Genomic DNA, 57671 nt, shown 5'->3' with positions numbered 1-57671 from the left:
AAGGAAAATCCAAACAAACTGATGATTGACAGAACACAGTTTTTGAATTCTGTGCGTCGTGTGGCGATTTTCTCGAACAAAACAACACACCAAATCAGATTAAAGATTGCCGGAGCAGAACTCAACATTTCCGCTGAAGATATCGATTACTCGAACAAAGCAGAAGAAAGATTGACTTGTGATTACCAAGGCGATGATATGCAAATTGGATTCAACTCGCGTTTTCTTACAGAAATGTTGACGAACTTACAATCGGATATGATTATGCTCGAAATGTCGTTGCCAAACCGCGCCGGAATCCTTACGCCTGTTGACGGCTTGGAAGACGGAGAAACCGTAACGATGCTCGTGATGCCGGTGATGCTCAACAATTAAAACCTTACCAACCTTTTATACCAAAACCGCAGTTTCTTTGAGATTGCGGTTTTTTTATGCGGTTCGAATTCTAATCCAAACACATCGAATTCTAAATCACAAAGCTACCATCAGCGGATAAAAACGTAACTTTATATAAGCAAGCCGAGAAGTTTGTTATTGATTTATAACTTAAGAGATTATGAGAAATTTTTACGCTTTTTTGCTGTTGGTGACTTCGTTTCCCTTTTATGGCCAGATTGTAACCATTCCCGATGCGAATTTTAAGAATCGTTTGGTGAATACGAATTGTGCATCATTACAATCCGGAAGCAATAACAATATCGATGTTGACATCAATAATGATGGAGAAATACAAGAGAGTGAAGCCGTGCAAATACAATCGCTTAATTTGCAATCGGCTCATATCGCTTCTTTGGATGGGGTTCAATTTTTTACAAATCTGAGAGAAATTAATCTAAATTTCAATGATTTGGTTGCTCTAAATTTCGGTAACCTCAACTTTCTGACTTCAATTCAGTGTTCGGCCAACCAATTGACTTCAATAGTGCTAGGTCCGAATGTTACCTATTTTTACGCTCCGGGGAATCATCTTAATAACCTTGATTTTATTTTTGACGCACCCGATCTGCGAAGCTTGGATCTTTCTGGAAACGGACTTACCAATCTAGATGCTATTACTAATGTTCCCAATCTTCGCTATCTGGATGTTGGATACAATTCCATTACCAGTTTGAACCTCAACAACACCAATTTAGAAAGTGTAGTTTGTGACAACAACCTCATCACTTCGATCAACGCATCTGATTTGCCGCCTAACTTGAAGATTCTTAGCTGCAATTACAATCAGTTGACACATTTGACATTGCCCAACAGTATTACAGATTTATTTTGCGCCTACAATCAATTGACGCAACTCGATCTGAGCGCATTAAATCTCTGGAGATTATCCGTTGCCTACAACCAATTGAGCAGTTTAGAAATTTCGCCTATTAGTAATTTTACCGAAGGCTTGCTTAACATTTCCGGAAATTTATATACCTCGATAACTTTACCAGCACATCCTATTGGCAGTTTTAATTGCCAAAACACCAACTTGACTTCACTAGAATTATTATTTCCAGACAACCCTTTTGATGCTGAGGAATACTTCATCAATAACAATCTGAACCTGAAATACCTCAATTTAAAAAATGGAGCACCCGATTTTTGCGCACCGGATTCACCACACTGGTGTTATTTCACATTAACCAACAATACTGCGCTTGAATTTATTTGTGTGGATGAATCTGAATTGGAAGACCCTTCGTTGCTCGAATCAGTGGCGAATTCCAACAATCCAAATATTCAGTTCTCAAGCTATTGTTCTTTTACTCCTGGCGGTGATTACAACACCATTAGAGGCAACATCAAATTGGATATGGATGCGAACGGTTGCAACGCCAGCGATGAACCAGGAGTATATATTCCAATTCAATTCAATCGCTCAACTTTGGATCTTGGAAAAGGTTTTACCGATATCAATGGCGACTATGCAACGTATACCAATTATGGCAATATAACCCTGACACCTCAATTTGAAAACCCTTATTTTACGGTTACTCCGGCTTCTTATACTTCAAATTTTTCTTTTACAGCGGTAAACGAAACCGAAACCGCCAATTTCTGCATCACGCCCAATGGTATTCACCCAGATTTGGAAGTAAATTTGTTTGCAACAACGCCTGCACGACCAGGTTTTGACGCTACTTATAAAATTATCTATAAAAACAAAGGCACTACGACACAATCCGGAAATGTAACGCTCGATTTTCAAGACGATGTTACCGATTATGTAACGGCTTCTACAACGCCAAACACGATAGCAAATGGTCTAATCGCTTGGAATTTTTCGAATTTAGCCCCTTTTGAAAGCCGCGAGATTACTGTTAGAATGAATGTTAATTCACCTTTAGAAACACCCGCGGTAAATGCGGGAAGCATTTTGATTTTACATGCCAATATCAGTTCTAGCGCTACAGATGAAAATCTTGCAGACAATGACAACAATCTCGAACAAGTTGTCGTGGGCTCATGGGATCCGAACGACAAACAAGTTTCTGTTTTATCGTATGCTTACGATGCACCGGACAAGAATTATTTATACTATACGATCCGCTTTCAAAATATGGGAACTTACGCCGCTGAAAATGTGGTGGTGGCGGATATTTTGTCGGACAAACTCAATGATGATACTCTGCAAATGGTGTCCGCAAGCCACCCGTATCAAAGTCGCTATAATAAGTTCACCAAAAAAATAGAGTTTATTTTTGAAGGCATCAACTTACCCGCATCGATCAATGATGAAGAAGCCAGCCATGGTTATGTCACTTTCAAAATCAAACCGGTGTCGACCCTACAACAAGCGCAGACGGTAGAGAATAAAGCCGATATTTATTTTGATTTTAATGCTCCTGTGCCTACCAATACCACTTCAACCTATTTTTATTCCTTACTAAAAACAGATGGTTTTGGACAAGATGCTTTTTTTACTTTGCATCCGAATCCTTCAAAAAATACGATCAATGTAAATACTGCGAAAGCGATTAAAATCCTTTCCATTAAGATATACAATCCTTTGGGGCAAATCATAAAAACCTTATCTTTGAATACGTTAAGTGCTTCAACAGCAATCGATGTATCCTCATTGAACGCTGGAACTTACTTTATGGAAATCAATTCCGACCAAGGAAAAACAACTAAAAAATTTATAAAACTATAAACAACCGATTATGAAAAAAATATACCTGATTCTCGTTCTGATCGTGGGGCTGCAGACCCAAGCCCAATTCTTTGAAGGATTCGAAGGCGCTGTATTTCCTCCGCCTGGCTGGATTACCGCCAACACCGGTTCCGGAACCGACTCTTGGAAATTGAACCGCCCTCCATTCCCGGCTTACGAAGGATCGAATTGTGCTTTTATTGACCGGTTTAACACGCCGCAAAGCACAGCCGGATATTGGTTGATCACGCCTGCGATTACCGTGGCTGCCCATACGCCGCTGACCTTTTTCAACCGTCAAAGTCTTATAGGTGATGATGCCACAACGCTATACCAAATTAGGGTATCAACGACCTCACAGTCTGATCTGAGCAGTTTTTCAGTCCTTGATTCGTGGGGTGAAACAGATCTTAGCAGTCCGGCTTTGACCTACGAACAGAAAGTAGTTTCGCTTGATGCTTACGTTGGGCAAACGGTTTATTTAGCGTTTGTTCGGATTACTGTGCAACCCACTTTGGTGGTGAGTGGAGATCGTTGGCTCGTGGACAACGTTACTGTTGGGCCGACCAATGTGGTTGGGGGTTTGGCGCAGTATTCCATGAATGGTCTTTGCGATGCTGATTCGACAACTTTGTTCGACCACATTCCTATTGATGCACAATCTGCTGCTGGTACGGATCGGGTATTCACTTCTGCCGAGGGAAATTACTCTTATACTTCTTTAAACAATACTTTTACGCTGGCACCCAATCCGAATATCGGAGGTTATTTTACGATTACACCTAGTAGCTATACCTATAACTTCGCTACTTTGGGAAATGCAGAAACGGCCAATTTTTGTATTGCTCCCAATGGAGTGCATCCTGATTTAGAGATCACTTTACTTCCGCGTTGGAATTTGGCTCCGGGTTTTACGATCTGGTACGACATAGTCTATAAAAACAAAGGCAATCAACTTCAATCTGGAACCGTCACTTTCCATTTTGATGATGCAATATTAGAGTATACATCACCTTCATCTTACCCCGCCGTTGATGCGCAGTCTGCAGGAACACTGAGTTGGAATTTTACTGATTTGAAACCTTTTGAAACCAGGAGGATTGGCGGCATTGCATTAAATTTAAATACACCGACTGACATTCCCGCAGTGAACATAGGAGATGTTGTCAATTCTAGTGCTGCTATCACCACCTCACAAACCGATGATACGCCCAACGACAATACGAGTTCATTAAGTCAGATCGTGGAAGCATCCCATGACCCCAACGACAAAATCGTCACCGAAGGCAGCGTGATTGACATTGCCAAAGTGGATGACTATTTGCATTACATAATCCGTTTCCAGAATATCGGAACTGCTGACGCTTTGAAGGTCGTGGTGCGCGATATCCTGACTGAAAACTTAGACCCGGCTACTTTCGAGATGATTGCTTCGAGCCATCCTTGCCAAACGACTTTAAGAAACAATAAACTGGAATTCGCTTTTGACAATATCAATTTGCCATCATCAATAGTCAACGAAGAAGCAAGCCATGGTTTCGTAGCTTTCAAGATCAAACCGGCCGCAACCGTCGGCATTGGCAGTGTGATTGAAAACACAGCTTCGATTTATTTTGATTTCAACTTCCCCATCATCACCAATACGACTTCAACTACTGTGGCTACTTTGGCTACGAACCTTTTCGATAGTAGCGATTTTACAATCTATCCAAATCCGGCACAAAATTCAATCACCGTAAAAGCAGATAATACGGCTGTCATTCAATCAATTATCTTATACAATCTTTTGGGGCAAATGGTTAATTCCGTATCTTCGAATACCCTAAGTGCTTCAACAACAATCGATTTGTCAGCATTGAAAGCCGGAACTTACTTTATGGAAATCCAGTCCAGTCAAGGGAAAACAACTAAGAAGTTTGTGAAACTTTAAACGCTATTGCTATGAAAAAACTTTACTTTTCGTTATTCATTTTTTGTCTTTCCTTTAATTTTTACGGGCAAATCATCAACATTCCCGATGCGAATTTTAAAAATTATCTGCTCACCCAAAACACGGTAGAGACAAACGGTGACTGGATTCCGGATGCTGTTGCCGATGCAAACCAAGATGGCGAAATCGATCAGAATGAAGCACTGGCAGTTACTATAATCTGGCCTAATAGTCTTCAAATTACCGACCTTACCGGGCTTGAATATTTCACGAATGTAACCTTTTTGGATTTCAGTGGCAATTTCGTGACGGCAGTTGACTTGCATACCTTACATCATCTGAAAACCGTCCGCTGCAATAACAACCTGCTCACCGAAATCAATCTTTGTGGGACGGTGGCTACAATATTGTATGCGGAAAACAATCCGAATCTGACTTACATTTCAATTAAGAACAATGTGATTTCAACATGGAGTATCGGCAGAAATTCTTTGCCAAATACGCCACCAGGCCCGCCTTCGTTTCAGTTTCCAATATCTTTGCAGACACTTTGTTGTGATGTTGGCGAAGAAGGTGCTTTTTTTGTTGAAAGTAATGTGGTGGTAACAACAGATTGCGTTTTAGACTGTGGCGAAAATCCAAACCGCATTGCAGGAAATGTCAAGTATGATTTGGCGGGTAATGGCTGTGATGCTTCAGACATCGGCGCCAGTATTCCAATAAAAATAACAAAAAACGGCATACCGAGTTTTAGAACTTATAGTGCTGGTGGCCGTTATAGCGCCATTACTTATGATGACAATCTCACTTTAACACCACAATTTTCCAACCCTTATTACACAATTAGCCCGGCCACAGCCAATACTACTTATGCAGGAACAGGCAATGTAGAAAATATCGATTTCTGCATTACACCCAACGCTGTTTTCCCGGATCTCTCGGTCAATTTGGTCACCGGAACCCCACCACGTCCGGGTTTTGATACGCTTTATTTTATGTATTATAAAAATAAAGGCACCGTGCCCTTGTCTGGTCAGGTTACTTTAAATTTTGATGACACAAGACTTGATTATTTGGGAGCGGATCCGGCAGTCGCATCGATTTCAGAAGGATTGATCACCTGGGATTTCAATAATATGGCGCCCTTTGAAACGCGTTACATTTCTTTTAAGATGAATGTCAATGCGCCTTCAGAAACCCCGCCGGTGAATGTGGGCGATTTATTGGATTTTTCAGCGCACATCAATTTGAACGCAGCTACAGACAGCAATCCTGACGACAATCAATCGAATTTGACGCAAGTCGTCAGAGGTTCTTTCGACCCTAATGACATCAGCGTATCAAGCCTTATCACTCAGATTGAACCGCCTATGGAATACCTCACTTATACGATTCGTTTCCAGAATACAGGCAATGAGGCGGCAGAAAAAGTGCGCATCACCGATAGGCTCGACGAACGTTTTGATAAAAGCACTTTAGAAATTATTGGTGCTAGTCATCCCTACAGAGCCACGCTTGAAGAGAATAACAAACTGGAGTTTACTTTCGACAACATCAACTTGCCCGATTCCACTTCAGACGAACCGGGAAGCCATGGCTATGTCTCGTTTAAGATCAAACCAATCGAAGGAAGTATGAATTCAGGAGAATCAATGGCTAACGAAGCGAAAATTTATTTTGACTTCAATCTTCCGATACTGACCAATTCGGCAACTACGGCTTATTATACCTTGTTGGGAACTCAAAATTACGATAAGAATGTTGTTACGCTTTATCCGAATCCGGCGAAAAACTTGGTCAATGTTGTTGTTTCGAAAGGAGCCTATTTAAAATCTGTAACAATCTATAACACTTTAGGGCAATTGGTAAAAACCATCGATAATCACAGCGCCGAAAAAAACATTGCCATTGATGTAGCGTCATTAAAAAGCGGAACTTATTTTATTGAAGTCGATGCGGAACAAGGCAAATCGACTAAGAAATTTATAAAACTATAAAAACCAAGATCATGAAAAAAAACTACTTCCCGATATTATTAACTTTTTTTTCGTTGGCGTCCTTTGGGCAGATTGTGACCATTCCGGATGCGAATTTTAAGAATGTATTGTTGAATACGATCTGTGCGGATTTAGTTGGAAATTCAGCTCCAACCACTGACGTTGATATGAATAATGATGGAGAAATTCAAGTGAGTGAGGCTTTGCTAATTCGCGGCCTAGACGTTAAAAATTCAAGTATTGCATCATTAGACGGTATTGCTTCTTTTTCAAATTTACGTCAGTTGGATTGTTCCAATAATAATCTTCAAAGCTTAGACCTGAATGGTGTTAATGGGCTCAGATCCCTGAGGTGTTCCAATAACTTTCTAACGACTTTGAATTTGTCAAATCTTTCGAATTTAGGATCATTGAATTGCGGTTATAATCAATTAAGCACGTTGGATATCAATGCCTTAAATCAGTTAGAGTTTTTTACTTGCAATAATAACCAATTGACTTCTCTTAATATTAGCAATAAACCACAACTGGGTTCAGTACTTTGTCCGCAAAACCAACTTACCACACTTAGTTTGGTGAATGTTCCGGGTCTCTATGAATTGAATTGCTCTGATAATCTACTAACATCTTTAAACGTTCCCTCTGGTAATTCTTTTGAAACCTTTATTTGCTCGCGAAATCTATTGACCGCATTAGATCTGACAAGCGGAACTAATGATTTTTGGTGGCTCGATGTTTCTTATAATCAACTAGCCAATTTTATTGTTCCAAGGTTTTCATTTGATGGAAGGCTCAATATTTCGGGGAATTTGTACACATCACTCTCTTTTCTGCCGAACTCCACCATAATATCATTTACTATTGATGATACTAATCTAGTTTCCTTAGACCTTTCAAATGTATTAACGACACCACAAGATATAGATCCGTCGGAATATTTTTTTAAATTAAACAATAATCCTAACCTGCAATCTCTGAACGTAAAGAACGGTCAGCAGCAATACTTTACTAGCTTTTATATTTCAAATAATCCGGTACTTACTTCAATTTGTGCCGATGTCATTGAGGTTTCCTCCGCAGCAGACGCATTCGGCAGCAACGCAACGGTAGTCAGCGATTGCACACTTGGAAATCAGGCTGTTTCCAGCAAACAAGTAACGTTGACGCCAAATCCGACGACTGGTATTTTGAATGTCCATTTTGAAACCGGGTTCAGTATCAATGAAATCAATCTATACAATCCGTTAGGGCAATTGGTCAAAACACTGACCGAGAATGAAATCAATACTTCCTCAGCCATTGACGTCAGTGCTTTAAAAACCGGAACGTATTTTATGGAAATTGTTTCTGATGGAAGTAAAACGATTAAGAAATTTGTGAAGCTTTAGAAAGTCTTTAGGTTTGAATTGCATTATTTATTAGGTTCAATTAGGGCTATGGGCAATGAATCGAAAACCAGCGAGTTCTTTTGCAACTAGATTGGTAATTTTTGCTGAGGGTACGTGGCTTCGCGAGGTTGGAGATTTCGGAGCAAGGTATTTTCTATTTTGCAAACTAGTTGTTAGTCTTTGGTAATTCCACAATAGCACCAATCTCGTGAAATCGCTGTTGTGCGTAGTTTTTGAATTTAATAATAAATGTGTTTTCCTCATACTCAATTCCTTTTTCTTTGATTGATTTATTCGGATTAATATTATTTTCAATAATTAATTCGGCATTATTTAATTCCAAAATTTTTGCTGTAGTTCCTAAACCAAGCCCTTTTCCTGACTTACCTAATTTTATTGCTATTAAACCCGAAAAACCTTCTTGAAATAAATTTCTTTTTTCATCATTGGTGATTTTTAATGAAGACATTTCTAATTTTAGGTAAAAATCATCTTTGTCTTTCTGAAATTTCACGAATAAGGTTGAATTTGGGCGTATATATTTTGTTGAATTATCAATTAAGTGGTATAATGCAACATGTAAAATTTCATAATCAAATATCAAATAATCATCGTTTTCTTCAAATTGTACATAAACGTTTAAATCCTTGAAATCTTGAAAAAAGATATGAAATAAATTTAGAGTAACTTTTCTAATTTGATGCCTTCTATTTCTGATTCTAGTTTCACCTTCCATTAATTTATTGATGACAGAAAATTCTGCTTTCATAGCAGCATTATTTTTTGCAATTCTTAAAAAAGTTCTTGCAGCTTCTTCTGGATTTTCGATTAATTTTTTTTGAATAGATTCTAATTGCTGGTTTAAATTTTGGGTTAATAATTCTTGAGGAACTACTGCATATAATTCTTGTATGTTATGACCATTTGTTTTGGTCAAATTATGAATTAATTTTTGCGAGTCAAGATTTAATTTTTCTTTGATGAGCTCAATTTCTTTTAACCCAAATAGAATTGATTCAAGTTTGTTTATGAACGTTTTAGAGCTGGAATAATAATCTTTTGAATTTGAACAACAAAAAACTTCGCCTAATTCATTCTCTTTAAAACCAATTCTTCTTTGGTCTTCATGAACTGGGCATTTAACCTTTATTGTAAGTGAAGAACAATTATTGATACACGCAGAACATTCCGCAGAAAAGTCTGAATGCAAATTGATTCTATTTTTATTTTTTAATTGTATTCTCATTTCAACTCTACTTCGGCACTAAATTGTTCAATAATTTCTTGAAATTCTGATGGGTCAGCATTTTTATAAAGGAAATCATCAACTTTTCTTAATGCTTCGTGAAATCTATTTCCTGCAGATTCTGTAGAGTATAGAATTACTTTCTTTTCAGGATATTTTTTCTTTAAATAATTTGCCAAACCAAGTCCTTCGTCACTAAACCCCATTTTGATTCCAACACCATTAATATCTACAAAAAGAATATGTGAATTCTTAACTAAATCAGAATCTGGGTTTTCAATATCTTTGACAATTTTAGTATTAATCCATCCAGCAACATTTAAAATTTTAATTATTTTAAATTTTGTGTCATCATCAACAAATAGAATATTCGTTAGTTTTTTTCTAGTATCTAATTCGTCTTTTGTTGACGAGGCACTTTTTGGTACAAGATTTTCTTGTTTATTTTCACCATTAAGATTATTCGTAATATTTATTTCATTTTTTATTTCGGGTTTAATTTCTGTATTAAATTCAGGATTTATTGTTGCCCTTATTTTTGTTAATCCAAGACTTTCATTATCACTATTTTTATTAAAAAAGAAATTAATAATTAAGCCAATTAAAAAAACTCCAACACCACTAAAAATCCATTCTTTATTTGCTATTATCCATTCCATATGCTCTTGTTTTCTATTTAGTTCTGTAAAATTGCTCATAACGATTTGCTAAGTCTAAAAAAACTCAGTTCTCAAAAGTAATCGTCCCTCCAAAAATACCAAATTTATCCCAAACAACGTTCTGCAACTAATCTTTATTTTTTTTACCGTCGCGCTTCTTTGTGTCAAAATTTTTAAAATTTAAAAATGGCCACAACTTCTGTGTCAAAATTTTCAGTTCAAAAAATTTGACACAAAAACCGTGGCAAAATATTTGCCTCGAAAATTTTGACACAAAAAGAACTTGCATCATGAAAAAACAAACTACCCTCACCGCCCTACTCGGTCTTTCGCAACACGAAGCCGCGATGCTATTGGGTGTCAGCAGAAGCCAGTGGTCGATGTACGAATCAGGCCAACGCGACCTCCCGCTCCACGCCAAAGAATTACTCGCTGCGCTACTCGCCCACATGCAATCGTATGATGCTGCTGCCAAAAGCAATATCACGCCACAAAAAATAACGAACGATCAGCTTCAACGGCAAATGCAGGAGAACGAATACCAGCAGTTGGTCATCGCTCGTAAAATCGCCAGGGTCGCCAAAAAGCAAGAAGCGCAAGCCCGGTTGTTGCACCTGAGCGACTTTTTGAGTACACACCAAGCCTATAAAAACGCGAATGCACAGCTGCGCCAGACTATTGCCTCCAAAGCAACGCCGGAACGCGAAGCGGAATTTTCGGATACGCTTACCAAACTGCGACGCCAACAGCAACTTTTGGTACTTGAGCAATTATTTTTAGAATCCAGAAAAGCAGAGAATGCGACCTAAGTACTATCGTAAAAGAAAAGCGAGACCAATGCTCGCTTTTTTTATACAGTCCAATTTCTTAAGTCAATGCTAACCTCTTGCCCGTTAGCATTGCTATACGCTTACACTTTCACAATTTCAAAAGTGATGGTGATGTCCTCGACCAATTCTTTTTCTTCGACATCCAATTGATCAAAAGCGGTTTTCGGATTAGGCGAGCGCTCGACCAAACACGCAGCAGCCACCAATCCGCTTTTTTTATACGATCGGTCCTCAAAGACGCGATCGTTATATTTACTGACTTTTTTCACGCCATGAATCGCCACGTTTAAGGCTTTCGCAATATTGTCGGCATTGGTCTTGGCGTCAGCAATCGCAGCAGCTACGAGTTTTAATCGGATCGTATTTTCGAGTTCAGACGACAACTGGGTATCAAAAGCCACATCCGTATCCTTATGATTGGCCAGTTGCACTTGCTGATAAAAAGCGTCGATCAACCGATTGTCGAGCGGAAATACGATTCTCAGCACATTCGTGGCGCGGTATTTTTTTTGCTCGTCGCCATTATAACGGTCTTTCGAAATGGTATATTCGGCGATCTTGATGTGTTCTTTCTTAAATCCGATGGTAGCTAAGGATTGCTGTAAACGCTGCATCTCCGTGTTCAAATCTTTAATCGCCGTGAGCTCAGAGTCGTTGTCTTTATCGACAGTAATGGTCAGAATAGCGATGTCGGGTGCAATCTTAATGACGGCATGCCCGTCAGAAACAATTTCGTTTGAATTGTTGGTTTGTGCATCAACACTACAATTCAAAAACAACAACAGAAGAAAAAGAAGATTTTTCATGATGAGAAGGAATTAGTGGTTCATAATTCCACAATAGCAACCGCGTCAACGGTGCTTTGCAGCCTTTAATTTTAGAACGAAAAAAAGGATGGGAAATTGTTTCTAAGGAAAGTAAGACGGCTGAGAAGTTGTGCAGTTGTAATTAAAATTTCACCACTAAAAAATCTGTTTTATGAAAATAAAGCAGGTATTTTTATTTTGAATTAAACCATGTGATATAAAAACCGTCTATGAATAGGCGGTTTCTTTTACTTAAATTTAAAGAATGAAGCTGCAATAATGCCAAGAATGACCAACCAATTCAAATCAATTCATGCATCTTCATTCCAACAAATACGCGCTTCAACTATTGCTTATGCTATTGATATTGAGTTTCATCATAAACGGGTTTTTATTGTGGAAATTAAGTTTTTCGGAAAAATCAGCAATGCCTCCACAAACCGATTCGTTGGAGAAATTGAAAAAAGAATTGCAATTGACCGATATTCAAAAGAAAGAATTTGACGCCTTACAATCAGAATTCGTAAAAACTGAATCCGACATTGAGGCAACCATCAAAACCCATCAGGAGCATCTCAACGAGAATATCTTCGCAGTACATCCGGATGAAGCCACAATCGCTGATTTGACGAGGTATATCGCTGATGAACAATACCATTTGGAATGGATCCGTTATCGGCAATGGGTCAAATTGAAAAAAATATGCAGTACCAAACAACAGAAAAAAATGGCTGAAATAGGTTCCGAAATTCTCGAATAGTTCCATAATAATTACATTAACCATACTAATCTCAACCCATATTTTTATGAGAAATACCTTTAAAATTATATCAAAAGCAGGTTTGCTCCTATTAATCTTGATCAAAACGCAGTCAGTTACTGCTCAGCAGAAATCGATCATACTAGGAAGACCAACCGATTCCGCCATCACCGCAAGCATCTTGTTTGACCAGAATATGGAATACTTCCTGGAATACGGGACGCAAAGTGGCAACTTCAACACGACTTCGGCAATGTATACGAATGTCGCTGATATCCCGGATGAAATTGAGTTGACCAATCTCACATCCAATACAAAATATTATTACCGGATGCAGTACAAACTGATTGGTGCTACAAGCTATACAACAACTCCGGAATATACTTTCCAAACCCAAAGAACTTCGGGCAATGCTTTTACATTTACCGTGGAAGCAGATGAACATTTGTACGATGTAAAAGGCGACCGAACGATGTATCAGGTTACTTTAGCCAACCAAGCCGCAGACCATCCCGATTTCATGCTGTCGTTGGGTGACATTTTTGGCGACGATCACACTCCCGAAACCACCACCAGTGCCGATATGGATTTGCTTCACAAAGATTACCGCCAATATTTAGGGCAAATTTGTCATTCGATTCCTTTTTATGTATCGCTCGGCAATCATGAAGGGGAAAACGATTTCTACTACGCCCAAACGCCACCCAATAACATCTGTGTCTGGGGAACACAATGGCGGAAATTTTACTATCCCAATCCTTTTCCGAATAGTTTCTATAGCGGAAATACAACGGTGGAACCTTATGGTATCAATAGTCCTGAAAATTATTACGCCTGGACTTGGGGCGACGCTTTATTTGTAGTTCTCGATGTGTATCGGACTTCAAGCTTTACCACGCTTTCAGACAAACCACTGAATTGGAACTGGACTTTAGGCTACACCCAATACCAATGGATGCGCAGTGTACTGGAGAATAGTACCGCCACACATAAGTTTGTATTCGCCCATCATACGCGTGGTCAAGGCAGAGGCGGGATTGAAACCGCAACGCAATTTGAATGGGGCGGTTATCAAGGCGCAGGAAACAATTATCAATTCGATGCCAATCGCCCGGGTTGGGGAAAACCGATTCAAAAAGTTTTTGAAGATACTGGTGTCGATATCTTTTTCCAAGGCCATGACCATCTTTTTGCCAAAGAACAATTGAATGGTGTAGTCTATCAGGAAGTGCCGATGCCCAGCGATATCACCTATCAGATTGGTTATACAGCCAATGCTGCTGCCTATACTGATGTAACGTTAGATGGAACCGGACATATTAGGGTCAATGTAACGCCTGATTGTGTCACTGTAGATTATGTAAAAGCCTACATTCCGGGAACAAACGGTTCGGCCGGACACACCAACGGTGAAATTGGATATACTTATTCCGTTGGAAATTGCGCGCTCGGCACCCATACAAATCCAACGAAAACAATGGCAATTTCCGTATACCCAAACCCAGCTGACGAGCGGTTAAACATTGAATTCTCCGATAAATCTACGAATCATCATTATGCTTTAGTGAATATCATCGGACAAACCATAAGCGAATTTACCACCAATGAATTCAATACGACAACCCTTCCTAATGGTGTGTATTTTTTACAAATCGATGGCAAGGTGAGCCAAACCAAAAAAATTGTAATCAAACACTAATGATGATGAAGAGAAAGATTACAATATTGGCAGTAATGTTTTTGGGGATACAATACCTGCAATCGCAAAACATCACGCAAACGGAACTGTTGGGAAGACCAACGGATTCAAGCATTACGATACAAGCTTTTTTTGATGCGGATGTAGACGTAGCCATTCAATACGGAACCTCATCAGGCAATTATTCCAACCAAACAGACTGGACCAATGTAATCGCTGGTAATCCTGCAGAAATTGTTTTAACAGGGCTTTCCCCCAATACAAAATATTTTTACCGCATGTTATACCGTTTGCCTAATGCAACGACATTCATAACACGACCGGAATACACATTTCAAACACAAAGAGTCATAGGAAGCAGCTATAAGTACGTCGTTCAGGCAGACCCGCATATGGATGAGCAAAGCAATATTCCGTTATACCAGCTTTGCCTGCAAAATCAGTTGGAAGAGCATCCCGATTTTATGATTGATTTAGGTGATTTTTTAATGACCGATAAATTAAAAAACCTCACTACCAATACAGTTCCTCACGATACGATTCCTTATCGCTGTCGATTATTGCGTTCCAATTACGAGCGTTTGTGCCATTCTGTTCCGTTGTTTATCGCATTAGGGAATCACGAAGGTGAAGCCGGTTGGAACCTAAACGGCACGGCCAACAACATTGCCGTTTGGGATACGCAGGAGCGGCAGAAATATTTTTTGAATCCTGCTCCTGATGGTGATTTTTATACCGGAGACACGACCGTTCACGCCTTTGTGGGATTAAGGGAAAATTACTATTCCTGGCAATGGGGCGATGCTTTATATATCGTTTTAGACCCTTATTGGTACACCAATCCAAAACCAACGGCCACAACAGGTTGGCGCTGGACGTTAGGTCAAGCACAATACAACTGGCTCAAAAATACTTTAGCTACCAGTACGGCAACATTCAAGTTTGTTTTTTCGCATCAGATCATCGGCGGTGATCCGGACGGACGTGGCGGTGTTGAATTTGCCGATTTGTACGAATGGGGCGGCAATAATTCCGATGGAACTTACGGATTTACAACCAACAGACCCGGTTGGGATATGCCTATCAAAGATTTATTGACGCAAAATCATGTGAACATCTTCTTTCACGGTCACGACCATTTTTTTGGCAAACAGGAAAAGGATTGCCTGATCTATCAGGAAACACCGCAACCCAGTCACCCAAATTTCAATGGCGTTACTTATGCTACTGATTACGGATATCTTGAAGGTCAGATATTGCCCAATTCAGGACACATCAGGGTTACCGTAAATCCGGATGGCGTTTTGGTAGAATATGTACGCGCCTATTTACCAGCAAGTGAAAACGCCACGCGTCACAATAAAGATGTTTCTGCGAGTTATTTTATAGGAACGAACAATTGCTATACGCTCGGGACAAACAACCCGACGATGATTTGGAATGCCAATTATGCCGATGAAATCGTCTATCCCAATCCTTTTTCTAAAGAAACAGCCATCGAATTTGAAGTACAAAATTCGGAAAACATTTCCATTTCCATATTCAATCAAAATGGGCAGTTGGTCAAAGATATTGTTCACGGCAATTATTTAAATAACGGAAAATTTCAAGTGATTTGGGACGGAACGGATAACAGCGGTTCCGATGCGTCCGATGGCGTGTATATTTATAAAATCATTAAAGACAACGGAAAAGGTCATTCAGGCAAACTCATCTTAAAAAGACACTAAAATGAAAAAAATCATCCTCGCTTTCATCTGCTTATTGAAGCTCTCTGTTTTTGCTCATAGCATAGATCATGACCATCACGAATTGCGGCATTGGTTCCTACCAAAAGAAAACAAACATATCGACGGTTCTTTTTCGATGTACAAAGACGGAAAAGTCTATATTGAAGATGCCCATGAGCATGTTGCCGGTTTTCCTCTAAATTCATTATCCAGAGCCGATCAGCAATATGCTTTGGAGAGAGAAAAAAGCATTGAAGCATTGAATTCAAATGCGACAACTCATGAACATCAACATGCGAATTCTGGCTGGATTTTTATGGAATACGGAGCGATGCTGTTGCTTTTATTACTATTGGGTTATTGCCTGCTTAAAATGACTACAATTCGCCAGAGAAAATATTTAGTTCCTGTTTTGTCGGTTGGCCTATTGATGAGCTTGTATGGCTTCACAAAGAAAATGCTGACGACTACAAATCCAGAAGATATCAATGCGGCATTTACGCCTTTCATTCCGAATGTGGCCACATCCTGGGATAACGATTATTTTTATGTCGAAAGCAAAGGCGTTCCGAATCACACAATGATGGTCGGGATATCGAACCACGGCTGGCAACAGCAAGTGCCGATTCCGCAATGCTATATTGGCAACAATCATTGGAGCATTCCTTTGAATCCGGTGATTGCGACAACGCCAATTCCGGTGGATAATATTCACTTTACGCGCGGTGCGATTGGTATTGCAGCCAATGGTGTTCCTATATTTAATTATCACACGAATACTGGTGTGGATTCGTATCTTGACGGTCAGCTCGACAATTTTGGTGGGCATTGTGGCCGGGGTGACGATTACCATTACCACATCGCGCCTTTGCATTTGTACAGTTCCGGACAAACCACAACCAATTTACCTTGTGCTTATAGTTTTGATGGTTTTGCGGTCTATGGCAATGTGGAACCCGATGGAAGTCCGATGACCACGCTTGATGCCAACAACGGTCATTATGGTGTTAATGGCATTTATCATTATCACGGCACAGCAACCGCACCGTATATGATTGGCAATTTCATGGGGCAGGTTACTGAAGATGCCACACATCAATTGATTCCGCAAGCCACGGCGCATCCGGTCAGAAATGAAAACTGGACGCCTTTGAGTGGTGCCTTAATTACTTCATGTGTCGCCAATGCGACTAACAATGGTTACAATCTTTCTTATTCACTGAACGGAACGCTGGGCTATGCCACCAATTTCAGTTGGAATGGAACGGCCTATACTTTTAATTACATCACACCTACCGGAACAACCACCACCAACTATAATGGATTTTCGCAATGCACTGTTCCGAATTTGTCAGCGGCAAGTTTTATTTCCATCGAGAAAAACATGACGTTTTACCCAAATCCTGCCACAGATATTTTGCATATCGATTTAGGAAATGACGCTTTAGAAAAAGAAGTTCAGGATATTATGATTTTTGATTTAAAAGGGAAATTGGTTTTTAAAACGGCAAAATTCACACCCAATTTAGATATTAAAAAATTATCGACGGGAACTTATTTGGTAAAAATACAGTTGCTGAATTCTTTTGTGACTAAGAAAATAGTAGTGAAATAATGATAAAAAAACTGCTCTTATTAGCAACTACCTTTTCGTTCGCACAAAGCGTTACGAAAACCATTAATGTACTTCCGGATACTGGACAAACTTCAAGTTACACGAGTACTTTTGGGGAAGATAATGATTATAATATCAATGCGCCTTCCTACACCAATAACGCAGACGGAACCATTACCGACAACATCACCGGACTCCAATGGCAACAAGCTGACGGTGGGGAAATGACGATTGAAAATGCTACCAATTATTCTGAGAATCTGATTCTCGGTGGGTTTTCTGATTGGAGATTACCTAGTCCGATAGAAAGCTTTAGTATCCTAAACCATCAAAACAATAACCCTGCGATGAATACTGCTTTCTTTACACCGAGCGCCGCAGAATATTGGTGGACCAATACCTATCAAGCCGGAGACAACAACAAAGTTTGGTGTACGAATGCCGGAGGCGGAATTGGCAATCATCCGAAGTCAGAAACCATAAGTGCGGGTGGCATTAAAAAGTTTCACGTCCGTGCGGTGAGGAATCGCGTTAATCCTACTACAATTCCAAATCATTTTACGGATAACGGAGACGGAACCATTACTGACAACCTGACCCAATTGATATGGCAAAAAACTCCAAATTCAACGGCGCAAACTTGGGAAAACGCCCTGGTTTATGCTGATAATCTTTCGTTGGCTAATGCTTCTGATTGGCGTTTGCCTAACATCAAAGAATTGCAGTCGCTCAATGATGAAAGCAGGACCAATCCGTCAACAAACACTGTTTTTTTTCCGGCGATTGGAGTGCATAATTACTGGAGTTCCACGTCACTTCCCAATCAAACTACAAAAGCCTGGTATTGGAATACGCAATTCGGAATTACCACTTATGATGTGAAATCGAATACCAATTATGTGATTTGTGTGAAAGGTAACCCGGTGCCTTTAGCAGTTAATTTGCCCATAAAACCTGAGGACAATAAGGTTTATCCTAATCCTTTTTCAAATTTTATACATTTTGAAAACGAAAACTATAACGAAAACTATATCTTATTAGATAACTCCGGTGCCATCATTTACAAAGGCACAAACATAGAAAATCACGATTTTACCAATCTTGCAAAAGGAATTTACTTTTTAAAATCAGCCAACTTAAAATCGACTGTAATCAAATTAATTAAGGAATAAATCAAAGGATTCGATTACACTTCACTCCTATTGAGCTTGCTATTTTTCCTGCTAAACCCAAAGTAAATCACCAATCCTATGAGCAGCCAGCAAGTGAAGTAAATCCAGTTCCAGACGCTTAATTCCGCCATCATATAAAGGCACGAAACAAGCCCAAGTAAAGGAATTAAAGACAAATTCTGACGGAAAGCCCAAACGGTCAATCCCAATAAAACAATCAGAAATATCCACATCGGGATTTTGTGCTTGAACAAATTGAAACCACTTTGGTATTTCAGACTTTCATCAATCGGCAAAGAATCGACGACATTTTTATATGTCGCATCATCTGTATTGTATTTGCTTAATAATGCTTCTAAATCGCTATTCACAGCGTCGTTTTCATTTTTAAAAACCAAAAATTCATATACGATTTTCGTCTGACTTTGATCTAAAGAAGTCACGATATCTTCCGGAGAATTGACTTGTTTTTCATTGGTCATGAAAGCCATCGTCGCTTGTTTATTATATGTAAAAGCAAACGTCAACCCGGCAAGCAGCAAAACCGGAACGATATATTTTGAATTGATGTAAGGCGTTTTGAATTTCCCACGTGGAATGTTCGGCTTGTTCTGCAACACCAAAACGCCGGCGCAAACCAAAACGAACGCAAACAAAGTCCCGATGCTACACAAGTCAGTAACCATCGTTAGGTTGAGAAACAAAGCTGGAATGGCAACCACAAAACCTGTGACAATCGTCGCATAAGATGGCGTTTTATAAACAGGATGCACTTTAGAAAAACGCTTCGGCAACAAACCGTCGCGGCTCATGCTCATCCAGATTCTGGGTTGCCCCATTTGAAACACGAGCAATACACTCGCCATCGCAACTACAGCGCTGACTGCGATGATGCCTGACATCCATTTCAGATTCAATTTATCGAACACAAATGCTAACGGATCGCCGACATTCAAGTCAGCATAATTGACCATTCCCGTCAAAACCAAAGCGATTACGATATACAAAATCGTGCAGATGATGATCGCCCACATCATGCCTCGAGGCAAATCGCGTTGTGGATTTTTACATTCCTCAGCGGTTGTTGAAATCGCATCGAAACCAATGTAGGCAAAGAATACTGCGGACACGCCTTTCAAAACACCACCTACTCCATTCGGCGCAAACGGATGCCAATTCGCGGTATCCACATAAAACACGCCGACAGCAATTACTAAAAGGATAATACACAATTTCACGACCACCATCAGATTGCTGGCGTTGCGTGATTCTTTCATGCCGCGATACACCAAAGCAGTGATCAAAATAATGATGAATAAAGCAGGTAAATCAGCCACCAGATGAAACGAGCCAATCGTCGGCGCTGTCGTCCAGGCGGTGTAAGCACTTTGCAAACCGGCACTCAGGTTCTCGAATGTTTTTCCGCCTTGCATTAAAGCCGTGGCATCTTTAAATCCGTTCGAAGCTGTGAGATAATCCATCTGTACGTATTGCGGCAGGTGAACACCCATGCTGTCTATTAATCCTGTAAAATAGTCGCTCCACGAAATGGCCACCGTGATGTTTCCGATGGCATATTCCATGATTAACGCCCAACCGATAATCCAGGCGATGATTTCTCCAAACGCTACGTAAGAATAAGTATAAGCGCTTCCAGAAACAGGAACCATCGAGGCGAATTCTGCATAAGCAAACGCAGCAAAACCACAGGCCAAAGCCGTAAACAAAAATAAGAAGATTACTGCCGGACCGCCGTCAGCACTGGCTTTTCCGATGGTGCTGAAAATTCCGGCTCCGACAATGGCTGCGATTCCGAACGCCGTTAAATCTCTTGTGGTTAGGTGTTTGCCTAAAGCGTTGTGGCCGTCGGCTTCATTCTTTTCGACTTGTTTTAAAATATCCTGGACGGTTTTTTTTCGGAATAAATCAATAAATGCCATATGTTTTGAACTAAGGTTTTGTTAAGTGCAAAACAAATATATAAAAGGAATCGAAATAATGGGAAGAAAACCCATTTATAAAAGTCAGCGCATCAATAACTGTAAGGAAAAACAGAACATCCAATAAGCAGAGGCTATCATAAAATAGCGAAATAGAATGACAAATATCACCCAACCTTAGTTCATTTCTGCCTATTTTTGCAAAGTAAATTTTAATAACTAAAAAACCACATATTATGTCATTAGTAGGAAAAAAATTCCCAAACATTGCTGTTGATGCGATTTCAGAAATGGGCGACAATTTGAAGATCAATATTTTTGAGGAAGCCGTCAACAAAAAGAAAAAAGTACTATTGTTCTGGTATCCGAAAGATTTCACTTTTGTTTGTCCGACAGAACTACACGCTTTCCAGGCAGCCTTGGCTGATTTTGAAAAAAGAAACACCATCGTCATCGGCGCTTCCTGCGATACGAATGAAGTGCACTTCGCATGGTTGAACACGCCAAAAAACAACGGCGGTATCGAAGGCGTTACTTACCCGATCCTTGCTGATACCAACAGAAACTTATCAAACATCTTAGGGATTTTGGATATCGAATCTACAAGCTACAGCGAAGAAACGGATTCTGTGATGATCGAAGGTTCCAACGTGACTTACCGCGCGACTTACCTGATTGATGAAACCGGTAAAATCTTCCACGAAAGTGTCAACGACATGCCATTGGGAAGAAACGTACACGAATACATCCGTTTGATCGATGCTTACACCCACGTTCAGACCAAAGGCGAAGTTTGTCCTGCGAACTGGGAAGAAGGAAAAGAAGCGATGTCAGCAGACAGAAAAAGTACTGCGGAATATTTAAGCGCAAACTAAATATAGATCATGAGACTGTAAGACTTTAAGACGCAAAAATCTTAAAATCTTACAGTCTTAAAATCTCAAAATCAAAAAGATATGTTGATCGAATTAAACGAAGACAGCTTACAGAATATCGTCGATAGCCACGACAAAGTGATCGTACAGTTTTCCGCTTCGTGGTGTGGCAACTGCCGAATCATGAAACCGAAGTTTAAGAAACTCGCCTCGGAAAACGAAAACCTGACTTTTGTTTTGGTTGATGCAGAAAATTCCCCGGAATCCAGAAAGCTTGCGAATGTTTCCAATTTGCCGACTTTCGCCACTTTCGTGAATGGCAAACTCGTCAATGAGACGCAGACGAACAAAGCGGAAGTTTTGACGGAATTGGTCGAAGAAGTTAAATAAACAGGTCGGAAGGCTTAAAACCAAAAAACTTAAAATGAAACTACCCATCATCAAACAACTGACCCAATTCATTGACGACAACGATCAGGATTATCTGATCGAAACCATCGAAGTTTTGGAAGCCCTGACCGAAGTGTCCTCACTCAAAGATGAAGAACTCGATGTCATCGGTGAATTGATTTCGAATATGTATGGCGCGCTCGAAGTGCACAAAATGACCAAGGAAGGCATGGATAAGAAGGACGCTTTAAACGCTTTTATGAAAAGGGTTTTAGGTTCGATTGACAAGTAGTTTAAAAACAAAATGATGCAAATCCCGCGGAAAACTGAATGCTGCGGGATTTTTTTTATCCCAAAATGAACAATCTCAATAAAATTCCCTTTTCATAATCCAATACTTTAAAATTTTAACATTTTTTAAATATCTAAAACAATTGATATGGTGAAACTTATCGTATTTTGAATTAATTTAGCCGAAAATTTAACCAAAACTATAATGAAGCTTACTAAATCCCTATTGGTATTTATTTTCTTTACATCCATTACATTCGCTCAAACCGAGGCAGACCGATTGAAGATCATCGCTGCTACCAATGTTACGGAACTCAATCGTCTTGTTCCTATCTACGATTCTATTTTCAAAGCCCAGAAAGCCGCCGCATGGAATATGGCCGCGACCAAAAACTGGAAAACAAAATTCACGACGGTCAATGGTGGTCTCAAAGAATTGATCCGTCTGGATGAAAACAACAACCCTATTTATTTCACCACTGACAATGTCGGAGCCGCACTGACCACAAGAGCCAACAGGCTCAATTCCGGAGGAAGTCTGGGCTTAAGCCTTGACGGACAGAACATGACCATCGGTATCTGGGATGGTGGTAAAGTAAGAGACACACACAACCTGCTCACAGGGCGCGTCACACAGGTAGATAATGCGAGTGTATTATCGGCGCATGCGACCCACGTTTCCGGAACCATGATGGGCAACGCAACGGCCAGTGCTTCGGCCAAAGGAATGGCTTCCCAAGCGAACTTAAAGGCCTATGACTGGGACGGCGATGTTTCAGAAGTGGCAAACGCAGCCGCCAATGGATTGTTGGTATCAAACCATTCCTATGGTTATGATCCCGACACCGTGTCATTGACAAAATGGGGGCGGTATGACAGTGATGCCAAAGCTTTCGACAATGTCATGTTTAATGCACCTTATTATCAATTTGTCAATTCTGCCGGTAATTCCAGAAACGGCGGGTACAATGATAGTAAAAATGGGTATGATTTGTTAGCAGGGAAAAGTGTTTCAAAGAACGCTATTATTGTGGCTGCTGTAAGACAGGTTACCAATTATACTTCTGCCTCAAGTGTTGTGATGTCAAGCTTCAGCAGCTGGGGACCGACCGATGACGGCCGTATCAAGCCAGATATTTGCGGCAAAGGGGTCAATGTAAGATCCTCTACCTCCAACTCCGACAATTCCTATAGCAGTTATAACGGAACTTCTATGGCATCACCGAATGTGGCCGGAACCCTATTGCTTTTGCAACAGCATCATAAAAATGTCAAAGGTGGTTTTATGAAGGCGGCAACTTTACGCGGATTAGCAATCCATACTGCTGACGAAGCCGGCACAGATTCGGGACCTGATTATCAGTTTGGATGGGGTTTGCTGAATGCTGAAAAAGCAGCTAACTTGATTACCAATGAAGGGACACAATCCTACATTCAGGAAAATACTTTACTCCAAGGCAAAACATATTCTTTTGATATACAGCCTTTGAGTCCAAGCCAACCTATTGTTGCTACGATTTGCTGGACCGATCCTGCAGGGCAAATTATATCAGGTTCTGTAGTTGATTTGGCTACACCGAATTTAGTCAACGATCTGGACATCAGGATTACGAAAAACAATCAGACGTTTTTTCCATGGAAACTAAATCCTGCGGAAGTTGACGCAGCGGCAACACAAGGTGATAACATCGTTGACAACGTTGAAAAAATCGAAGTGCTGAACCCATCAGGAACCTATACCGTAACGGTAAGCCACAAAGGCACACTATTGCATGCTTTACAAAATTACTCGCTGATCATTAGTGGTGTAGCGGCCAAACCGATGCTTTTATCAACCGACAGTAGTGTCTTGAACAGGAATTGTTTGGGAACTGACGAAACCACCTTTACCTACCAATTGAAAACGCCTGCGGCCTTTTCTGAAACGGCTACTTTCAACATTGCCGGACTTCCTTCAGGAACAACGGCTGTTTTCGCACCAAATACGATGACCGCAGACGGAACTGGTTCTGTTACCATTACTGGTTTGGGCGCCACGCCGACGGGTACTTATCCATTGACCTTAAATGCCGCTTCTGGCTCATACAATGCAGCGCTTTCATTAAATCTGGTTGTTCAAAGTGGTCTGACTGACGGACCTGCATTGAATACGCCAGTCAATAACGCCACTATCGATTATACCAATCCTACATTAACATGGGAAAATATTGGTCCAAATGTGGCAAATTACACGATTGAAATCGCAAAAGATGATTCATTTACAACCAATCTTCAAACCTTCACAAGCAGTACCAATCAGATTGATATGAACGCTTTAGATTACGGAACGAATTATTTCTGGAGGGTAAAATCGAATAATGTGTGTAGTGCCTCTAATTATTCTTCAACATATCAATTCACTACGCTTTGCAGCAATAGTACTGTGATTACAGTATCGAATATTACTACTAATAGTGCGTTAGCTACATGGACAAACCCCAACGGATCTTCCACTTTTGAAGTTTTGATCGTACCTCAAGGAAACCCGCCTAGCGGAACTTACCAAACCGTGACGACCAATTCCTATACGTTTAACAATCTGAATTCTTATAGTAATTATGATGTTTATGTAAGGGCCAGCTGCAGCAACAATAGTTTTTCAGCCTCTTCAAGCACCGAATTTGCCACATTAATCAACCATTGTGTTGATGGGGTTTTCTTTGATTCGGGAGGCACCAATGGCAACTATTCGAACAATGAAAATAGAACAATAACCATCACGCCAATGAACGCGGGCGAAAAAGCCTCGGTTACCTTCACCTCGTTTGATTTGGAAGATCAAGTTGATCGACTGACAATTTTTAACGGACCTAATACAACCTACCCATTCATTGTGGAAGAATACGGATTTACAGGCACCAATAACCCGGGAACCATAACCTCTACGGATCCTACGGGAACGCTTACATTCCTTTTCTATTCTGATGGCCTAAATACCGCTTCAGGTTGGAACGCAACGGTAAACTGTGCGCAATTGAGTGTAGCAGATGCTGTTAAAAACACCCTTCAATATTATCCAAATCCTGCAAAATCAGTGATCCATTTTAACAGCCCCGAGGCAATCAAATCGGTTTCAATTTATACGATGTTGGGGCAATGGATACGCACTGAAAAACCGGATACTAACCATTCGGCAATGGATATTTCAATGCTTAGTGACGGACAGTACTTGTTTAAAATCGAAACAGCCTCTACGTTTTCAACTGTGAAAATGCTGAAAAAGAATTAATACCACTTCATAAGACATTGCCTTGTTTTATACTATAGGGCAATGTTTTTTTATGAGATCCAATACTAAATCTGACGCTGTTATTTTGAAAACCATCACTTCCATACAGAATCCTTTCATCAAATCCTTAGTGCTTTTGCAGGAAAAAGCCAAAGCCCGCAAGCAAACCGGCACGTTTCTGATAGAAGGATTTCGAGAAATCGAACTCGCTGTTTCTGGTGGTTATGAACTCAACACCATCCTATTTTTGCCGGAATTGATTTCAGAAAAACAACTAAAAGCATTATCAGGTTCAGAAACGGAGCTCATCGAAATCAATAAAGAAGTCTATCAGAAACTCGCTTATCGCGACACAACAGAAGGCATCATTGCGATTGCAAAAACAAAACCGATGCAATTGTCCAATTTGAAGTTGTCCGATAAACCTTTAATTCTCATTGCGGAAGCGCCCGAAAAACCGGGCAATATCGGCGCTTTATTAAGAACCGCGGATGCCGCAAAACTTGATGCTGTGATTATCGCCAATCCCAAAAGCGACTTATACAATCCAAATATCGTTCGCTCGAGCGTAGGCGGACTTTTCACGAATCAGATTGCCACCGGAACCACCACGGAAATCATTGCTTTTTTGAAAGACAAAAAAATCAATTTTTACTGTGCCACTTTACAAAATTCCACCCCTTATCATAAGCAAGATTATACTACCCCAACAGCCCTTGTCGTAGGAACCGAAGCGACAGGATTAACCCAGGAATGGCGCGATCATGCGACACAGAACATCATCATTCCGATGCAAGGCGCCATCGATTCGATGAATGTTTCAGTAGCTGCTGCCATTCTTATTTTTGAAGCCAAAAGACAACGTAATTTTAATTGATCTCTTATGAAGAAAATTGTATTTCTAAGCCTGATTCTTGCATTCAGTGGCGCTGTAATGGCGCAAATTTCACCTGCTCAAATTGATGAGCTCGTCGGACGCACTTTAAAGACTTTTGAAGTTCCCGGAATTGCCGTGGCCATTGTCAAGGATGGAAAAATCATCCATGCGAAAGGTTATGGTGTAAAATCAATTTTGAGCAATGCCCCGGTGGATGAAAACACTTTATTTGGAATCGCTTCGAACAGCAAGGCATTCACCACTGCCGCCTTGGCGATTTTGGTCGACGAGGGAAAATTGAAATGGGATGATAAAGTCATACAATACATTCCGGAGTTTAAGATGTATAATGACTACGTGACCAAAGAATTCACCATCAGAGATTTATTAACGCATCGCAGCGGGCTCGGTCTAGGCGCGGGAGATTTGATGATATGGCCCGACGGAAATAATTTTACTACACAAGATATCATCAACAATCTACAATACTTAAAACCGGTTTCGGCTTTCAGAACCAAATACGATTATGACAATTTACTTTACATCGTAGCGGGTGAAGTCATTCATCGTGCGAGCGGTTTGACTTGGTGTGATTTTATTGAAAACCGCATCATGAAGCCTTTGGAAATGAATCACAGTGCCGCTTCATTTTTGCGATTGAAAGACACTTCCAATGTGATTATGCCACATGTGCCAACCGACGGAAAACTCAAAGCAATTGCGCGTTATAAGAACAATGTTTTCGATCCGGCTGCAGGAATTTATTCCAGTGTGAATGATTTAAGCAAATGGGTCATCATGCAACTGCAGAAAGGCAAATACGGAACTGACAAAACTGCTCAAATCTTTTCCGAAAAGCAACATACCGAAATGTGGACAGCGCAAACTATCATGCCTAATAAACCTTCTCCTCCTTATTTTTCGAACTTCAAATCTTATGGTTTGGGTTGGCAACTTACCGAAGTAAAAGGCAGTTTTCAGGTCTCTCATACCGGCGGTCTCGACGGAATTGTAACGCAAGTGACTATGCTTCCCGAACTCAATTTAGGCATTATCGTACTCACGAACCAGCAAAATGGCGCGGCTTTTAATGCGATTACCAATACCATTAAAGATAGTTATCTCGGCATCAAATCCGAAGATTATTTGGCACTTTACAGCCAACAGCGCAAGGAAAAAGAAGACAATGCCGATAAGATTTCTGATGAAGTCTGGACTACTGTGGAGCAAAATAAAAAACTCAAAATATACCGGGACTTGAAAAAATACGCCGGTACTTATAAAGACAACTGGCTTGGTGACATTGTGCTTTCGGAAAAAAAAGGCAAGCTATACTTCCACTCGAACCGCTCGCCGCAACTCACAGGAGAAATGTTCTTTTATAAAGACAATACTTTTGCAGTCAAATGGAACAACCGCAGTTTCCTAGCCGATGCATTCCTGTTTTTTTCGGAAGACAATACGAACATCAAAATGAAACCGATTTCGCCCTTGACAGATTTCAGTTATGATTTCCAGGATCTCGATTTTGTGAAGCTTCCCGAAGGCACAAAATAATTCTTGGCGGTTTATCAGTTTTTAATTCTCAATTTATATTGTACATTTAGCTAGTTATTTTTATTTTAGACACGAGGCGCCTAAGCCGAACTGACGAAGTTAAACGGAACTTTACAAACTATGGTTGAGATTGATATTGAAAAAGAAAACAAGGCGATTGCGAAGGAATATAAGGAATTGCTACGCATCAGTTACCAAACGTTAAGCGCCGAGGACAAGAAACTGATCCGAAAGGCTTTTGATGTGGCCGTTGACGCCCATCAAGACCAACGCCGGAAATCGGGTGAGGCTTATATTTTCCATCCGATTGCAGTCGCGAAAATAGTGGCTTCTGAAATCGGTTTGGGCGCGACGGGGATTGCTGCGGCTTTGATGCACGATGTCGTCGAAGACACTGACGTCACGGTGGCCGACATTGAAAAAATGTTCAATCCCAAAGTGGCGCAACTGGTTGAAGGTCTGACCAAAATCTCCCAAGTTCAAAAAGATCTCAACGTGTCAATGCAGGCGGAGAATTTCCGTAAAATGCTGTTGACTTTGAACGATGATGTGCGCGTAATCCTCATCAAACTCGCTGACCGATTACACAACATGCAAACCATGGATTCGATGCCTGAGCACAAACAGGTAAAGATCGCTTCCGAAACTTTATACATTTATGCGCCGCTCGCCCACCGTTTGGGCTTGTACAACATCAAAAGCAAGCTTGAAGATTTGGGTTTGAAATATACCGAACCCGCCGTTTATAATGACATCGTCAGTAAAATCAAGGAAACTAAAGAACAGCAGGACGCATACATCAATGACATCTCTGAAGTGCTGAAAAAATCGCTCGATGAAGAAAGCGTCGATTATGTGATCAAAGGCCGTCCGAAATCCATCTATTCGATCCGCCGTAAAATGAAAGCGCAGAACGTCAGTTTTGATGAAGTGTACGATAAGTTCGCTTTGCGCATCGTATACAAATCGAATCCGCATGATGAGAAATTCATCGCCTGGAAAATATACTCTATAGTAACTGACCATTATCGCCCAAGCCCGAGCCGTTTGCGCGATTGGATCTCTTCACCTAAATCTACGGGTTACGAAGCGTTGCACATTACCGTGATGGGCCCGAAAGGCCGTTGGGTAGAAATTCAGGTACGAAGCGAGCGCATGGATGAGATTGCTGAAAAAGGCTACGCCGCGCATTACAAATACAAACAAGGCGCGACGGAAGAAAGCGGTTTGGATGTTTGGCTCAATTTACTCAAAGAAGCTTTAGAGAATGCAGAAACCAACGCCGTAGATTTTGTCGAGGATTTCAAAATGAATCTGTACGCCAAGGAAATTTTCGTCTTTACCCCAAAAGGAGAAATCAAATCATTGCCAAAAGGCGCGACTTCGCTGGATTTTGCGTTCAGCATTCACTCAGAAATTGGCGTAAAAACAAGAGGAACGCGTGTCAATGGGAAACTCGTTCCGCTCAATACCGAACTCAAAAGCGGCGATCAGGTAGAAATCATCACCTCGCAAAACCAAAAACCGACTTCGCACTGGCTTGATTATGTGACGACTTCCAGAGCAAAGAATAAGATTAAGAATGTCCTCAACGAAGACACGAAAAAGATTGCCGAAGAAGGCAAGGAATTGCTCACGCGCAAACTCAAACAGCTCAAAATTACGATTAACGAGCAGGTTATTAATGAACTCGTCAATTTCTTCAAACTCAAAACCAGCCTCGATTTGTTTTACCGCGTCGGGATTGGCTCGATAGAAAACCAACAACTTAAAGATTTCGCGGCGCAAAAAAGCAATACGCTGATCAATTTCTTCAAGAACAAAATCAAACGTTCGCCCAATACCGCTGATGAAGATATTCACAAACCGGTCATCAGCAGCAATTACGACATGCTTGTTTTTGGCGCCGATCAGGACCGTCTCGATTATAAATTATCGACTTGCTGCAACCCGATTCCGGGCGATGAAGTGTTCGGTTTCGTGACGATCAACGAAGGCATTAAAGTGCATAAAAAAGATTGCCCTAACGCGATTAGTTTGCAATCAAATTACGCTTACAGAATCATTCTTGCAAAATGGATCGACTCGACGCAACAGGAATTCAAAGCTATTTTACACATCACCGGAATGGATACTTTAGGACTCACCAACGAACTCACGAAAGTCATCTCGAACAACATGCACGTCAACATCCAGAGCATTTCGCTAAGTGGCGACGCCGGAATTTTCAACGGACAGGTTACAGTCATCGTGCAGAACAACATCATCCTGAAGAAACTCATCGACAACATCAAAAAAATCGATGGCATCGATAAAGTCACGCGCGTCAACAAGAACTAACCATGGAACCGCCGATTTTTGATGACGTATGCTTATTGCAAAAACCCGATGTGAAAGGTGGCTGGACTTTCATCACCATGCCTGTGATGCCGCATCTTCCTAAGAAAAAAGGCAGCACTACGGTTCGCGTTCGCGGATTCATCGACGCTTACGAACTCAAAAATTTCAGCATCTGGGCGATGAAGAAAGGCACGTTCCTCGCCGTCAAAGCTGAAATCCGCAAAGCCATCAACAAAAAAGAAGGCGACACCGTAAAACTCACGCTCTGGCTAGACGAACCGCAAATGGTGATTCCTGAAGATTTCTTAATTTGCCTGCGCGAAGAACCCAAAATCCACAAACATTTCGAGCAATATCCCGAACCTAAGAAAAAGGAAATCACCGATTGGATTTTCGCCGCCAAAACCGAAGACGAAAAAATCACGCGCATCGCCCAAACACTAGAAAAACTAGAACACGAACTCGCTTCTCAGTAACTCAGGCTCTCAGCTACTCAGCAACTTCAAAACTGTTAATTACTTCTGCAAAACTTTGGCGCACTTTCTCCAATACTGTTTTGACTTTCCACTAAAAAAACTACCTTTGTGGCATGACATTAATTGCTACCGATAACAGTAAGAATCAGGAAATTGTAAAGAATGTTTTTACAATGTATCTTGAAAACAAAGGCCATCGAAAAACGCCGGAACGCTTTGCTATACTTCAGGAAATTTATGACAGCGAAGAACATTTTGATATTGAAAACCTCTACATCAAAATGAAAAACAAAAACTACCGCGTAAGCCGTGCGACGCTTTACAACACCATCGAATTGCTGCTCGACTGCGCTTTAGTACGCAAACACCAATTCGGGCAAAACCAGGCGCATTACGAGAAATCGTATTTCGACAAGCAGCACGACCACATCATCATGACCGATACGGGCGAAGTCATCGAGTTCTGCGATCCCCGAATTCAAACTATTAAGCAGACGATTGAGGAGATTTTCGGGATTGAAATACACAACCATTCGCTGTATTTCTACGGAAACAGGAAAAAAACTGAGGAACAATCATAAAAATATGGGCGTTACCTGCGGTCCGGGCTTTCGGCACTCGCTTTTTTACGCCGAACAACGACGCAAAAAGAGCTCAGACAAAGCCTTAATCCCTAACGCACACAAGACACACAACAACTCACCACTAATTACTCACCACTAACTACACAAAATGGCCGTAGATTTATTACTAGGATTGCAATGGGGCGACGAAGGCAAAGGAAAAATTGTCGACGTACTCACCTCAAAATATGATATCATAGCGCGTTTTCAGGGCGGGCCAAACGCCGGACACACGCTAGAATTCGACGGAATCAAACACGTCCTGCGTACGATTCCATCAGGTATTTTCCACAAGAACTCCATCAACATCATCGGAAACGGTGTCGTCATCGATCCGGTGGTTTTCAAAAGCGAACTCGACGGCTTGGCGAAATTCAACCTAGACATCAAAAACAAACTGATCATTTCGCGCAAAGCGCATCTGATTTTACCCACACACCGCCTACTCGACGCGGCTTCGGAAGCCTCAAAAGGGAAAGCTAAAATTGGTTCCACTTTAAAAGGAATTGGCCCGACTTATATGGACAAAACCGGAAGAAACGGTTTGCGTGTCGGCGATATCGAGCTTGAAGATTTCAAGGAGCGCTACCGCAGTTTGGCAGACAAACATGAGGCGATGATTCAGTTTTACGATGTCAACATCCAATACAATTTAGCGGAACTCGAAAACGAATTTTTCGATGCGATTGAAGATCTGAAAAAACTCACATTCATCGATTCGGAAGAATATCTACACCAAGCCCAAAAAGCCGGAAAATCAATTTTGTGTGAAGGCGCCCAAGGTTCGTTGCTAGACGTAGATTTCGGAACTTATCCATTTGTGACTTCATCCAATACTACGGCGGCTGGAGCTTGTACCGGTTTGGGAATCGCACCCAATAAAATCAAGGAAGTCTACGGAATTTTCAAGGCTTATACGACACGCGTCGGCAGCGGCCCATTTCCTACCGAAGATTTTGAAGAAGCCGGTGACATCATGGCTAAAGTCGGCAACGAATTCGGTTCGGTCACCGGAAGAAAAAGACGCTGCGGCTGGCTTGATCTTGTGGCTTTAAAATATGCCGTACAAATTAATGGTGTCACACAGCTGATGATGATGAAAGGCGATGTATTATCTGGTTTTGAGACTTTAAAAGTAGCCACCGCTTACGAATATAAAGGCGAAAAAATAGACCACTTACCTTATAACATCGAACCAGAAAACGTCACGCCGGTGTATCAGGAATTCAAAGGATGGAAAGCGGATTTGACTGGAATGAGCAGTTATTTAGAATTGCCAAACGAACTCAAATCCTACATCGAATTTATAGAAACAGCACTTGAAGTGCCGATCAAAATCGTTTCTGTAGGGCCTGATAGAACGCAGACGATTTTGCGATAATGGCACGCGGGTGAAACGGAATGACGCGAATGTCACGGATTTTTATTCCGAAAACAAATAACAAAAAAGCCGTACAAATTGTACGGCTTTTTATATTTCGAGCGTTTTATTTACAGACTGAAAATAAAGGATTCTGAAGGTGTGATCGTAATGTTTACCGTTCCGGTTCCGTTGACTACTTTTAGTTCCGCTGTGGTTTTGTTATACAATTGGTCTTTGATCGGATAAGTACCATCTTTTAAATGCCATTCTTTGATGATGTTTTCCGGAATCTTCAATTCGAAATTGCTTGTAGTGACCCAAGAGAAATTCGATACAATAATCAGCTTTTGTGAATCAGACCAACGCACGAAGGAATAAATGCCTTCATCATATCCTGTAGTGCTTTCTCGGTTAATGCTTTGGATTTGTTGGTATTTCCCCATCAACGCGGAACTATTGATAGAAAAATTCAACAATCTTTTGTAGAAATCCCTTAAATCCTTTTCGGAATCGGTCAGCTTCCCGCCATCATACATTCCATCATTGGCCCAACGCTGAATGGTCGGAACACCGATATAATCGAAGATTGAAGTACGGGTTGGTTTGCCAAAACCGGCGTCTTCATTTCCGGCTTCACCGAGTTCCTGTCCGAAATAAACCATTGTTGGCGACGTACTGAGCGTGGTTGAAACCACCATCAACGGTTTTCCTTTCTCGGGTGTGCCAGCAAATGCGCTACTTGCCAGACGTTGTTCGTCGTGATTGTCAAGAAAATGGAACATATGGTGCTCGATATCCGAATAACGCTCCTGAATTCCTGAAATCGGATCCGGCAAAGCTTTTCCGTAAATCACTTGTTTCAGATGGTCGTATAAATCGACTTTGTCATACAAATAATCCATTTTCCCTAATCGAATGTAGTTTCGATATTCGTTCGGATTGTAGACTTCCGCCAATAAAAAGGCAGACGGGTTTTTCATTTTAATGGCTGAATTCATATAGCTCCAAAACTCGTAAGGCACCATTTCCGCCATATCATAACGGAAACCATCGATGCCTTTGGCCGTCCAGTATAAAGCGATATCGCGGAATTTTTTCCAGGAATTTGGCACGTCTTTGCCTTTCCAGAAAGCATAATGTTCCTGAAACGATTTCTGATCAAAACCTTCGGGCAATGTTGGAAAATCTTTGCTTCCATCTGGCTTGATACCATAATTGACTTTTACGGTTTCATACCAATCATTAATATCCGGTTTTGCCTGACGCGAACCATTTCCGGTCCATTTTGCAGGTTTCTCATAAAAATTTCCATCAATCAGAGGATTTTGTTCTCCATTCAAAGGCTTATACGTATCGGAAGTGGGCACTTGGAAACTCTCATTCGGGATGTAATAAAAATTATTGTTTCTATCATATTCCACATTCGTTTTATCATCAGCTCCGAAATCACGAACGCCAGGAGGATTTGACTTTCCCTCATATTTTCTCGCAATATGATTCGGAACAATATCGATGATTACTTTCATACCGTTTTTATGAGTACGCGCAATCAGAGCTTCAAATTCCTTGAGGCGATTGGCTGGATTCACAGCTAAATCAGGATCGACATTATAGTAATCTTTTACGGCATAAGGAGAACCTGCCCTTCCTTTAACAATATCCGGATCGTCATTCGAAATGCCGTACTTTGTATAGTCCGTTACAGTAGCATGATGTGGAACGCCTGTATACCATATATAAGTAACGCCCAAATCTTTAATCGCTTTTAAAGCTTTGTCTGTAAAATCATTGAATTTCCCCACGCCGTTTTCTTCAATCGTTCCCCAAGGCTTGTTGGTGGTATTGGTATTGCCAAACAGTCGCGTAAATACCTGGTATACCACTTCTTTCCTTTCGACTTTCTTTTCTATAACTGGTGGTGGTTTTTTAGTAGTCATGGGCTTTTTCTTTTTGGTTTGGGCATTCGCAGCTAATGTCAAGGCTATCAGTGCGAGAAAAATGATTTTTTTCATGGGTTGGCTGTTTTAAATGTGACCGCTTACAAATATAAAAATTTGGACATCACTTCCAATCAACTAATAAATAATTCTTAATAACGGTTTTCGTAGTGGGGTTTTTCATAAATTTGGCACTCGAGACCGTAGGTCGAATTGTTATGAAATAAAAAAAATTACAGCATTGAAAAGCACCCGTTTTCTTATTCTTATCGCCTTTCTTTTTATTGGAATGGAAACGCTTCTGGCGCAAAGTCCGAAGAAAATCATTATCGAACATTCTGATTTTTTGGATGTCAACCAAACCGAAATTCCCGATGCTTTGCTGTTGCAGGGCAATGTCAGCATCAATCACGATGGTGTCAGGATGTATTGCAATAAAGCCTATTATTTTCAAACTGAAAATTACGTTAAAGCCTTTGGTGATGTAAGGATGATCCAAGGCGATACGCTTTTCATGAACAGCAAATATGCCGAATACAATGGCAATAAAAAGCAAGCGTATGCCACGGGAAATGTAGTGATGCGATCTCCGGAAATGAACCTGGTAACCGATACGCTGAACTTTGACCGCGTTTCGCAACAAGCTTATTACAATACCAACGGAACCATTACCAATAAAGACAATGTCCTGAAAAGTAAATCCGGGCGGTATTATGCCAATGAAAAAAAGTTCCAGTTCCTGACTGCCGTAACCATTACCAATCCTAAATATGTGGTGAAATCGAACCACCTTGATTATTACAACAATTCTGGGCATTCATACTTGTTTGGGCCGTCAACGATTACAAGCAAGGAGAATTTCATTTACACCGAAAACGGATTTTACGACAGCAAGAAGAATATCGGCCACTTTTTAAGGAAATCTTACATCAAATACAAAGACCGGCTTATTGAAGGCGATAGTTTGTTTTACAATAGGAACAACGAATTTGCGTCGGCTACGAACAATGTCAAGATCACCGATACCATCAACAAAGGCATTATCAAAGGGCATTACGCCGAAGTATACAAACAGAAAGATTCGATGTTTGTCACGCGAAGGGCCGTAGCGATCAATCTGGTCGATAAAGATTCGGTATACATTCATGGCAAAAAACTCATGATAACCGGAAAACCAAGCCAACGAATTATCCGGGCTTATAACAATGCTAGAATATTCAAAACTGATATGAGTGGCAAATGCGACTCAATACATTCAAGTCAAATTACCAATATCACCCAACTCATCGGCAAACCCATTTTGTGGAATTTCGACAACCAAATGACCGGCGATGTCATGCATCTCGTGGGCAACGACCAGACCCAAAAACTCGATTCGCTCAAAGTGCTCAACAATGCCTTCATCATCTCGAAAGATTCGCTGGGAACCGGATTTAATCAGGCTAAAGGGCTAAATTTATACGGCAAATTCCGTGACAATAAATTGTATGAAGCCGACATCATCAAAAACACCGAAGTGATTTATTTCTTGCGCAACGATGCCCACGAACTCATCGGCATCAATAAGAATGTCAGCAGCCGGATCAATATGACCCTTGATGGCAATACGATTGACAGCATGACGTTTTTCACCAATGTAGACGGCGATATATATCCCGATAAAGACCTACCCGAAAACGCGAGGAAACTCCGCGGATTCATCTGGCGCGAAGACGAACGCATCAAAACCAAAGACGACATCTTTCCGCCCGAGGAAAATGAGATGAACGAGAAGATTATCAAAGACAGTAAAGCCGAAATGGCTAAGGAAAACGTTCCTATGAAAATCCGAAAGGAAACTTTGGATTATGATAAGAACAATCCAAAGCCGAAGACAGAACCGATTCCTGCCGACAAACCCGCAGCCAAATAAACCTTTAGCGAACTTCGCGTTAACCTTTGCGAACTCGCGGTTAAACTCAAAAATCGTGAACCCAGATTTCCTACAATACCAAGCCCAAACTTCACCCTATCCGCTAGGCATGGAAGTTTCCCATGCTATAGGTTCTTACATCTACGACACCAACAATAAAAAATATTTAGACTTCGTAGCCGGGGTTTCTGCATGTACGCTTGGCCATCAAAACCAACGCGTCAACGAGGCGATCAAAAACCAACTCGACAAATACTCGCACGTGATGGTTTACGGAGAATATTCCCAAAGCCCGGCCGTGGAATATTGCAAACTATTGGCTTCACTCCTACCCAAACCTTTAGAGAAAACGTATCTCGTCAATTCCGGAACCGAAGCCACTGAAGGCGCCCTAAAACTTGCCCGACGTGTCACCGGAAGAAGCCAACTGATCTCGTGTCAAAACGCCTACCACGGAAATACGATGGGCTCGATGAGCGTCATGGGATTTGAGGAGCGCAAACAAGTGTTTCGTCCGTTGGTTCCCGATGTTGATTTCATTACGTTCAACAACGAAGCCGATATTCAGAAAATCACCACTAAAACCGCCGGAATTATATTAGAAAGCATTCAAGGCGGCGCAGGTTTCATTCAACCCCAAAATGATTTCCTGCTCAAAGTAAGAAAACGCTGTGATGAAGTCGGAGCACTTTTGATCATCGATGAAATCCAACCCGGTTTCGGACGCACCGGAAAATTGTTCGGTTTCCAAAACTATAATATCGTTCCCGACGTAGTTATATTAGGAAAAGGAATGGGTGGCGGTATGCCCGTCGGAGCATTTTCAGCCTCGGCAGCCCACATGGATTTGCTTAGCGACAACCCCAAACTCGGCCACATCACCACATTTGGCGGTCACCCTGTCATTGCGGCAGCCTGTTTGGCGACTTTGCAGGAAATTACTGAGACAGACCTCATTCCGCAAACATTAGAGAAAGAAAAACTATTCCGGTCGCTTTTGGTACATCCTTTGATAACCGAAGTCCGCGGAAAAGGATTGATGCTGGCTGCTATGACGGCGCATCCTGAGATCACCAATCAGGTGATTTTCAAATGCCAGGACAAAGGATTGATTTTGTTTTGGTTGCTCTTTGAAGGTAATGCAATTCGGATTACGCCGCCGCTCACTATTTCTGAAGAGGAGATTCGGGAAGGCTGCGCGATAATTCTGGAAGCACTAAACGAGGTTCAATTGATAATTGATAATTGATAATTATTTTCAGAAGCTTAATCCTGCTATCCGCTAAATCTTTCACGCCGAAAGCCGGCGCAAAAGGATACCGCTGCTATCAGGGCTATGGTACTAAGTTTCAGTAGAAATTTATGTGTTAATTAAATTGTTCACAACAATTCCGGACTTTTCCCCCATCTAGTATAACTTTCCTAATTTTAGTTTAGGATAACTTAAACCCAAAGCTATGCAACTTTCCGACGAAGAAGACGATTACAACTTATCCTTGTCCAAATTTGAGTCGATGTTGAAAACCAACAAAGTACTCTTCTTTGACTCTGAAGAATTTGAGGAAATCATCCTGCATTACCTCGATATGGGCAAAGCCTCATTGGCTAAAAAAGCGCTGAAACTGGCTTTAGAACAGCATCCCAAATCTACAGGCCTCAAGCTCGTTCAGGTAGAAATGCTGATCTACGAAGACAAACTCGATCTGGCCGAAAAACTGCTCAACGAGTTGTTCGCCATCGAACCGCACAACGAGGAAATCTACATTCAAAAAGCCAGTATTTATTCCAAACGCGACGACCACGAAAAAGCCGTCGAGTTATTAAAAACCGCACTAAAGTTTACGGACGATTACGCCGATGTCTACAATCTGATAGGCATGGAATACTTGTTCATGGACAACCTCGAACTGGCCAAAGAGAACTTCATCAAATGTCTCGAAGAAGATGTTGAAGATCAGGCCGCGTTATATAATGTCGTCTATTGTTTTGAGTTTTTGGATCAAAATGAGGACGCCATCAAATACCTTAATCAATACATCGAGAAAAACCCGTACAGCGAAATCGCATGGCATCAGGAAGGCCGTTTGAATTATGGGCTCAAACGATATGAAGAAGCTTTACGTGCTTTCGAATTCGCTACTTACATCGACGATGAATTTTTAGGCGCATTCATGGAAAAAGCCAAAACTTTGGAAAGGCTTAAAAGATACGAGGAAGCGATTGAAAGTTATAACAGAACCATCGAACTCGACGATCCGACTTCTTATGCGTTGTTGCGTATCGGGAAATGCCACGAAAAATTAGGCAATAAAGTTTTAGCTTTAAAATTTTTCAACAAAACGGTGCACGAAGATCCTCTGCTCGACAAAGGCTGGATTGCGATCACCGATTTTTATGTACGTCAAAAGAATTTCCAAAAAGCATTATATTACGTGAACAAAGCGTTGCATATCGATAACGAAAACCGTTTCTACTGGAAACGCTACGCGACGATCAATAAGGAATTGAATTTCTTCGAAGAAGCGGAACATGGTTACAGAAAAGCTGTCGAATACGGCGATTACATGCTCGATACTTGGTTATTCTGGGTTGATACTTTACAGTTTTTAGGAGAATTTGAAAGCGCAATTCAGACATTATTGCAAGCTTCCGAATATTTTCCGGAAGAATACGAGGTGGAATACCGTTTGGCTGGATTATATCTGATGCTTCAGGAAACCGAAAAAGGCAAATTCCATTTGAGCAATGGGTTGCGACTTAATTTCAAAAACCGGATGCTTTTGGAACACCTTTTTCCAATAGTTTGGGAGATGAAGCTCGTGCAAAAAGCCATCGACAAATATTCCAATAAGTAATGAAAATATATGGTTTGATCGGAAAAAATATTAGCTACTCGTTTTCCAAAAAATATTTTACGGAACGTTTTGCCAATACTAATGCTATGGATTGCGTTTATGAAAATTTCGACATCGATTCTATTGATGATTTCCCAAAATTGATTCAAAACAATCCTGACTTAATGGGGCTGAATGTCACGATTCCATACAAAGAAAGCATCATTCCTTATCTTCATTCATTATCTAAAAAAGCTACTAAAATCGGCGCGGTGAATGTCATTGGATTCACCAAAAAAAGAAACCTAAAAGGTTATAATTCTGACTATTACGGTTTTAAAAAATCTTTAAAAACTGTACTACAACCGCACCACCAAAAAGCGCTGATTCTCGGAACCGGTGGTGCTTCAAAAGCGGTGGCCTTTGCCTTGGAAGAACTTGCTATTCCATTTGCTTTCGTTTCAAGGGAAGATCACACAAACACCACCACTTATGAGCGGCTCAACGCGACAACTTTTGACAATTATCAAATCATCATCAATTGTACGCCTTTGGGAACAAGCCCGAATACCAAAGAATTCCCTCCAATTCCTTACCAGTTTTTTACCGAAAAACATCTCGCATTCGATTTGATTTACAATCCCGAAGAAAGCCAATTCCTCAAAAAAGCCAAAAAGAAAGGCGCCACTACCAAAAACGGAATGGACATGCTGATTTTTCAAGCAGAAAAAGCTTGGGAAATCTGGAACAGGTAATTTCATTTTGGTGCTGAAACGCGCACTATTTTTTTCTTAACAAATTCGTAATGACTATAAATAAAGGTTTTTCTTTGAATTTTACCTTGCCTTTACTATCTTTCGCGTTCCAAAAGTTGAAAATAAGTAACAAACCTTAAACATTTTAGTAATGTTAGAAGAAAAGAATGATAGCCTGCCACAAACAAGTCAAGAGGCAGATGGAAAGTTAGAATCTGTTTTACAGGAACCGCAAACTGCTGAAAGTGAAGCCTCTGCTTTAACTTCCGAAGCTCATGAATTTCCGACTGCTGCGTCAGAATCAGTAGAAGAATTGACACCAGAAGATACTGTCGTTGAAACGATTGAAGAAGTGGTTGAAACATCAGAAGAACTTACAGCGGTCGAAAATGAACAGCCTATTGAGGAAGTAGTTATTGATTCCGAACCTGAACAAGTAGAAACGCCAGAAACTCAGGAAGCAGTTGCCGAACAACACGAGGAAGTCGAAATTGAAAAAGTTGAAGTTGAGGAGGTTCAGCCAGAAGTTACAGCTCCTAAAGCAGAATCTCAAGAAGATGCTCAAACTACTTCCACAGATCATGACATCATTTCCGCAATTACTGATGTAAACGCTGCTGAAAGCGAAGATGTAACCCTGCGCCACGACATTCCAATGCTCGACTATGAAGCCATGCCTATGGATACTTTGGTGACAGAGTTGGAAAATCTTGTCGCTTCCGATAAAGTGATGGCCATCAAAGACCACGTTGAGGAATTGAAAAAATCATTTTTGGCGAAATACCACCATTTCATCGAAGAGAAAAAAGATGAGTTTCATGCGGAAAATCCTGATTCAACAGAAGATTTCAATTATCATTTACCTTTAAAAACAAAATTCGACCAATTATATACGCAATATCGCGATCGCAAAAACAAGCATTTCAAAAGCCTGGAATCGAATTTAAAAGGCAATCTCGAAACGCGTTTAGCCATCGTTGAAGAATTGAAAAACCTTATCAATCCTCAGGAAAATATTAAGGATGTGTTGAAGCAATTCAATGATCTCAGGGAACGTTGGAAAAATGCCGGTCCGATTCCGAAAGACAAATACAACCACGTCTGGAACAACTATCATTTCCATGTAGAGAATTTCTACGATTACCTACATTTAGATCGTGAAGCCCGCGACGTAGATTTCAAACACAACCTCGAACAGAAACAGAAAATCATCGCACGTGTTGAAGAACTGGTGCATGAAGAAGACATCAACAAAGCCTTCCGTGAGCTGCAGGATTTACACCGCCTCTGGAAGGAAGATATTGGTCCGGTTTCAAGAGAACACCGTGAAGAAGTCTGGAACAAATTCAGCGATCTGACCAAACAGATGCACGACAAAAGAGAATCTCTTTTTGAAGGCCTTAGAGCGAAAGAACAGGAAAACCTCGACCGCAAAAAAGAAATTATCGCACGCATCGAAGCGATTGCCGAGGAAAAAGTCGCTACCCATTCCGCTTGGTCTGCACAAGTAGCCAAAGTGGAAGCCGCGAGAAACGAATTCTTCTCCGCAGGAAAAGTACCAAGTGAAGTGAACGAGGAGACTTGGACGAATTTCAAGAATGCCGTCCGCAATTTCAATGTGCTTAAGAACGCGTTCTACAAAGACATCAAAAAAGACCAGACAACCAATCTGAACCTGAAACAAGCTTTGGTAGCAAAAGCCAAAGAATTGCAGGAAAGTACCGATTTTGCTGCAACCACACCAATGATGAAGCAGATTCAGGAAGAATGGAAAACGATCGGCCATGTGCCAAGAAAATATTCGGATCAGCTCTGGACGGAATTCCGCGCGGCCTGTAATGCTTATTTTGAAAAGATGAAAGCGCATAAAGCTGAGGAAAATCCTGAAGAAGTCGAAGCGTTCGAAAAGAAAAAAGCGCATCTAGAAACTTTGAAAACTTTCGAAATGACCGGCAACCACAAAACCGATCTCGATGCGATTAAAGCCCATATCGAAAGCTGGAAAAGCTATGGCAAAGTGCCTTTTGGAAGACGCCACATCGAAGGGAAATTCAATAAAATCCTCGATGCTTTATTTGAAAAACTGAGCCTCAGCAAAAAAGAAACCGATATGGTCCGTTTCTCCAACCGCGTGGGCAACTTATCGGAAAACAACGACAGTCGTAAGCTAGAGAATGAGAAGATTTTCATCATCCGAAAAATAGAGGAACTTCAGAATGAAATCTTTCAGCTCGAAAATAACATCCAGTTTTTTACGAATACCAAAAATGCGAAGAAAGAAAATTCCATCGTATTGGAAGTAAGAAAAAACATCGCCAAACACAAGGAAAGCCTTGAAGTATGGAAAGAAAAACTCAAGCAATTGAGAAGCATCAAACAGGAATAATCAAAATATTGTTTCACTACGAACCTCATATTGAAAAGTATGAGGTTTTTTTATGGATATGATATTTGTCATCCTAAATTTCTCCGGCCTACTCTATTTTTGACTTATTGAAATCAAACTGCTATGAAAAATTCATTAATCCAAAAATACAACGTTCCGGGCCCACGCTATACAAGCTATCCGACGGTTCCTTATTGGGATGAAAGCCATTTCAATGAGGATATCTGGATCGAAACCCTCAAAAAATCGTTCATCGAGAGTAATGAAAGCCAAGGCATCAGCCTATACATTCACTTGCCGTTTTGCGAAAGCATGTGCACTTTTTGCGGCTGCAACAAACGCATCACCAAAAATCATGAAGTCGAGCATCCATACATCGAAGCGGTTTTGAAGGAATGGGTTTTATATTGCCAGCTTTTAGGCGAAAAACCAACCATCAAGGAAATCCATCTCGGAGGCGGAACCCCGACATTTTTTTCAACCAAAAACCTCGAAGATTTAATCAACGGGATTTTAAGTTATGCCCACAAAGCGAAAGATTACGAGTTCAGTTTTGAAGGCCATCCCAACAATACCAGCCGCGCGCATCTCCAAAAATTATACGATTTAGGCTTCAGAAGGGTCAGTTTTGGTGTGCAGGATTATTCCGAGAAAGTGCAGCAAGCAATCCATCGCGAGCAACCTTTTCACAATGTGGCGAAAGTTACTTTTTGGGCGAAAGAAATCGGATATACTTCCGTGAGCCATGATATCATATTCGGACTTCCGTTTCAAACTGTTGAGGATGTCATCGATACGATTGAAAAAACCAATTCCCTCCGCCCTGACCGTCTTGCATTTTACAGTTATGCACATGTTCCGTGGATCAAAGGCAATGGACAACGCGGCTTCAAAGATGAAGATGTTCCCAAAGACGATCAGAAACGCAAACTTTACGAAGTCGGCAAGCAATTGTTATTTGAGAATGAATACCACGAAATCGGTATGGATCATTTTGCGCTCAAAACCGACAGCCTTTATCAAGCTTTCCAAAATGGGAAACTACACCGCAATTTTATGGGCTACAGCGCTTCTAAAACCCAAGTGATGATTGGTCTTGGCGTTTCTTCAATCAGCGACAGTTGGTATAGTTTCGCGCAGAATGTGAAGAGTCTTGAGGATTATTATCAGGTTCTCGAATGGAATAAACTTCCTATTGCGCGAGGGCATTTGCTTACCGCTGAAGATTTGACCATCAGAAAACACATTCTGAACCTGATGTGCCAATTTGAAACCTCGTGGGAAAAGGATGAAGATGCCTTTGCAGAAATCCCTGAAGTCATCGAACAACTAAGTGAAATGGAAGCGGATGGCCTATTGATTATTGAAAAGCAAGGAATCAAAGTCACCGAATCCGGGAAACCTTTTGTACGCAATATCTGTATGGCCTTTGACTTGCGTCTGAAACGAAAAACGCCCGAAACCCAATTGTTTTCGATGACCGTATAAATAAAAAATCACGCTGTTACTAGCGTGATTTTTCCCCAATTTAATGAACTTTAGTTTTGCAACAGCGCGTACATCTGGTCTTTTAAGAACAATAATTTGGTCTTAAGTTCTTTCATTGCAGTGTCTGTCGCAACTTCTATGTTCATATGAATTCTATGAATCTGATGTTCTAACTCATGATATTCATCAAATAGTTTTCTGAAATGCGGATCTGAAACTTTCAGTTCGTGAATCTTATCCTGGAGTTCCGGGAACTCGTGCAATAAATCGTGCTTTTCCATGATTGTTTTGTTTTTGGTTTATACTTAATATTGTCTTTAATGGCAATGCGGTTGCTGCTGCACGAACAAACTCATGTCTGACGGCGAAACGTACGGAATTCCTAAACCGAGGCCTCTAAGAATGAATAAAATCCCAATGATGACGCTCACATAAGGAATCACTTTCTGGATTCTATTTCGAAACGGAACGGTCAGGAAGGCATTCATATAAACGACGCTGCTCATCATCGGCACCGTGCCCAATCCGAAAAGCATCATATACAACACTCCTAAATCCGCGCGTTGCATGGCGATGGCTCCGAAAAGCGCGACATAGACCAAACCGCAAGGCAGGAATCCGTTGAGCAAACCTATTGTAAATAAAGAACGGTAACTTTTGTTTTTGAACTGTTTTCCCAACGCTGCTTTTACGTTAGAGATTATTTTGAAAACCGGCTTCGAAAAATTGTAACGTGCGAATAGCTTTTCAGGAATCAAAACGACGATGATGATTGCAATACCCACAAAAATTGATAATCGTTGTTGCATTCCGGCGAGAAAGAAGCCTTTTCCGAGCAATCCAAAAACGAATCCGATACTGGCGTAAGCGGTCAATCTACCTATGTGATAAGTGATAATTTGCGTTACTTTTCTAGCCTGATTGTGCGCATCAACAGGCAACATCATCGCAATCGGGCCGCACATGCCAATACAGTGCAGGCTGCTGATCAATCCGAAAATGAAAGCCGTGTAAAGCATATTACTGGATATAAATACTTTGTTTCTGCAAGTAATCCTTTCCTTCATAGCGCCATGCCAAAGAAATGTCCCAAAGACCGCCCACCAATCTTGATTTAGGTATGAGCAAAGTTGGACCAGATGTCGAAATAGGAACTTCAAAATCCAGTTTTTTGTTAGACGGTCTGTATAGGGACACTTTTCCATGTAACTTTGCGGGGATAAAGTTAGATGGATAAGCGATACTGATTCCTTCGGCAAGCTGCGTTACCGTTGGCTTTTGAGCCAAATCGTGCGCGTTCTGCACCTGCACCATTTCTTCTTGGAAATGCGCATCGTGTTTGTAATATTCTTCCACCACCAATTCGTTGTCGTATTTGGAATTGGATTGCACTTTATAGACGAAAGACAGTATGAATGTCATAAAAAGCGCAAACGCAATGACAATCGACGTACCCCAATTGATACTGAAACTTTTCTTGGTTTTGAGATCTGTTACCATGTTGTTTTAATTAAATGTTCTTGGACTCAGGAAGTTGGTCGTGGCGGTTTCAATTTTCTTTTGGCCGTTATACACTTCAATTTTGAGTTTTGTTTTATCGCTTTCGAGCAGATAATGATTGATTTCAATGAATAAAGTACCTTCTGCCGAACCTTGTTTTTTGATCTTGAATTCCTGTTCACCAACCACATTGATCTTGCCTTTGATGCCATTGAGTTTGAAATGGATATCATTGAAATCCTCATTGGTCTTATTGATGATCTTAAAGGTGAAGATGTTACTGATATTATCGCCTTTATGCTGGAACAATTGTCCTGGCAAGCGCAACACCGTAGCTTCAACTTCCGTTCTCAGAAACAACAGACCGGTTAAGATTCCCATGATGATCAGCAATACCGCGGTATAGCCTTTCATTCTCGCGGTGAACTTGAACTTCGATTTTTTCTCGATTTCATCTTCAGATGCAAAGCGAATCAGCCCTTGAGGCAAACCTACACTGTCCATGATTGTGTTGCATTCATCGATGCAGGCCGTGCAATTGATGCATTCAAGCTGCGTTCCGTTTCGGATATCGATTCCGGTCGGACAGACATGAACGCACTGATGACAATCGATGCAATCGCCTTTCCCTAAAGCGGCGCGGTCTTCTTTTTTATTGAACTTGGCGCGTCCGGCTTCTTTTTCGCCACGTACAAAATCATACGCGACGTTGATCGATTTGTTGTCGAGCAAAACGCCCTGCAAACGCCCGTAAGGACAAGCGATGATGCAAACCTGTTCGCGGAACCAGACAAAGACGAAATAGAAAACTCCGGTGAAAATCAAGAGTGCAATCAACGTGCTGAGATGCGTTGCCGGGCCGTCTTCCACCATTTGAATCAATTCATCGCTACTGATTAAATACGCCAGAAATACATTGGCTATCGCAAAAGAAATGATCGCGAAAATCGTCCATTTTAGGGCTTTCTTTCTGATTTTTTCAGAGTTCCATTCCTGTTTGCTCAATCGGATTTGGGCACCGCGATCGCCTTCGATCCAGTATTCAATCCTGCGGAAAACCATTTCGAGAAAAATCGTCTGGGGGCAAATCCATCCGCAGAAAATCCGTCCGAAGATGACCGTAAACAAAATCACGAAGACAACGCCCACAATCATAAACAACACGAACAGATAGAAATCCTGTGGCCAAAAAGGGAACCCGAAAAGATTGAAACGACGTTCCAGCACGTTGAACATCATAAACTGGTTCCCGTTGATTTTCACGAACGGATTCGCCACCAAAACGATCAATAAGAAATAACTAACCCATTTGCGGTAGTCGTACCATTTCCCTGATGGTTTTTTTGGAAAGATAAATTTCCGTTTTCCCTGCTCATCAATCGTGGCAATGGAATCCCTAAACGTTTCATCAGGCAATGTTGACATGGCTTATTTTTTTACTTGTGTACTATCAACTGGTGTTGTTGCAGCTACTGCCGCTGCGGGTTTGGTGTCATCAACCCAAATCTCACCATCGGGTGCTTTCGGGTCTTTAGGATTACTGCCTTGCAATGACAATACATAACTCGCAACATGCTGAATGTCTTTGGGTTTTAGCGTCGCTTTCCAGGAAATCATTCCTTTTCCGTCACGGCCACCATTGGTAATCGTATGGAAAACGTTTTTGATGCCGCCCCCTAAAATCCAATTTTCATCGGTTAGGTTTGGCCCAATTTGTCCGCCTCCATCGGCTCTGTGGCAAGCCACGCAATTGGCCGTGAATATTGATTTTCCAATAGCCAAATCAGCCGGATCGGTCAATAAGGTTACAGTTTTTTCGTCCATCAAATCGGGAGCATTTTTCATGTATTCAGCGACATCGATTTTAGCCTGAGCCATTTCTCTCTTAAGCTCCATTTCCTGATTGTCGGCGCCCATGATTTCGAAACGTACCAAGTAAACCGCAGCAAAAATAATCGTAGTGTAGAAAAGGTAAACCCACCATGGCGGCAAGGTATTGTCCAACTCTTTGATGCCGTCGTAATCGTGGTCGAGCATGACGCTGCCTTCGCTTTCCATCGGTTCGGATCTGGTGAGCAGTTTCATCATGGTTTTGAACCAAGCCGTATCTTTAATACTCATATTGGTGCTTTCTGCCAACATTTTTTTCTGCTCATCTGAAAGCAGATGGTAAGTGACATTGTCTACCGCGCTGATCGTAATTTCAATCGCTATCAAAAGGAAAAGAAACACGAAAAGGAAAACGGAAACCATTGGGAATTTGACAAATGCCGGACGATCTCCCGAGTCGATGAAATACTCCATTGCCAACATGACACTGAAGAAAATTACAGGAACCCTTACGTAAACTGGAATTAATTTTTTCATTACTTCTATTTTAAAATTGCGTAATTATTTATCGTTTAATGGAATCTGGCTCATCTCGTTGATTTTTTCCTTGTTGTATGAGAAAACCCACGCAGCAAGTCCTACAAAAAAGAGGAAGAAAATCAAGAGTGACATGACGGGATAAATGGCCACCCCGTCGATGGTTTCCATATTGTGTTTGATTTGTTCGAACATGAGGCTATTTTTTAAGGTTGTCTTTTACTTTGATATCGGTTCCCAATCTTTGGATGTAGGCAATCAAGGCTACAATCTCTCTTTCATGCATCGGCACGAATTTCTCGCCTTTGGCTTCTGCTTTTTTCTTGCTGTCTTCGTAGCTTTTTACGAAATCAGGATCAGAATGTAAGTTGTTTTCAATCAGCATCGATTGTTCTTTGATCGCATCTTTAGCGTAAGCGATTTGCGCGTCAGTGTAAGGAACACCGAGGGTTTTCATCGCTTTCATTTTGTCTTCAATATTCGCAATGTCTAGTGCTTTGTTATCGAATAGCCATTTGTATGAAGGCATGATCGAACCTGAAGAAATACTTTGCGGATCCCAGAAGTGGTTGAAATGCCAGTTGTCATTGTATTTACCGCCTTCTCTAAGCAAATCCGGACCGGTACGTTTGGAACCCCATAAGAATGGATGGTCATAGACAAATTCTCCTGCTTTAGACTGTGGACCATAACGCTCGACTTCACTTCGGAAAGGACGCACGTTTTGAGAGTGGCAGCCGACACAACCTTCACGGATGTATAAGTCACGGCCTTCCAATTCTAAAGGTGTGTAAGGTTTGACGCTTGCAATGGTCGGAATGTTAGATTTCACCATAATCGTCGGTACAATCTGAATGATACCTCCGATAAGAATCGCAACTACCGCAAAAATGGTCAATTGGATTGGTCTTCTTTCCAACCATGAGTGCCATTTTTCACCTTTCATTCTGCCATTGCTGATCGCTTGTAAAGCAGGAGCTTGTGCGGCTTCGTCTTCAACACTGGAGTTGGCTCTGACGGTTTGGATAATGTTGTAAACTAATACCAACATTCCTATTAAATATAAAGTTCCTCCTACAGCACGAATGGTATACATCGGGATGATTTCTTTGACCGTTTCAAGGAAATTTCCATAAGTCAATGTGCCATCAGGGTTGAATTGTTTCCACATCGAAGCTTGCGTAAATCCAGCTACATACATTGGAAGTGTATATAATATAATTCCTAAAGTTCCAATCCAGAAATGGAAATTCGCCAATTTCAAAGAATACAAAGGTCCTTTGGTAAGTTTTGGAATCAGGTAATAAATCATACCGAAGGCCATGAAACCATTCCAGGCTAAAGCGCCAACGTGAACGTGGGCAATAATCCAGTCAGTAAAGTGCGCAATCGCGTTGACGTTTTTCAACGATAACATCGGACCTTCAAAAGTCGCCATACCATAACCGGTAACGGCTACTACGAAGAATTTCAGAATCGGTTCTACTCGAACTTTATCCCAGGCACCGCGTAGTGTCAGCAATCCGTTGATCATACCACCCCAAGACGGAGCAATCAACATGACTGAGAACACAACGCCTAAGTTTTGCGCCCAGTTAGGCAAAGCGGAATATAATAAGTGGTGTGGTCCGGCCCAGATGTAGATGAAGATCAAAGACCAAAAGTGAACAATCGACAATCTATAAGAATACACCGGACGGTTCGCCGCTTTCGGAATGAAATAATACATCAATCCTAAGAAAGGCGTAGTCAGGAAGAACGCAACGGCGTTGTGTCCGTACCACCATTGTACCAAAGCATCCTGAACACCGGCATATACAGAATAACTTTTTAAAGCGGAAACCGGCAATTCCAAACTGTTGAAGATGTGCAACACCGCAACAGTGACAAACGTGGCGATGTAAAACCAAATCGCTACATATAAGTGACGCTCTCTTCTTTTTAAAATCGTACCGATCATATTGATACCAAAAACCACCCAAATCAGTGCAATCGCAATATCTATAGGCCATTCCAATTCGGCATATTCTTTAGACGTTGTGATTCCGAGCGGCAGTGTGATGGCTGCAGAAACGATGATGAGTTGCCAGCCCCAAAAGTGCAGGTTGCTTAAGAAATCACTGAACATCCTGGCTTTGAGCAGCCGTTGCAATGAATAGTAAATGCCCGCAAACATCGAGTTGCCGACAAAAGCGAAAATAATAGCGTTGGTATGTAAAGGTCGTAATCTTCCGAAACTCAGCCATGGAATCCCATCGGTGATGTTAGGAAAGAGAAACATGATGGCTAGAATCAGCCCAACTAACATTCCCACTACACCAAAAAGGATGGTTGCATAAAGGAACTTCTTTACAATTTTGTTGTCGTAATAAAATTGTTGCATTTCCATAATTAAATTTGTTTTTCTACTGTTTGTATTGATTTTGGTTTTTCTGGAGTAAGCTCATCGTCGAAAAGCATTCTGACCGATGGCGTGTAATCATCATCGTATTGCCCGGTTTTGACGGCCCTGATAAACGCGATAAAGAAAATAATCGCAACGATGATACTGATGGAGATTAATAAATAAATAACGCTCATACCTTAAGTTTATATTAACAAATTTACTTTGACCACTTCTTAAAAAATATGACATTTATCATACTATAGATATATATTCCGAAACTGCTTAACCCCTGTAAAACCTAACCTTTCCGCGCGTAATAATTGCTCATCAATGTCACGAAACTCACAATCGTGATCGTACTCAGCGGCATGATGATCGCAGCCACAAGCGGAAGTAAATTCCCGGTAATCGCAAACGACAATCCGACGACATTATATAATAAGGAAAGCGCAAAACTCATATAGATCGTCCGCATCGCATTTTTCGAAAACCTCAAAAAGAAATCGAGACGTTTGAATTCTGTGGCGTCCAGAATCGCATCACAGGCCGGAGAAAACACATTGACATTCTCAGAAATTGAAATCCCGACATTGCTTTGCGCCAAAGCTCCCGCGTCGTTTAAGCCGTCACCGACCATCATCACGTTGTGCCCTTGCGCCTGTAAAGCTTTTATGAATTCGAGTTTCTGTTCGGGTTTTTGGTTGAACACCAATTCGGTTCCTGTTGGCACGATATGTTCCAACACTTCGCGTTCGCCTTCATTGTCGCCTGACAAAACTTTAATCTGGTATTGCTTGCTGAGCTTTTGAAACAAGGCTTCAAGTCCGTCGCGGTATTGGTTGTTGAAAATGAATTTTCCGTAGTAGACTTCATCGATCTGAATATGTACGGCAGTCTGTTGCGCGGTTTCTTCTTCGTGGCTTTCGAAAAATGCGCCCGATCCGATTTTGATCTTGACATGCTCGCAAATCGCATCAATGCCTTTTCCGGTAATTTCCTGAAAGTAATTGACCGTAGCCGCTTTTCCAACGGGCAGAAAATCATACAACATGCGACTCAACGGATGGTTTGAAGTTCTGATGATGCTTTTGATGAGTAACAATTGTTGGTCTGAAAGTGCTTTTCCTTCATAAGAAATCGTCGCGGCTTTATTGGTTGTAATCGTTCCGGTCTTATCGAAAACCAGCGTATCGACTTTAGAGAGTTGTTCGATAACCATTGCGTTTTTGAGGTAGAACTTCCTTTTGCCTAAAATCCGAAGTACATTCCCGAAAGTGAATGGCGCCGTTAAGGCCAAAGCACACGGACAAGCTACAATCAGCACGGCGGTAAATACATTGAACGCCGTATCGGTATCGATGAAAATCCAGTAGCCAAATCCGGCGAACGCAATCAATAATAATATAGGTGTAAAATACTGACTGATTTTATCGGTGATGGTCTTGTGCTTCTGATCGACTTTTTTCTGGAACACATCGTTGCTCCACAATTGCGTAAGGTAGCTTTGCGAAACGGTGTGCAACACTTCCATTTCGATGACTTTGCCCATTTGTTTGCCGCCCGCGAAGACTTTATCTCCGGAATGTTTGGTGATCGGAATGGCTTCACCAGTCACGAAACTGTAATCGAGTTCGGCTTGGTCGGAAATCAAAATCCCATCGACGGGAATCAGTTCCTGGTTTCTGATTAATAGCCTGTCGCCTTTTTCGATGTCGTAAACCGGAATACTTTCTTCCACATTGCCTGTGATTTTGGTAATCGCAATCGGGAAATACGATTTGAAGTCGCGTTCGAAACTCAAAAAACTATAAGTTTTGATCTGGAACATTTTCCCCAACAGCATGAAGAAAATCAAACCGCACAAACTGTCGAAAAAGCCCGAACCGTAATCAAACACAATATCAACGGTGCTTCTAACAAACATCACGATGATGCCTAACGCAATCGGAATCTCGATGTTGAGCATTTTAGCGCGGATGCTTTTATAAGCCGCCACGTAATATCCGCTCGCAGAATAGAAGAAACTCGGTAGCGACAAAGCGAAAATCAACCAGCGGAAAAAACCCCGGTATTGATCGAGCCAATATTCCTTCACTTCAAAATATTCGGGGAAAGAAAGCAGCATGATGTTGCCGAAACAGAAAAATGCCACACCCAGTTTATAAGTCAGACTGTGGTCGATTTTGGTTTTTCCGGTTTCATAATTGTCGAGGCTGATATAAGGTTCGTAACCAATCGAACTCAACAACAAGACGATTTCCTTAAGCGAAACCTGCTCAGCGTTATAAGTAATCCTGACCTTCTTCTCCGGAAAATTGACCTGTGAAGTGCTTATTCCTTTTTGAAGGCGTTGTAGATTTTCCAGAATCCAAATACACGAACTGCAATGAATATAAGGAATGTGCAGCGATACAATAGCGGTTGTATCTTCCCGAAACTCCAGTAGTTTGCTAACGATACTTTCATTGTCTAAGAAATCATATTTTCCCTGAATATCTAATGGTGTTGTTCCCGGGGATTTTTCGAAGTCGTAATAACAGGTCATGTCGTTGAGACTGAAAATTTCGTACACGGTTTTGCAGCCGTTGCAACAAAATTGCTTGTCGTCAAAAGCGATGACTTCTGTTTCTGCGATGTCTAATCCACAATGGAAACATTGGGTTGTGTCCATATTTTTTGCTCATTTTACCTGATGCAAAGTACCTGAACAGTTGTTAATTAAAATATGACAATTGTCATACATAATCATTAAATTTGCCGCAACAAATCCCCATTGTTATGAGTAAATGTGAACATTGTATCGTTAGGGAATTCAGTTCCCTCAAAGCTTTAAATAAAGAAGAACTGCTGAAAATGGCGGAATGCAAGACCTCGCGCCTCGTCAAGAAAGGGGAAACCATCTTCGAGGAAGGTGAAAACGTAAACGGGATTTACTGCGTCAAAGATGGCATCTGCAAACTCACCAAACTGAGCCCGAATGGCAAAGACCACATCGTCAAACTTGTCAAAAAAGGGGAATTGTTGGGCCAACGTTCGATGATCAGCGACGAACCTGTAAACCTTTCCGCTATTGCTATGGAAGACATGCAAGTCTGTTTCATCCCGAAAGCGGAAATGATGGGTTTCTTCAGCGAGAACAATAAATTTTCATTGAATGTGATGCAGACTATTTGTGGCGATCTCAAAGAAGCGGACGACCACATGGTTTCACTGGCGCAGAAAAATGTAAAAGAAAGGCTTGCTGAAACCTTGCTTTATTTAGAAGATACTTTTGGTACGAATAAAGACGGTTCGCTGCACATCCAGTTGTCACGTGAAGAATTGTCGGGCATTATCGGTACGGCGACCGAAAGTTGCATCCGTTTGTTGTCAGACTTCAAAAAACTTGGGCTGATTACGCTTGAAAGTAAAAAAATCACTATTGTTGACAGAAACAAATTAAAGCGTCTTTCCGAGCAATCTTTATAACTTTTTGGCTTCGTTCCAGAAGACATCCATTTCGGCTAGTGTCATATCCATTAAGGGTTTACCCAATTCGCCGGCTTTATTTTCGAGGTATTGAAAACGTTTGATAAATTTCTTATTCGTGCGCTCTAAAGCATCTTCAGGATTGACGTTTAAGAATCGAGCATAATTGATCATCGAAAACAGCACATCGCCAAACTCGGCTTCTATTTTTTCCTGATTTCCGACCACAACTTCATCCTGCAATTCCTGCAATTCTTCCTGAACTTTGTCCCAAACCTGGTGCGGTTCTTCCCAATCAAAACCGACGCCTTTGACTTTATCCTGAATCCTGCTGGCTTTTACTAGAGCGGGCAAACCTGCGGGAACGCCTTCCAACACAGATTTTTTTCCTTCTTTGAGTTTGAGTTTCTCCCAGTTTTGCTTGACTTCTTCTTCATCCTTGACTTCAACGTCGCCATAAATATGCGGATGGCGGTGGATCAGTTTTTCGCAAATCTCATTACAGACATCGGCAATATCGAATGTATCGCTTTCACTTCCAATTTTTGCGTAAAACACGATATGCAGCAACAAATCGCCGAGTTCTTTCTTGACTTCATTGAGGTCGTTGTTCAATATTGCGTCGCCGAGTTCGTATGTTTCTTCAATCGTAAGATGGCGCAATGATCCGAGGGTTTGCTTTTTGTCCCACGGGCATTTTTCGCGCAAATCATCCATAATGTTCAATAAGCGTTCGAAAGATTGGAGTTGGAGTTGTCTTGAATTCATAGGAAAGATTTATTTCATCCGTTTGGCTAAAGCCACAAGGGTGTAAAAATAACAAATCCTGCCCAGAAAATGTCGGGACAGGATTAATTTATAGGAATTGTAACAATTAGTCTTTTTTAGTTTTTGGCTTTTTAGGCGCCGCTTTAGTTTCTTCCTTTGCTTTTGGTTCTGATTTGCTTTTTTTAGCTTCGGCCACTTTCTCTTTCACGATTTCCTCAACACGTGCTTCTTCGGCTTTGTTCGGCTCTTCTTTAGAAACCAAGCCTTTTGATTGCAGGATGTTATACCAATTGAATACTTTTTTGATATCAGAAGGATAAACGCGGTCTTCGTCGTAATCCGGAAGAATTTCTTTAAAATAAGCCACTAGTTTCGCGTTGTCTTCTTTGTGGGAAATCGCCGGGCCGTTGTCTTCTTTAACTGCAATAGCGCGCATCACTTCTGCAAGTGGTTTTTCAGCATCATGCGTGTAGATTGAAATTTCAGTCAACAAACTCACGTTGCTTCTTAATCCGACCGTTATTTTCTTTCCGTCGACTAACGATTCGGCTACGAAACCTGTACGCGTCTGCATCTTCAAAGCATAAATTCCTGGCATTCCGGAAATGGCTAATATTTTTTCTAAATTCATTTTTTAAAAGTTGATTTATTGAATTGGGTTATTTCGGTTTTGGTTAATTTATCTTCCTTTTTTGGCGATGTATTTCATCTTATAATCCGGCTGTGTCTTGCCTTCCATAATGTTCTGCAGTTTCTTTTTGATGAGCTGCTTTTTGAGGCTTGAAATCCTGTCGGTAAACAAAATGCCTTCGGTATGATCGTATTCATGCTGGATGACGCGTGCGATCAAACCGTCGAATACTTCTGTTTTTTTATTGAAATCCTCATCGCAGTATTCCATCGTGATTTTTTCGTGTCGGTAAACATCCTCGCGTACTTCGGGAATGCTTAAGCAACCTTCATTAAAACCCCACTCCTCGCCTTCTTCCTTAAGCATCTTGGCGTTGATGAACGTGCGTTTGAAATTTTTCAATTGCGTTTGTTCGTCTTTCGACAAATCCTCATCTTCACTAAATGGAGCCGTATCAATCACAAACAAACGAATAGGCAAAGCCACTTGCGGTGCTGCAAGTCCTACACCATAAGCGTTATACATCGTTTCGTACATGTTGGTGATCGTCTGTTTGAGATCAGGATATTGAGGCGTTATTTCCTCACACATTTTTCTCAAGACCGGATCTCCATATCCTATAATAGGTAAAATCATTTTAATGGTTTTAAAATTATACTTCTGCAAGCCTAACGGTTTTCGCTTTGGTAGTCGGCAAAAATAGTGAAAAAATGCACATACGATAATGCGAGGGAAATAATTAGTATATTTTTATAATTCGCGGTTACTGCAAATTCAGATCATTTTTCTGGTGAGGTAATCGCGCAGCATAATCGTGGCGGAAATTTCATCAATCAAGGCTTTGTTCTGGCGCTGTTTTTTGGAAAGCCCGCTGTCGATCATAGACTGAAAAGCCATTTTGGAAGTGAAGCGTTCGTCTACCCGAACCAAAGAAATCTCTGGGAATTGTTTTTGCAATTCAGTCACAAAGGCATCAATCATAGCCGCACTTTCTGAAGGTTGCCCATTCATTTGCTTGGGATCGCCCACTAGTATTTTGATTACATTTTCAGTGGCAAAATACGATTTCAAGAAAGTAAAAATATCGGCTGAAGGAATCGTCGTAAGTCCCGATGCAATAATTTGCAATTCGTCTGTGACTGCAATACCGGTGCGCTTTTGTCCGTAATCTATAGCAAGAATTCTGGGCATTTTTTGATCAATTCAATTTAAAAGGAAGGGCAATTTTTCTTAATTCACTGCAAAGATAACATATAAACCCTAAGGGCATTTTAAAAAAGTTATCAACACCGATTTAGCGCGTTGTTAAAAAAAAACAGCTGAAAATCCGACAAAATGCATGATAATTCAGATAAAATGCTTTAATTGCGCTACCAAATCGAAATCGATGACTTTCAGAAGCCAGTTTTTTTTCATGATCACCCTGCTTACATTTTGTGCCAATGCACAACATAAAGTCTTCTCCTACAACCAAATCCAATCTAGGAATGATATTCAGGAGTGGGGGAAATGCGAAACGATTTCAACTCAAAAAGCCGAATTCACGGCTAATGAAATCAATTTAAAAATCGATAAGAACTATCACCTTACCATCGTTTCCAAAACAGATTTGCCTGATAACGGCACCATTTATCTGTGTAAGGATGAAAAATCCAATCCTATCACTGTCATGCTTTTCGACAACATCAAAATGTATTTGTATGCTAAAACCAAACGCTTTTTGATCAATTTCCAGCATGTTTCCAATTTGGGTCAATTAGCCGATACGGATTAATTAGAAAATCTCCTTTTATTTATTTTCAGCTAATTCCTATTTTAAAAAATGCCACTATATTTGTGAAAATTCTTAAAATATGAATCAACTCCGCAACCTTATAGAATCTGCATGGGAAGACCGTAGCCTGTTGCAACAATCAGAAACCACAAACGCCATCAGAGAAGTCATCAACTTACTCGATGCCGGAACTTTACGCGTGGCCGAACCAGTTGCTGATGGCTGGCAAGTGAACGAATGGATCAAGAAAGCCGTCGTTTTATATTTCCCGATCCAGAAAATGGAAACTATTGAGGTCGGTATTTTCGAATATCACGATAAAATCCCGTTGAAAACAGGCTATGCCGAAAAAGGAATCCGCGTCGTACCGCATGCAGTGGCCAGACACGGTGCATACATTTCAAAAGGCGTGATTTTGATGCCAAGTTACGTCAATATTGGTGCTTATGTAGATGAAGGCACTATGGTCGATACCTGGGCAACGGTCGGAAGTTGCG

48 protein-coding genes (2 of these 48 cut by a window edge) are annotated in these 57671 nt (G+C 41.0%); 30 read left to right on the top strand and 18 right to left on the bottom strand.

Annotated elements, in window-relative coordinates:
- From dnaN to Q0058_RS01930, 5 genes are all read left to right on the top strand, one after another.
- Positions 1-375: the 3' portion of a DNA polymerase III subunit beta gene (gene dnaN, locus Q0058_RS01950; protein WP_298221049.1), read on the top strand. 744 nt of this gene lie to the left of the window's left edge; 375 of the gene's 1119 nt are visible here — the last part of the coding sequence; its start codon lies beyond the left edge, outside the window; the stop codon is at positions 373-375.
- A gap of 181 nt (positions 376-556) precedes the next feature.
- Positions 557-3136 (top strand): T9SS type A sorting domain-containing protein, encoded by a 2580-nt coding sequence (locus Q0058_RS01945; protein ID WP_298221048.1) that lies wholly within the window; start codon positions 557-559, stop codon positions 3134-3136.
- A 10-nt stretch (positions 3137-3146) separates the two neighbouring features.
- The gene (locus Q0058_RS01940; protein WP_298221047.1) at positions 3147-5066 is read left to right on the top strand and encodes a choice-of-anchor J domain-containing protein; all 1920 of its coding nucleotides are present in this window, start codon (positions 3147-3149) and stop codon (positions 5064-5066) included.
- An 11-nt stretch (positions 5067-5077) separates the two neighbouring features.
- Positions 5078-7063, top strand: coding sequence for a T9SS type A sorting domain-containing protein (locus Q0058_RS01935; protein ID WP_298221046.1), 1986 nt, complete (start codon positions 5078-5080; stop codon positions 7061-7063).
- An 11-nt stretch (positions 7064-7074) separates the two neighbouring features.
- The gene (locus Q0058_RS01930) at positions 7075-8451 is read left to right on the top strand and encodes a T9SS type A sorting domain-containing protein (protein WP_298221045.1); all 1377 of its coding nucleotides are present in this window, start codon (positions 7075-7077) and stop codon (positions 8449-8451) included.
- A 166-nt stretch (positions 8452-8617) separates the two neighbouring features.
- On the opposite strand, the gene Q0058_RS01925 is transcribed toward Q0058_RS01930, so the two are convergent.
- Positions 8618-9697: a hypothetical protein gene (locus Q0058_RS01925; protein WP_298221044.1), complete on the bottom strand. Its 1080-nt coding sequence runs from the start codon at positions 9695-9697 to the stop codon at positions 8618-8620.
- Positions 9694-10395: a response regulator gene (locus Q0058_RS01920; RefSeq protein ID WP_298221043.1), complete on the bottom strand. Its 702-nt coding sequence runs from the start codon at positions 10393-10395 to the stop codon at positions 9694-9696. The genes Q0058_RS01925 and Q0058_RS01920 overlap by 4 nt, the downstream gene beginning before the upstream one ends.
- 188 nt (positions 10396-10583) lie before the next feature.
- Here Q0058_RS01920 and Q0058_RS01915 point away from each other — a divergent pair, with 188 nt between their 5' ends.
- Positions 10584-11165 (top strand): helix-turn-helix transcriptional regulator, encoded by a 582-nt coding sequence (locus Q0058_RS01915; protein WP_298221042.1) that lies wholly within the window; start codon positions 10584-10586, stop codon positions 11163-11165.
- A 101-nt stretch (positions 11166-11266) separates the two neighbouring features.
- Here Q0058_RS01915 and Q0058_RS01910 read toward each other — a convergent pair whose 3' ends face one another.
- Positions 11267-11992 (bottom strand): SIMPL domain-containing protein, encoded by a 726-nt coding sequence (locus tag Q0058_RS01910; protein ID WP_298221041.1) that lies wholly within the window; start codon positions 11990-11992, stop codon positions 11267-11269.
- Positions 11993-12347: 355 nt separating this feature from the next.
- On the opposite strand from Q0058_RS01910, the gene Q0058_RS01905 reads away from it, so the two are divergent.
- The 5 genes from Q0058_RS01905 to Q0058_RS01885 are packed head-to-tail and all read left to right on the top strand — an operon-like array spanning position 12348 to position 18968.
- Entirely contained in the window at positions 12348-12752 is a 405-nt protein-coding gene (locus Q0058_RS01905; protein ID WP_298221040.1) for a hypothetical protein, read from the top strand.
- Positions 12753-12798: 46 nt separating this feature from the next.
- Positions 12799-14451, top strand: coding sequence for a T9SS type A sorting domain-containing protein (locus Q0058_RS01900; protein WP_298221039.1), 1653 nt, complete (start codon positions 12799-12801; stop codon positions 14449-14451).
- 5 nt (positions 14452-14456) lie between these two features.
- Positions 14457-16181 carry a T9SS type A sorting domain-containing protein gene (locus Q0058_RS01895; protein ID WP_298221038.1) on the top strand — a complete coding sequence of 575 codons (1725 nt, stop codon included), beginning with the start codon at positions 14457-14459 and terminating at the stop codon, positions 16179-16181.
- A 1-nt stretch (position 16182) separates the two neighbouring features.
- Positions 16183-17796 carry a T9SS type A sorting domain-containing protein gene (locus Q0058_RS01890; protein ID WP_298221037.1) on the top strand — a complete coding sequence of 538 codons (1614 nt, stop codon included), beginning with the start codon at positions 16183-16185 and terminating at the stop codon, positions 17794-17796.
- Entirely contained in the window at positions 17796-18968 is a 1173-nt protein-coding gene (locus tag Q0058_RS01885; protein WP_298221036.1) for a DUF1566 domain-containing protein, read from the top strand. Before Q0058_RS01890 ends, Q0058_RS01885 begins: the two co-directional genes overlap by 1 nt.
- 14 nt (positions 18969-18982) lie before the next feature.
- On the opposite strand, the gene Q0058_RS01880 is transcribed toward Q0058_RS01885, so the two are convergent.
- A complete protein-coding gene (locus Q0058_RS01880; RefSeq protein WP_298221035.1) occupies positions 18983-20908 on the bottom strand; it encodes an amino acid permease in 1926 nt (641 codons plus the stop codon).
- A gap of 236 nt (positions 20909-21144) precedes the next feature.
- Between Q0058_RS01880 and Q0058_RS01875 the strand changes: the two genes are divergently transcribed.
- The 10 genes from Q0058_RS01875 (at position 21145) to Q0058_RS01830 (ending at position 32986) form a co-directional block, all read left to right on the top strand.
- A complete protein-coding gene (locus Q0058_RS01875; RefSeq protein WP_298221034.1) occupies positions 21145-21783 on the top strand; it encodes a peroxiredoxin in 639 nt (212 codons plus the stop codon).
- Between the two features lie 81 nt (positions 21784-21864).
- Entirely contained in the window at positions 21865-22173 is a 309-nt protein-coding gene (locus Q0058_RS01870) for a thioredoxin family protein (RefSeq protein ID WP_298221033.1), read from the top strand.
- A gap of 34 nt (positions 22174-22207) precedes the next feature.
- Positions 22208-22465: a hypothetical protein gene (locus tag Q0058_RS01865; protein WP_298221032.1), complete on the top strand. Its 258-nt coding sequence runs from the start codon at positions 22208-22210 to the stop codon at positions 22463-22465.
- 204 nt (positions 22466-22669) lie between these two features.
- The gene (locus Q0058_RS01860; protein ID WP_298221031.1) at positions 22670-25732 is read left to right on the top strand and encodes a S8 family serine peptidase; all 3063 of its coding nucleotides are present in this window, start codon (positions 22670-22672) and stop codon (positions 25730-25732) included.
- A gap of 85 nt (positions 25733-25817) precedes the next feature.
- Positions 25818-26609, top strand: coding sequence for an RNA methyltransferase (locus Q0058_RS01855; protein WP_298221066.1), 792 nt, complete (start codon positions 25818-25820; stop codon positions 26607-26609).
- Between the two features lie 6 nt (positions 26610-26615).
- On the top strand, positions 26616-28166 hold the full coding sequence (locus Q0058_RS01850; protein WP_298221030.1) for a serine hydrolase: 1551 nt from the start codon (positions 26616-26618) through the stop codon (positions 28164-28166).
- Positions 28167-28286: 120 nt separating this feature from the next.
- Positions 28287-30506 carry a RelA/SpoT family protein gene (locus Q0058_RS01845; protein WP_298221029.1) on the top strand — a complete coding sequence of 740 codons (2220 nt, stop codon included), beginning with the start codon at positions 28287-28289 and terminating at the stop codon, positions 30504-30506.
- A 2-nt stretch (positions 30507-30508) separates the two neighbouring features.
- Entirely contained in the window at positions 30509-30982 is a 474-nt protein-coding gene (locus tag Q0058_RS01840; protein ID WP_298221028.1) for a YdeI/OmpD-associated family protein, read from the top strand.
- 113 nt (positions 30983-31095) lie between these two features.
- Complete coding sequence (locus Q0058_RS01835) at positions 31096-31563, top strand: transcriptional repressor (protein WP_298221027.1); 468 nt, start codon at positions 31096-31098, stop codon at positions 31561-31563.
- 151 nt (positions 31564-31714) lie between these two features.
- Positions 31715-32986: an adenylosuccinate synthase gene (locus Q0058_RS01830; RefSeq protein ID WP_298221026.1), complete on the top strand. Its 1272-nt coding sequence runs from the start codon at positions 31715-31717 to the stop codon at positions 32984-32986.
- A gap of 110 nt (positions 32987-33096) precedes the next feature.
- Here the strand turns inward: Q0058_RS01830 and Q0058_RS01825 are convergent, their stop codons facing one another.
- Complete coding sequence (locus Q0058_RS01825) at positions 33097-34905, bottom strand: alpha-amylase family protein (protein WP_298221065.1); 1809 nt, start codon at positions 34903-34905, stop codon at positions 33097-33099.
- A gap of 289 nt (positions 34906-35194) precedes the next feature.
- On the opposite strand from Q0058_RS01825, the gene Q0058_RS01820 reads away from it, so the two are divergent.
- The 6 genes from Q0058_RS01820 (at position 35195) to hemN (ending at position 44280) form a co-directional block, all read left to right on the top strand.
- Complete coding sequence (locus Q0058_RS01820) at positions 35195-36817, top strand: OstA-like protein (RefSeq protein WP_298221025.1); 1623 nt, start codon at positions 35195-35197, stop codon at positions 36815-36817.
- Between the two features lie 55 nt (positions 36818-36872).
- Positions 36873-38066, top strand: a complete 1194-nt coding sequence (locus Q0058_RS01815; protein WP_298221024.1) for an aspartate aminotransferase family protein — start codon at positions 36873-36875, stop codon at positions 38064-38066.
- A 208-nt stretch (positions 38067-38274) separates the two neighbouring features.
- The gene (locus Q0058_RS01810; RefSeq protein ID WP_298221023.1) at positions 38275-39672 is read left to right on the top strand and encodes a tetratricopeptide repeat protein; all 1398 of its coding nucleotides are present in this window, start codon (positions 38275-38277) and stop codon (positions 39670-39672) included.
- Positions 39672-40406 carry a shikimate dehydrogenase gene (locus Q0058_RS01805; RefSeq protein ID WP_298221022.1) on the top strand — a complete coding sequence of 245 codons (735 nt, stop codon included), beginning with the start codon at positions 39672-39674 and terminating at the stop codon, positions 40404-40406. Before Q0058_RS01810 ends, Q0058_RS01805 begins: the two co-directional genes overlap by 1 nt.
- Before the next feature lie 151 nt (positions 40407-40557).
- Positions 40558-42792, top strand: a complete 2235-nt coding sequence (locus Q0058_RS01800; RefSeq protein WP_298221021.1) for a DUF349 domain-containing protein — start codon at positions 40558-40560, stop codon at positions 42790-42792.
- 123 nt (positions 42793-42915) lie between these two features.
- Positions 42916-44280: an oxygen-independent coproporphyrinogen III oxidase gene (hemN, locus tag Q0058_RS01795; RefSeq protein WP_298221020.1), complete on the top strand. Its 1365-nt coding sequence runs from the start codon at positions 42916-42918 to the stop codon at positions 44278-44280.
- Between the two features lie 50 nt (positions 44281-44330).
- Here the strand turns inward: hemN and Q0058_RS01790 are convergent, their stop codons facing one another.
- The 9 genes from Q0058_RS01790 to Q0058_RS01750 all read right to left on the bottom strand — a co-directional run bounded on the left by Q0058_RS01790 (position 44331) and on the right by Q0058_RS01750 (position 53204).
- Positions 44331-44561, bottom strand: a complete 231-nt coding sequence (locus Q0058_RS01790; RefSeq protein ID WP_298221019.1) for a DUF465 domain-containing protein — start codon at positions 44559-44561, stop codon at positions 44331-44333.
- 36 nt (positions 44562-44597) lie between these two features.
- Entirely contained in the window at positions 44598-45299 is a 702-nt protein-coding gene (locus Q0058_RS01785; RefSeq protein ID WP_298221018.1) for a sulfite exporter TauE/SafE family protein, read from the bottom strand.
- Position 45300: 1 nt separating this feature from the next.
- Positions 45301-45780 carry a FixH family protein gene (locus Q0058_RS01780; protein ID WP_298221017.1) on the bottom strand — a complete coding sequence of 160 codons (480 nt, stop codon included), beginning with the start codon at positions 45778-45780 and terminating at the stop codon, positions 45301-45303.
- 6 nt (positions 45781-45786) lie between these two features.
- The gene (ccoG, locus tag Q0058_RS01775; protein WP_298221016.1) at positions 45787-47205 is read right to left on the bottom strand and encodes a cytochrome c oxidase accessory protein CcoG; all 1419 of its coding nucleotides are present in this window, start codon (positions 47203-47205) and stop codon (positions 45787-45789) included.
- A 3-nt stretch (positions 47206-47208) separates the two neighbouring features.
- Positions 47209-48147 (bottom strand): cbb3-type cytochrome c oxidase N-terminal domain-containing protein, encoded by a 939-nt coding sequence (locus Q0058_RS01770; RefSeq protein WP_298221015.1) that lies wholly within the window; start codon positions 48145-48147, stop codon positions 47209-47211.
- 24 nt (positions 48148-48171) lie between these two features.
- Complete coding sequence (locus Q0058_RS01765; RefSeq protein WP_298221014.1) at positions 48172-48342, bottom strand: CcoQ/FixQ family Cbb3-type cytochrome c oxidase assembly chaperone; 171 nt, start codon at positions 48340-48342, stop codon at positions 48172-48174.
- A 4-nt stretch (positions 48343-48346) separates the two neighbouring features.
- Complete coding sequence (gene ccoN, locus Q0058_RS01760) at positions 48347-50536, bottom strand: cytochrome-c oxidase, cbb3-type subunit I (RefSeq protein ID WP_298221013.1); 2190 nt, start codon at positions 50534-50536, stop codon at positions 48347-48349.
- 2 nt (positions 50537-50538) lie between these two features.
- Positions 50539-50727, bottom strand: a complete 189-nt coding sequence (gene ccoS / locus Q0058_RS01755; RefSeq protein ID WP_298221012.1) for a cbb3-type cytochrome oxidase assembly protein CcoS — start codon at positions 50725-50727, stop codon at positions 50539-50541.
- A 104-nt stretch (positions 50728-50831) separates the two neighbouring features.
- The gene (locus tag Q0058_RS01750) at positions 50832-53204 is read right to left on the bottom strand and encodes a heavy metal translocating P-type ATPase metal-binding domain-containing protein (RefSeq protein WP_298221011.1); all 2373 of its coding nucleotides are present in this window, start codon (positions 53202-53204) and stop codon (positions 50832-50834) included.
- A gap of 107 nt (positions 53205-53311) precedes the next feature.
- Here Q0058_RS01750 and Q0058_RS01745 point away from each other — a divergent pair, with 107 nt between their 5' ends.
- A complete protein-coding gene (locus tag Q0058_RS01745; RefSeq protein ID WP_298221010.1) occupies positions 53312-54001 on the top strand; it encodes a Crp/Fnr family transcriptional regulator in 690 nt (229 codons plus the stop codon).
- Here the strand turns inward: Q0058_RS01745 and mazG are convergent.
- The 4 genes from mazG to ruvX all read right to left on the bottom strand — a co-directional run bounded on the left by mazG (position 53996) and on the right by ruvX (position 56591).
- Positions 53996-54769: a nucleoside triphosphate pyrophosphohydrolase gene (gene mazG / locus Q0058_RS01740; RefSeq protein WP_298221009.1), complete on the bottom strand. Its 774-nt coding sequence runs from the start codon at positions 54767-54769 to the stop codon at positions 53996-53998. The genes Q0058_RS01745 and mazG overlap by 6 nt on opposite strands.
- Positions 54770-54875: 106 nt before the next feature.
- Entirely contained in the window at positions 54876-55400 is a 525-nt protein-coding gene (locus Q0058_RS01735; protein ID WP_298221008.1) for a DUF5606 domain-containing protein, read from the bottom strand.
- A gap of 48 nt (positions 55401-55448) precedes the next feature.
- A complete protein-coding gene (gene def / locus Q0058_RS01730; protein WP_298221007.1) occupies positions 55449-56036 on the bottom strand; it encodes a peptide deformylase in 588 nt (195 codons plus the stop codon).
- Between the two features lie 138 nt (positions 56037-56174).
- Positions 56175-56591: a Holliday junction resolvase RuvX gene (gene ruvX / locus Q0058_RS01725; protein ID WP_298221006.1), complete on the bottom strand. Its 417-nt coding sequence runs from the start codon at positions 56589-56591 to the stop codon at positions 56175-56177.
- Positions 56592-56739: 148 nt separating this feature from the next.
- Here ruvX and Q0058_RS01720 point away from each other — a divergent pair, with 148 nt between their 5' ends.
- Both Q0058_RS01720 and Q0058_RS01715 read left to right on the top strand, forming a co-directional pair.
- Positions 56740-57174 carry a hypothetical protein gene (locus tag Q0058_RS01720; RefSeq protein ID WP_298221005.1) on the top strand — a complete coding sequence of 145 codons (435 nt, stop codon included), beginning with the start codon at positions 56740-56742 and terminating at the stop codon, positions 57172-57174.
- A 79-nt stretch (positions 57175-57253) separates the two neighbouring features.
- Positions 57254-57671: the 5' portion of a 2,3,4,5-tetrahydropyridine-2,6-dicarboxylate N-succinyltransferase gene (locus Q0058_RS01715; RefSeq protein WP_298221004.1), read on the top strand. 398 nt of this gene lie beyond the right edge of the window; only the first 418 of its 816 coding nucleotides appear in the window; it begins with the start codon at positions 57254-57256; the stop codon falls past the right edge of the window.

The organism is Flavobacterium sp. (assembly GCF_027484705.1).
In the GTDB taxonomy this organism is placed as follows: domain Bacteria; phylum Bacteroidota; class Bacteroidia; order Flavobacteriales; family Flavobacteriaceae; genus Flavobacterium.
Note: the sequence above shows the minus strand (reverse complement) of the source record. Positions and strands in the feature narration are given on the sequence as shown.

Coding starts and splice junctions, on each gene's coding strand:
- Q0058_RS01945 (WP_298221048.1), top strand. CDS start 557: ATGAGAAATTTTTACGCTTTTTTGCTGTTGGTGACTTCGTTTCCCTTT.
- Q0058_RS01940 (WP_298221047.1), top strand. CDS start 3,147: ATGAAAAAAATATACCTGATTCTCGTTCTGATCGTGGGGCTGCAGACC.
- Q0058_RS01935 (WP_298221046.1), top strand. CDS start 5,078: ATGAAAAAACTTTACTTTTCGTTATTCATTTTTTGTCTTTCCTTTAAT.
- Q0058_RS01930 (WP_298221045.1), top strand. CDS start 7,075: ATGAAAAAAAACTACTTCCCGATATTATTAACTTTTTTTTCGTTGGCG.
- Q0058_RS01925 (WP_298221044.1), bottom strand. CDS start 9,697: ATGAGAATACAATTAAAAAATAAAAATAGAATCAATTTGCATTCAGAC.
- Q0058_RS01920 (WP_298221043.1), bottom strand. CDS start 10,395: ATGAGCAATTTTACAGAACTAAATAGAAAACAAGAGCATATGGAATGG.
- Q0058_RS01910 (WP_298221041.1), bottom strand. CDS start 11,992: ATGAAAAATCTTCTTTTTCTTCTGTTGTTGTTTTTGAATTGTAGTGTT.
- Q0058_RS01905 (WP_298221040.1), top strand. CDS start 12,348: ATGCTATTGATATTGAGTTTCATCATAAACGGGTTTTTATTGTGGAAA.
- Q0058_RS01900 (WP_298221039.1), top strand. CDS start 12,799: ATGAGAAATACCTTTAAAATTATATCAAAAGCAGGTTTGCTCCTATTA.
- Q0058_RS01895 (WP_298221038.1), top strand. CDS start 14,457: ATGAAGAGAAAGATTACAATATTGGCAGTAATGTTTTTGGGGATACAA.
- Q0058_RS01890 (WP_298221037.1), top strand. CDS start 16,183: ATGAAAAAAATCATCCTCGCTTTCATCTGCTTATTGAAGCTCTCTGTT.
- Q0058_RS01885 (WP_298221036.1), top strand. CDS start 17,796: ATGATAAAAAAACTGCTCTTATTAGCAACTACCTTTTCGTTCGCACAA.
- Q0058_RS01880 (WP_298221035.1), bottom strand. CDS start 20,908: ATGGCATTTATTGATTTATTCCGAAAAAAAACCGTCCAGGATATTTTA.
- Q0058_RS01875 (WP_298221034.1), top strand. CDS start 21,145: ATGTCATTAGTAGGAAAAAAATTCCCAAACATTGCTGTTGATGCGATT.
- Q0058_RS01870 (WP_298221033.1), top strand. CDS start 21,865: ATGTTGATCGAATTAAACGAAGACAGCTTACAGAATATCGTCGATAGC.
- Q0058_RS01865 (WP_298221032.1), top strand. CDS start 22,208: ATGAAACTACCCATCATCAAACAACTGACCCAATTCATTGACGACAAC.
- Q0058_RS01860 (WP_298221031.1), top strand. CDS start 22,670: ATGAAGCTTACTAAATCCCTATTGGTATTTATTTTCTTTACATCCATT.
- Q0058_RS01850 (WP_298221030.1), top strand. CDS start 26,616: ATGAAGAAAATTGTATTTCTAAGCCTGATTCTTGCATTCAGTGGCGCT.
- Q0058_RS01845 (WP_298221029.1), top strand. CDS start 28,287: ATGGTTGAGATTGATATTGAAAAAGAAAACAAGGCGATTGCGAAGGAA.
- Q0058_RS01840 (WP_298221028.1), top strand. CDS start 30,509: ATGGAACCGCCGATTTTTGATGACGTATGCTTATTGCAAAAACCCGAT.
- Q0058_RS01835 (WP_298221027.1), top strand. CDS start 31,096: ATGACATTAATTGCTACCGATAACAGTAAGAATCAGGAAATTGTAAAG.
- Q0058_RS01830 (WP_298221026.1), top strand. CDS start 31,715: ATGGCCGTAGATTTATTACTAGGATTGCAATGGGGCGACGAAGGCAAA.
- Q0058_RS01825 (WP_298221065.1), bottom strand. CDS start 34,905: ATGACTACTAAAAAACCACCACCAGTTATAGAAAAGAAAGTCGAAAGG.
- Q0058_RS01820 (WP_298221025.1), top strand. CDS start 35,195: ATGGAAACGCTTCTGGCGCAAAGTCCGAAGAAAATCATTATCGAACAT.
- Q0058_RS01810 (WP_298221023.1), top strand. CDS start 38,275: ATGCAACTTTCCGACGAAGAAGACGATTACAACTTATCCTTGTCCAAA.
- Q0058_RS01805 (WP_298221022.1), top strand. CDS start 39,672: ATGAAAATATATGGTTTGATCGGAAAAAATATTAGCTACTCGTTTTCC.
- Q0058_RS01800 (WP_298221021.1), top strand. CDS start 40,558: ATGTTAGAAGAAAAGAATGATAGCCTGCCACAAACAAGTCAAGAGGCA.
- hemN (WP_298221020.1), top strand. CDS start 42,916: ATGAAAAATTCATTAATCCAAAAATACAACGTTCCGGGCCCACGCTAT.
- Q0058_RS01790 (WP_298221019.1), bottom strand. CDS start 44,561: ATGGAAAAGCACGATTTATTGCACGAGTTCCCGGAACTCCAGGATAAG.
- Q0058_RS01785 (WP_298221018.1), bottom strand. CDS start 45,299: ATGCTTTACACGGCTTTCATTTTCGGATTGATCAGCAGCCTGCACTGT.
- Q0058_RS01780 (WP_298221017.1), bottom strand. CDS start 45,780: ATGGTAACAGATCTCAAAACCAAGAAAAGTTTCAGTATCAATTGGGGT.
- ccoG (WP_298221016.1), bottom strand. CDS start 47,205: ATGTCAACATTGCCTGATGAAACGTTTAGGGATTCCATTGCCACGATT.
- Q0058_RS01770 (WP_298221015.1), bottom strand. CDS start 48,147: ATGAAAAAATTAATTCCAGTTTACGTAAGGGTTCCTGTAATTTTCTTC.
- Q0058_RS01765 (WP_298221014.1), bottom strand. CDS start 48,342: ATGTTCGAACAAATCAAACACAATATGGAAACCATCGACGGGGTGGCC.
- ccoN (WP_298221013.1), bottom strand. CDS start 50,536: ATGGAAATGCAACAATTTTATTACGACAACAAAATTGTAAAGAAGTTC.
- ccoS (WP_298221012.1), bottom strand. CDS start 50,727: ATGAGCGTTATTTATTTATTAATCTCCATCAGTATCATCGTTGCGATT.
- Q0058_RS01750 (WP_298221011.1), bottom strand. CDS start 53,204: ATGGACACAACCCAATGTTTCCATTGTGGATTAGACATCGCAGAAACA.
- Q0058_RS01745 (WP_298221010.1), top strand. CDS start 53,312: ATGAGTAAATGTGAACATTGTATCGTTAGGGAATTCAGTTCCCTCAAA.
- mazG (WP_298221009.1), bottom strand. CDS start 54,769: ATGAATTCAAGACAACTCCAACTCCAATCTTTCGAACGCTTATTGAAC.
- Q0058_RS01735 (WP_298221008.1), bottom strand. CDS start 55,400: ATGAATTTAGAAAAAATATTAGCCATTTCCGGAATGCCAGGAATTTAT.
- def (WP_298221007.1), bottom strand. CDS start 56,036: ATGATTTTACCTATTATAGGATATGGAGATCCGGTCTTGAGAAAAATG.
- ruvX (WP_298221006.1), bottom strand. CDS start 56,591: ATGCCCAGAATTCTTGCTATAGATTACGGACAAAAGCGCACCGGTATT.
- Q0058_RS01720 (WP_298221005.1), top strand. CDS start 56,740: ATGATAATTCAGATAAAATGCTTTAATTGCGCTACCAAATCGAAATCG.